We start from the raw sequence: 57,671 nt of genomic DNA, 5'->3' as shown, positions 1-57,671 counted from the left end.
AGGCGTCCCATCCGGAAATTTCTGTTTTGGGATGGGTATCTTGGCCGGAGGATGACAGGCGAGACGCCTGTCCCACAAGAGCTTTTTGGATAATTTCTGCAAGCAGTTTTTCGCCGCGATCGAGGGTTTTGAGGAATCGGTTTTCTTCCCGTTGCAGTTCGGCTTTGATTTGCCCTTCCCGCTGGCGCACGTTGGGATAAGCTCCTTCGGAAAGTGCGATCGCGCTTTCTGCTACTTTAGTCGTAAATTCGCCCTCAATTCCCATTAATCTGCCGTGACGCACCACGCGACGAATTAACCGTCGCAATACATAACCCCGTCCAACGTTTGATGCGCGAATTTCATCGGCTATCATGTGAACGACTGCGCGAACGTGGTCGCCAATTACTTTCAGGGAAATTTTGGTTTTCTCATCAGCTTGGCTGTAATCGATCCCGGCAATTTCAGCGGCTGTTTTGATAATTGGGAAAATCAGGTCTGTTTCGTAGTTGTTCGGCACTTTTTGGAGGATTTGTGCCATCCTCTCCAATCCCATACCTGTATCGATGTTTTTGCTTTGCAGGGGTGTCAGGTTGCCTTCGGCATCCCGATTGTACTGCATGAACACCAAGTTGTAGTATTCGATGAAGCGGCTGCCATCTTCTAAATCGATGTTGTCATCGCCGAGTTCGGGGTGAAAATCGTAGTACATTTCCGAACATGGCCCACAGGGGCCTGTTGGCCCAGATGCCCAAAAGTTATCGTCTTTACCCATACGTTTGATGCGATGGGGAGGAATGCCTATTTTGTCTCTCCAGATGGCAAATGCTTCGTCGTCTTCCTCAAAAACGCTGACGATGAGGCGTTCTGGGGGAAGTCCAAAGGTTTCGGTTGACAGTTCCCACGCCCAGGCGATCGCTTGTTCTTTAAAATAGTCTCCAAAGCTGAAGTTACCCAGCATCTCGAAGAAGGTGTGGTGTCTTACCGTGCGTCCCACGTTCTCGATATCGTTGGTGCGGATACACTTTTGCGATGTGGTAGCGCGGGGAACTTCTGCTGTTCTCTGTCCCAGGAATATCGGTTTGAATGGCAGCATCCCAGCGATAGTCAGCAGCACGGTGGGGTCTTCTGGCACTAGGGAAGCGCTGGGCAGGATTTTATGCCCCCGCTGGGCAAAAAAGTCAAGAAATGTTTGCCTAATTTCGTTACCGCTGAGGTACTGGGGAGAGGAAGCCATTGGTATATCTGAAAGTGTGTCGTCAATATTCTAATTTTTACATTTTGTTGAGGACGCGGGGGCATTTTTGCGCGGAGCTAACAGATCGGTCAGAATATTTTCGATCTCAAATGACTGATGCCTAACTAAAATTAAGTAGTGTAAAACATCGTAAATTTCCGTAAACAGGTATTCTCAGGCTATAGGAACCGTGTTAATTTGATATTGGATACCAAAAGAACACAAACCAAAGGGTCAAGACCCGGTGTCCCCCGTCCAAGACCCAGTTGCAGCAAACAAAAGGCATACGATTATTAGTGGCAAAACGCTCTTAGTAGAGCAATGCCAAACCAACAGTCTGGTAAGACAAAATAATGCGGTCAGCCATGATATCGAAGCTGCAATAACTGTCCACCTTAGTAACGAACTGTTCATTCTTCGTCCTAGTTTTTGACGATCGACACTTGAGAAATCCAAAAATTCCGTTCTAGTGTGCCTAGTCTCCTTGACTGGGCACACAGCGTTTTTGGTGGTTAGCGCGATCGCACACCGCTATTTACAGATATCACTAACTTTGTCTACGATTTACTGCTTTTTGCAAGCACTCAGGCTTAAGCTAATTGCTAATTGCGATCGTTATAGAGTAATTTCAGGCGTTAAATTTTAGATGTTTAATTTTTAACTCGTAATCTAAATTTACAATTTGAAATTAAGCGAGCCGATTCCTTAGTAAATAGATGTTTTTCAAGTTGTTGTCAAGTTAGAAAGTTGGCTAGTTATTCTTAACTTTGCAACTTTTCTGCTTGACAACTGATATTTGTTTATTTGGCAGCCAATGCTAAAGTAGATTAGTCTGCGGGTCGGCCCTAAATTAACGACAGACTATTTTTTTTGCAGCGTGGAGCTATAAAATTCATCCAAACTAGAAAAAGTTTCCAGAACTCGATCCAAACCAGTAAGTTCAAATAAAATCCTGACTTGATCGTTTAAAGAGCAAATGAAAACCTTACACCCAGCAGAGCGAATCAATTTGAAAACCTCGACTAGAGCCATTAACCCTGAGCCGGTAATAGATGTTAGATTCTTAAGATCGAGCAAAACAATACTGGCTCCTGCCTTAATAATATCCTCAATTTCTCGATAAAACTGAGTCGCTACATTGCTGTCGGAAACATCAGGATACTGGACAACCTTGACAACTTGATTCATATTCCAAGCCTCGATTAGTAGTTGAAATTGTTGCAATCTCGCTAGTTTGTAATTGGCGTTAGCCTGCCCAAGCACCTAACGCTTAGTAAATAGCCGATCGCATTGTCAAAACAGATGTTTGCCGTTACGCTGGGCTGAAGATAACAATAACCACTTGTGGTGGTATTTGATTTAAAATGTATCATTCTGTTTCGGCATATTCCTCTATCTGAAGATATGGCTCTGCCTACAAAAGTAGTACAAGCCTAATTTTAGTTGCAAAGCTAATCCTATAAGATAGCTTATCAAGCTATCTTGATATTTTTTTTGTATTAAAAGTAACAAATTTATTTTGGCTTCCACTTATACTTTAGATATAAATAAAGTAATTTTTTAGATCGAAATAATTTTTTCGGTTTTTGATCAAAAACCTGTATTTTTACGCTGTAAATAGATGGAGTCATTCGGCTTTGCATAAAGTGAATGACGCGCTTGTTAAGGTAAAGGTTTCTTATTCTTGAAAACCTCTACCCAATCGCTTACACAAATCTTTTTTCAACAACTTTTTGCGAAATCATCAATAGCTATTAAAATCAAAACCTACTCAAAATCATTTGACTTAGTTTCATCTTTGATTGCCTCTGTTAGTTTAGCACCAGATAAAGAGCGATGGTTGTACCCTCCTCCGGAAGACTTTTGGATATCTTCTTTGATGCTATCAAGATCGATGTAACGATCGGCAACATTCAGCAAGCTTTCGCTAGTCATAGAGCGCAACCCTACCACTTCCACCCTTGCTCCCCGGTAACTAACCGCATTCACCGCATAGGCTAAATCGCCATCACCGCTGACTAAAATAGCAGTATCGTAATAATCTGCTAAAGTAACCATATCTACAGCTATTTCTACATCTAGGTTACCTTTTCTAGAGCCGTCTGGGAGTTGAATTATATCTTTAGTTATCAGGCGATAGCCATGACGACGCATCCAATACAAAAAACCATGTTGCTTTTCGTTTGTGGGATCTACTCCTGTGTAAAAGAAACAGCGCAACAGGGGAGAACCATCGGTTAAGTAGCAAAGTAGTTTTAGATAGTCAATTTCCACACCTATTTCTAAAGCTGCATAGAATAGATTAGAACCATCAATAAACACAGCTATTCGACCGCGATTTGAACGATTAAAATCGGCAATCTCGGCGGCATTTACTGAATCATTTGGCGCAACAATATTTAAAGTTTCGGCCAATGACAAATCTAAATTGTCAGGATGAAAGCTTTTCCCAGGATCGGTATGCTGCATTTCTACTCCTGGTTTGTTTGAGATTAGTCCGCTACTATACCTGTTTTTTTCTTTGGATTGAGTTTCGATTGGCTCTATGTGCTTTACCAAAGGTTCGGCAAGCGGGGATGGCGCTGGGTGCGATAAGCGCGATCTCATCGGTTTTACTTTTGGTTGGTGGGTTTGCTTAAAGATATACATCTGTTTATCTCTCCTTGAATTTCTTCTTCATGCAATATTATCTTTGTGCTGCTGCCTGCTGTACGCATACTCGGTATTTAGCCTATCCTTTCCGCAAAAAAATTGTTAGGATATCGAGTGGAATTTTTTCGATAACCTTGGAGCAGGCCAAAAGCAGCTATGAAATACAGTTCCTGATTTTTATTCGCTTGATTTATGTTGCAACGGTGGCCATAATTAATCTTTTCGCTCATGTTATCGGTATGTTTTTAAATTGTTGTCCTTAATAAGCAAGGTAACTGCTTTAGTTTTACTAAATTTCTACCGCAAGAACAGGATTGTTTTCTACCAAAAGAACAGTTTTAATGTAAAGTAAATCTGTATATAATAATACACAATGGCTCTATGCTAAAAAATAAAGTTGAATCGGATCGTCAAAAAATCAAAAGGATAGCTATCTTTATTTTGTCTTTTCGCTCGCAAGCCCTACGCTACTCAGAAGTTGAGGCTTAGGGTTATTTTCGATCGCTTGCTTTGGGCATAGCAGTAGTTTGCGCCTAATGACAGAAATTGATAATTTTGGCCATCGCTACTATCAACACAAGACAAAGATATTGAAAATTATTCAGGAAGCTTGACAATGGAACTTCCTTCTGATAATATACTTTATCCCAAAAGCACAATAGCTTTGTGTTTGGCTGGACTCCCTCAGTAAGGCTTTAGAACGATCGCTTAGCTACGATCGACTTTTTACGCTCACCTACTTTGGGATTGGGCTGCCTAACGACATATAGCACCTGATTAGCTACACTACCTTTGTTGGCTAACAGTCGAAAAAGCCAGAACAATTCTGCAAAAACCGCTCTGGAATTTCTGGACTAGCACCAAAATGAAGATGTAGATACGAAGCATGAAGGCGGTGCTTGAGCCATCCTTCAGAGGTTGGTAAACTGGGGGAATGATATCCCCGTAGCTCAAACAAAGGATTTGTCGGTGCGACAGATAAACTAGAGCGGTGAAACTCATGACCCCAAACTCTCGCACCAGCCGGTAGCAGGGGAGTGTCTTGCAAAGCAGTTGCTTGCCGATAACCTAATGTTAGATGAGAACCCATCATAGCTACTGTCGGCAACACTCCTACCATAGGCCAAGATTTGCGATCGAAATCTATGATTTGCTCGCACAAATACATTAAACCGCCACACTCTGCATAAGTGGGCATTCCAGATACAATTGCTGCCCTCACTGCATTGCGTGCTGAGTAATTGGACGATAATTCTTCTGCGAATATTTCTGGAAAACCACCACCAAAATAAAGCCCTTGGACTCCCGCAGGTATGACCACATCAGTAAGCGGACTCCAAGGCACAAGTTCTGCACCTAATTCTGTAAGTAAGTCTAAATTATTCTGGTAATAAAAATTGAAGGCGCGATCGCGTGCAATGGCGATTTTAGATTTTGGATTTTGGATTTTGGATTTTGGATTGATAATTGGAAATTCTGGTTTGCACTTTAGTAAGGGTAATAGTCGTTCCCAATCGAAACAGGTGTCTCCCAGGTGAGCCAGTTTTTCGATCAAAGCATCTAATTGGGGAAGTTCTGCTGTTGGTACTAAACCGAGATGTCGGTCTGGAATCGTAATATTGTCCTGACGCCGCAATATTCCTAAGATCGGGATGTTTAAGGGTTCGAGAGCTTCTTTGAGCAGTTGCAAATGGCGATCGCTCCCCACCCGATTTAACACCACCCCAGCTAATTTTAGCTTGGGATCGAAAGAACGATAGCCATGTGCGATCGCCGCTACCGAGCCGGATAAACGACTGCAATCAATGACCAGCAGCACAGGTAAGTTGAGCAGATGCGCTATGTGAGCTGTACTGGCAAAAGGGGAGCGGGGGACTAGACCAATTTCTTCTCTGCTTTCTTGCTTCACACCATCAAATAGCCCCATGACTCCTTCCACCAAGGCGTATTCAACACCTTGGGTATGACGGGCAAAACATTGTTGTGCGTATGAAGCAGAAGTCAAAACCGGGTCTAAATTGCGACAAGGCAAACCTGTTACATAGTGATGAAACATGGGGTCGATGTAATCGGGGCCTACCTTGAAAGATTGGACTTTGAGATTTCGACGCAGCAAACAAGCCAATAGGGCAAGCGTGACCGTTGTCTTGCCCACCCCGCTGCGTTCTCCGGCAATAACTAAAGACATATGGGGAATTGTGAATTTGAGATTTGAGATTTCAAATTTAATTTAAATCTCAAATCTCAAATTTGAAATTTGAAATTTCCCTATTCCCTGTTGGCCAATTTGATAATTGCCGCCGTCACCGCCATGCTTTCCTCATAGAGGCGATCGCGACCCCAGCGTTGCAACTGCTGACCCAGCAGGTTTTCCGCCTTTTGGTCAAACAGAGAAGTTACTTGTTGAATGCGGCAGGACTGGGCACCGCCGCCAGCTTCCATCCGCATACAACCACCTGTTTCCGAACACAGAACGGTACAGCAGTCAGCGTTGATATTCGTAGAAGTTAAGCGCAAAGCAATCAGATCGCCCACTATATCACCCACATCTGCGGTAGGAATAGCTGCCAATTCCACTTGTACATCTCGGTCATCGGGACCTGTAAATCGGATGCGCTTAATATCGTAGTCGCCACCTTCCTGTTCGTAGGAGACGGGGTGCCATTGCAGCCGACTTGCCAACCAGCCTAAGTACATTAGCGCCTGAGTCGTATTGCCTTTTTCGTAGTCGATCGTCACCCGGTCAACTTCTTTGACATAGGCGCGACGTTCGGGGGGATCGAAAGCTTCTGCCGTCAACTCTTGCCATGCTCCCAGACGACGCCAGTTCAGGTCGGCGATCGGCAAGCCCGACTCCAACAAATTTTGCACTTTTAGCAAATCTGCTTCTGGGTCGTGACAGCGACTGGAGTCGATAATCACCGAATTGCAAGTTTCTGCCAGTCGCTTAAACAGGCTGTTTTCCGCATCCGGAGTTGCCTTCCACCAAAGGAATTTGGGCAATTCGCTAATCAGCAGTGCGGGAATCATCCCCCCAATACGTTCAATAGCGGCTTCCGCACCTCGAAGGGTGATGTATTCGCAGCAGATCAGACTGGTGCGGGTTTGTTTTTGGATCGGGCAGTAAGCAGATACTTGAGCGATCACGCCTTCATCTTCTCCTGCCGTTGGGCAAAGGGCGATGATGCGGCAGGGATTGGTGGCGGCGATCGCATCTGCCACCCCAGCACCGGAAGCATCCAGCGCATACTGGGGAAGCGTACCGCCATTGCCATCTGCGGTTACAGTCTGCCCCCGTTTTTTGGCAGCTTCTTCCCGCAGTTTGGCCAGCGTTTCCGGGTTGGACTTGCCACTCACCGGCAGTCCGAAGGCTTTCTGAGCTGCCTCCAACGCTGCCACAGTGCGCGGTCCATCAATGCCATCTACCGGCCCGGTGTAAAATCCCAAAGTAGCCAGCAGTTGTTGAGATTCCTCCGGTTCGTAAACTACCAAACTAAATGTTGCCGCCCTAGTCGCAGCAGGAAAAGCACCGTCTCCGCCAGCACTGTAACTTTGCCAGATTTGACTGAGTTCTGTCTCGATCTCGGAGATCGACACATCTTTGGGCGGTTGCAAGGAAACGATCGGAGCAGATGTAGTAGCCATAGTTTTATTTTGGATTTTGGATGAGAGGATTTTGGATTTTAGATTTTGGATGAGAGGATTTAGAACAATTTTAGATAAGCGGATTTTGGTTCCTCGCTCGACCCCCCAGAAGCGTGCCAAATTTTCTATTCCCACGAGTTAACCCCAATCCAAAATCCAAAATCTAAAATCTAAAATTGTCAGGGTCTGCGCCAGCGACGACCGTCGCGGTTAATCAGAAGTTCGGCTTCCTTTGGTTCCCAAGTGCCCGCTTCGTACTGGGGAATTTTGGCCGGATCGGTTGGCGATTCCCAGACTGTCAGAGCTGGGGTTACTACCCGCCAAGCTTCTTCGACTTCATCGGCGCGGGTAAACAAAGTTTGGTCGCCCAGCATACAGTCGAGTAAAAGGCGATCGTATGCTTCGCTGCTTGCCTGTCCGAAGGCAGCACCATAGCGAAAGTCCATCTCTACAGTACGAGAGCGGACTTCCATCCCCGGCATTTTCACTTCAAAGCGCAGGGCAATTCCCTCATTTGGCTGAATCCGCATACTCAACACGTTGGCGTTAACCTGTTGCGCTGCTGATTGAAATAACAAATACGGCACTTCTCGAAACTGAATGGCAATCTCTGTTACTTTTTTCGGTAGCCGCTTGCCGGTTCTCAGGTAGAATGGCACACCCTGCCACCGCCAGTTATCGATCATCAGCTTGAGGGCTACGTAAGTTGGTGTGGTGGTATTCGGATTCACCCCCGGTTCTTGTCGATATCCCGCCACAGGTTCGCCCTTCATCCAGCCGCTACCATACTGGGCTCGCACTGCGGAGAATTCCAGGTTACGCACATCTGCCAGGTGGGTGGCCTGAATTACTTTTACCTTTTCGCCGCGAACGCTGTCAGCATCGAGGGAGTTCGGGGGCTCCATCGCTGTGAGACAAAATAGTTGCATTAAGTGGTTCTGCACCATATCGCGCAGCGCCCCGGAGGTTTCGTAGTAGCCTGCTCGTTCTTCTACTCCCACGGTTTCGGCGACGGTAATTTGAACGTGATCGACAAATTGGCGATTCCACAAAGGTTCAAATATGGCGTTAGCGAAGCGAAACACGAGTAAGTTCTGAACGGTTTCTTTACCCAGGTAGTGGTCGATGCGGTAAACTTGTTCTTCTTTGCAGGTTTGACGGACTACCCGGTTGAGGCTGCGAGCGGAACTCAAGTCGCGCCCAAACGGTTTTTCGATTACCAGTCGCGTTTTGATGGGATCGTCGAGCATATGCGCTGATCCTAACTGGCGAATTGCTTCGGGAAAGAAGTTGGGCGAAACGGCTAAGTAGAAAACCCGATTTCCCATAGTTCCCCGCTGACCGTCCAGTTCGCCCAGAAATTGTTTTAGTTTTTGGTAACTTTCTGGTTTGTCCATATCGCCGGAACAGTAGAACAAACCTTGGGCAAAGTCTTGCCAAAGTTCTTCAGAACCGATGCCATCCGAGAATTCCTCTATTCCTTCCCGCATTTGTTCGCGAAAGTAATCGTGGCTCCAATCTCGACGGGCAAAACCGACGATCGTCAGTTCTGGTGGCAGTCTGCGATCGCGTTTGAGGTGATATAGTGCTGGCACCAGTTTGCGTTGGGTCAGGTCTCCCGATGCCCCGAAAATTACCATGATTTGCGGTTCGGGGGTTCTTTCTTGTTGCAGTCCAACGCGGAGGGGGTTTTCTAGGAGTGTTACCATTTATTTTTTTCCTTCTATAGCTTCGAGTCTTGCTAATACGGCTTCATATTTGGCGGTCATTTCTGCCAGTTGTTGAGTGAGGGAGTTGACTTGGGCGGTTAGGGTGTTAATTTGACCTTCATATTCAGCTTTCACCTCTTCTCGAATTTCAGCCCTGAGTTCTTCTCGGATTTTTTCTCGTTCGTAGGCAAGACGGCGTTCCCAGTCGAGATCTCGTTGTCTGAGTTCGGCTTTAAGCTGCCTGTTCTCTTCACGCAAGCGCTCTAATTCAGCCGCCACTTCGGCTGCACGGCGTTCCCGATCGAGATCCCTTTGCCTGAGTTGCTCCTTAAGCCGCTGATTCTCCAGGCGCAACTGCCCCAATTCTTCCGAAGTATTCTCAGAAGTTCGCCTTGTTGTTCGCGAAGACACTCGTCGGTCAACCAAGCGCTGAACAGCTGCACCAGTGGGAATGCCGTTGGGTGCTGACTCTACTGCTTCTTGCCAGATTTCTAGTTGTAACTGTGGGGGAAGTCCCGTTAGGGGACGAACTTGATTTTCCTTTGTAGGAAAAATGTCGCCAATTGGCGACAAATTTTCCCTAACATGAGCGGCTTGAATCAAGCGATAGGCTCTCTGCCTTGCTATACCCCACTTATCCCGACAATAACCATCAAAGGTTTTGTGGGTTTCCCGATATAGTTTCTTCTCCCGAATCTCGTCGAGAGCCTTACCCACTTCGTAAAATGTCTGAAGTCCTTGTTCAATGACTGCTTCTAGTTCGTCCAGCCTCGCTTTTTCACCAGCATCGAGTTGGGCGTTAGCATAGTCGCTTTCTAAGATATCGTTTGCAGTTGACATAGCGGTGTACCCCGATCGCAATTGCTCTCAAAAGTGAGAAGGGAGGAGAGGGGTTAGGGCGTCGGGAAAAAGGAAAATATTAATTCTTCCACTCCCCCACTCCCCCACTCCCCCACTCCCTCTCCCTTCTCTCCCTACACTGGCGCTAGTTGTTTCACCTTGTTTTCCAGCGAGTTCATCAAGGATTGGAACGGCTGCACGAATTTCTCAATTCCATCCAACAGCAGTTCATCCATTACCTTATTAATATCGATGTCGATGTCTGGGTCTTTGAGGCTTTCGATCAGTGTGTAAGCTTCTTCCACTTTGGTGTCAATGCGACTGGCGACGTTGCAGTGATCCGCACAAGCTTCAATTGTGTTGGGTGGCAGGGTGTTGACGGTATCGGGGCCAACCAGTTCGTCAACGTACATAACATCGCTGTAGTGGGGGTCTTTGGTGCTGGTGGAAGCCCACAGGAGACGCTGGACTGTGGCACCTTTTGCGGCTAGTGCTTGCCAGCGGTCTGTTTTAATAATCTCCTTGTATTTTTGGTAAGCGATTTTGGCATTTGCGATCGCTACTTTGCCTTTCACCGTTTTCAGTTTAGCTTCTTGGTCAACCGAAGTAACTCCCGCCTTTAACTTGTCGTCAATCCGCTTATCGATATTACTGTCGATCCGGCTGAGGAAGAAACTGGCTACCGAGGCGATGTTGCCGATTTCCTTACCTTCAGCTGCCCGCTTTTCCAATCCCCGGATATAAGCCCATGCCGTATTCACATAGCTTTCCACCGAGAAGAGCAAAGTAACGTTGACATTGATTCCTTCGGAGATAACTTGCTCGACCGCAGGCAACCCAGCTGCTGTACCGGGAATCTTGATCATCACGTTTTCGCGACCGATTTCTTGGTAGTAGCGGAGGGCTTCATTTATCGTAGCTTCGGTATCGTGAGCGATCGTCGGCGGTACTTCAATGCTGATATAACCGTCCAAACCGTTCGATTCCTCGTACACAGGGCGGAAAATATCGCAAGCATGGCGGATATCGTCAAAAACTAGCGATTCGTAAATCTTGTAAGTCGGTAATTGCTCGCGAATCCCCTTTTCGATATCGGCGTCGTAGATTTTGTTTCCATTAATCGCCTTTTCAAAAATGGCTGGATTGGAAGTTATCCCACGGATATCGCGAGTCTCGATCATTTTTTTGAGTTCGCCCGACTCGACCAAATCGCGGGTCAAGTTATCCATCCAGATACTTTGACCGTATTGCCGGATCTCCGATATATGATTCGTTGTCATTGTTTTCCTTTTTTACTCGTAACTACTTGTTTTGTCCGTCTTCGCGGCTTTAAATATTGCCGCGCTGTCCCGACGCCGTGTTTGGACATTTGTAACGTTGGCATTTAGGTATATGCAAGGTTGACGCTTGCCAACGTTTAAACTTTTCAATCTTTACGAACGAGCTATCATTTTTTCCTCGTTGGCTTCTTTTTTACGTTCGCTGATGAAAGATTCCACTAATGCCACATCTTCTTTACTGCCGATAATCAGGGGTGTCCTGGCATGGAGTTTGTCTGGCACCGCATCCAAAATATCCTGGTTTCCCGTGCTGGCACGACCGCCAGCTTGTTCGACTAAAAAGGCTAAGGGAGCTGCTTCGTAGAGCAGGCGTAATTTTCCTTGTGGTTGCTTGAGAGTTCCTGGGTACAAAAACACGCCACCCTGAAACAGAATGCGGTGGAAATCGCCCACGAGCGCCCCGCCGTAGCGAGCGGTGTAGCCTTCATGACGATGAACGTAGCGGATATAATCCCGAATCGATTCTTCCCACTGCCAAAAGTTACCTTCGTTGACGCTGTAAATAGGGCCGTGTTGGGGAATCTGGATGTTTTCGGAAGAGAGGATAAACTCACCTAAGCTGGGGTCGAGGGTGAAGGAGTGGACACCCAAGCCGATCGAATAAACCAACATGGTGCTGGGGCCATAGAGTATATAGCCGGCGGCGATTTGCTTGCGCCCACTTTGCAGCAAGTCGCGAGCGGAACCATCATCATCTATCCCTTCTTGCTGACGAATGCAGAAGATCGAGCCTACGTTGAGATTGCTATCTATATTAGATGAGCCGTCGATCGGATCGTAGAGCAGAGTATAGCGTCCAATTGGGCAGTTTTCTGGAATATAGTAGGGTTTTTCCATTTCCTCCGACGCAAGGCGACAGACAAGACCGCTTTGTTTGAAGACGGAGATAAAAACGTCATTGGCGTAAACGTCCATCTTTTTGACGGACTCTCCCTGCACGTTGACTTCCCCTGTGAATCCCAGCACGTTTGCCATTAATCCGGCTCTACTGAGATGCCGAGAAATCAGCTTTCCGGCGAGTGCAATGCGGTTCATCAGGGAGCTGAGGTCTTGTGCGTCTGCCGAAAAGCTCTGAAGTTGCTGTAAGACGTGACGGGATAAGGTGGTACAGTCCCTGTCTAGGGCGCGTTCCTGAGCTAAAGGCCGATTCTCGTCTGCCATTGTTTTTATCCTTTCAGGGATAGCGATGAATGTCTGGGAGGGCAGCTTAACAGGCACTGACCCGATCGTTTCAATGCCGGATAGTCCTCCATTTCTATCTTAAGAAGGCTTTTTGGCAGAGCCCTCTAACTTTAGACGAACTAAAGAAATCGGATTCTCTGGGCGCTTGGTGGCGACTCTCTCTTTTGCTGCACAAATATTAATCTCAGTTTCTCCCGCTCTCGAAACTACATTAGTAAAATTACATCTGTCTGCCTGGGAAACAAAGTATTCTCAAATACTTTATGTACTCACAGAATAGGGTCTATGCGTTTTGAGATTATGTTAACTAATGAAGAATATTTTGTTGATTAATGTAAAGAATTTATTTGGATTTGAAAAGTTTTTAGGTACAGTAGCAAACTTCAAACAAAGGGTCCGATCGCGATCGCGAGCAGACCCTGATGACTGTTATTTCGATTGAGGGGCTAGTTTTACTGTCGCGACGCGCCAGTCCCCAGTTGGGTCAATCGATCGAAATCGACTGCGGGCCACTGCTTTTGCCGTTGTTGTTTTCAGTGGTAGGGGAAGAGTCAGGGGTAACGCCTGCCTGTTGGTCTAGCCAGGTTTTGATGGGATCGTCAGCCAGATTGAGTCGAAATATACCAGAGAAAAATCCACCCAGAAAGGAGACTGGGTGCTGGGTCAGTTCTCGGAAAATGGGGGTGAGTTCGTCGAAGAACATAGTGAGTCTCCTTACGGTGTCGGTGTGAGCGATCGATTCCTCTGGGATTTTAGCGCGTCACCGCAGCTGAGGTGGAGTCAAACAGGTGCGATCGTCAAAGCTGTCGGATAGCACTCGTCAGGCAGATTAATTTTTTAAGGTCGGCTCGCCCGGATGAGTTAAGTAATTAAATCAGCGAAACTACAAATAGAAGTAAATTGACAATACTGACAAGCTAATCCCGGATGAGGACGGAAAATTCTATGGAAATTCTCTGGTTTAGATGCTAAGTTTCGTTTATCTTGTTGATGTCTTTTCGCTACTATTGCCAACATTTCCGCTGTTCTAGCTAATAGGGATGGTGTTTGATGATATGGGCTTGACTATTGTTGAGTTTCATTCCACCTATCAACTATCGTGAGGATAAACAGAGAAATCCCCAGAATTTAATCTGGGGATTTTAAGTTACTTATGAAACCGGTTTTTGTTCGGGCATCATACATTTATCGGAATCGCAACCTGCTGGCCCTGCTTCCGTTAAATAGCCGGAATCGTAACGACTCAAAGCAATATGGAAATCATCTGTCTTCCGACGCATTTCTACTTCTTTTATCAGTCGATCGTACAGCTGTTTTCCAATTGGCTCAAACGGTAAGCGTGGAAAAGTTTGCAGGTCATCAAATCGCGCTAAAAGTGCGGCAGAAATATAGCCTTCGTCATCCCGGATTGCTTCATAAATCCGAGTCCCTAAAGCTTCTATTTCATTTTCCCGCAACTCAATTGTGGCACTTGTGTTATGCCGCACATAAAATTTCTGGACTTGCATATAAAAGTCCATTTGTGCCAAAGCTGAGAACTTGCTGATGTCAATTGCATCGGCACCGGGTAAGTCAGCCCAAAGTACGGAAACGGGTATTTCAACTAGCCATTCCGAACAACGGGGGTCGAAGGGATCGTTGAGGAGATTCCCATGTTCATCTTTGTCAGATTGCGAGGGAATCACATTGTAACCGTAGTCGATACAAGCGAGGGCTACCGGGTCGTTTTTCCGGAAGGTAATGCGCCGAATAAAACGTTGTGCTTTGGGTGGATGCCATCCGGGAGATGCGCCAGTTAAGAGAGATTTTGTGCCGCTGGGTTGGATAGTTGTACAGCGATTGGGGCGTTTGAGGTTATGACGATCGCAATAATCCCATACTACCCGATGCACGATTTCTCGCCAACGGGTGAGATATTCTTCCTCACGCCGTTTAAACTCTAATCCTCGTTCGGTTTCCGGGCGTCCTTCTTCCCACCAGCGCAACCAATCAACACCGAAAGCATTCACAAAAAAGTCAAATAAACCCGTGAATGATACGCCTACAATCGGGTCTAATTCCCGACTGTATTGATAGCGCGGTTCGAGAAATGTGTGATTGAGGAGTGTGGCAACTGATAAAGCACCTGCTGTGAAAGCTTCCTCTTGTTCTTTGTAGTTATATGGGTCTATTTGATTGAGATGGATCTCAGCCAAATTGCAATGAAAATTCGCTCCTATAATTTCACCACAAGGATTCAAACCTACACGAGCTAACCGATGCTCTAGCTCATTTCGATCGATATTAGGGTACTGTTTTTGTAACCACTTTTTAGCATTCCCTTCGCTATAAGCTTTTAGAAAATCTGTTTTTAGCTCATGTGTTTGCAGGAGATCGCAATTAGCTCTGGCGACTGCTTCACCAGCCCATTGGATTGCGCCTTCACCAGAATAATATTGTTTACGAACAGCTTCTGTACACTCTTCCTGAGTTGGTTTGTTGTGAAAAACACGAGTATGGTTTGCCATTCGCAAAGCATCTCTCTGTGGATCGATGCGCCAGTTACCATCAGCATCTTGTTGCCAAAGGTTAGATTTAGCATTAGCAAATAATTCATCTTCGCTAAAGCCTTGGCGCATTCCCGCACTGTTATGGGTCAAATAGCCATCACAGTAGAAACAATGAGCTTCTTCTACTTCAATATCATAAGTTTGGACATGATCGTAGCTGCCCAATCCTTTGACTGTAACTGGAATATCTAAAGAGATATCAGCCTCCGCTATATAGCGTTCGTAGTTAGCATCAACGAAGCGAGAACCTTGGAATCCCATTTCGCACATCTCGCTGTAGGTGTAAGCTTCCCGCATAATTGTACCGGGAACTGTAAAACCATACATTTTCAGCCCTTGCCGTAGTTCTCCCTTTACAGAATGGGGAGCAATTAGCGCGTTGTAACGTTCCTTAAATGCTGGAATTGTCAAGTTATATTTAGGTTGCCTGGGTTGATTTTCTGGTTGTACTATTTTAACTCGGCCAGCAATTCCAAAACTAGATAAAACTGCTGCCACTTGTCTGATAAATGACCGATAGACAGTGGTAACTAAATGAGGAGGACGGTTATTAACAGAGCCGTCACTGTCCATCAATCCGGCTAAATAAGCAGATCTGATATCTACAGAACCCTGCAAAATAAAGCTAGGAACTTCTAAGGTAACATTAGGTTGTTTAATGTAACGATGGAAGTATTCAGCTAATCGAATAGATGAACAAACTGATTTAGCGGTATTTTCGCCGTTGACAACACCGTGACAAGCGGTTAGTCCGAATAAAGCTAAAGCCGCATCGATTTTAGCTTGAATTTTGGCAACAAGTTCGGGTTCGCAATTGTTTGCTGCCCAGGTAACAAAGCCGTAAGGTTTACCATGTTTATTCCGACCGATCGCAACATAACCATCGCCCTGAGTAAAGCCAATTAACCAAGCTACTTCAGGGGTAAGATCGGGAATAATTAACTGTTTGGCGGTTCGACTTTGAGAAGGTCTCGATTCTGTAAAATCGGGGGGTAAGTGAGCGATCGTACCTGGAAGGATTTGTCTATTGTGTAGCAAGCGATCGCCTTCAGATAAACTAGCAAGATATTTCCAGGTAATCCCACCCTTACCATCTGCAAGAACTGCTTGTCTGTGGTTTAAAGTTGCTCTTGGGTAAGTACCATTGGTTTCAATTTCATAGACATCTTGAAACCCTTGATCGAACTTATTAACAACTCGTCGGAATCCTAACGGCGTTTGTACTAAGTCACCTACTTGGACATCGCGAATAGGAACTAAACCTTTGGAAGTATGAACTAAAGCATCTTCGGGAAGGCAGCGGCGAATATTACCGGCCACAATTGTGACAGCCGCTTCATCAATTAACAAACAGCATTCAACTGAATTTAATTGTCTACCTACTGCTTTATTCAAAATTGCCGTACACCGTTCGTAAAGTCCGGGCAATTTAACAGGATTAGCGACTCCGCCAAAACCTTTTAATGGTTCTCCGGCTGCGCGAACATCGCTTAAATCTATTGCTACTTGCACTTCTCCTGAGAAGCGTTCGTCGGTGGATAACTCCAGCAGGTTTTGATAGGATTTAACCCAACCTTGACGGCTATCGCCAACGTAGATGGTAACTTGATTCCCTTCTATTTTGACTTCGGTTTCTTGTCGGCGTTGGTTGGCTGGCGTAGCACCAATTTCTCCCTGAAGGGTGACATTCAGACGATTGCGGATAGGTGGTATTTGGTTAATATATTTCGGTTCGAGGACGGCACCCGTACCGCAGCCCATCATTGCCAAATCCATGAGCAGGCCAAAGGCTCGCCAGTCGTTTATGTTTGTAGAGGAACAATTGTAAGCGCCGGAAAAGTTCTCTTGTTGCTCAATCCACTCACTACCTCCTACCCAAAGCCAGCGACCGGAGGTGAGGGCTTTGAGTTCTTTTTGCATCTGGTAGATGAGGTCGGCTTCTGCGGGGGTCAGTTTGCCGAGTTTGGATAAGCCGCGAACGGTGCGATCGCACACTTCTTCCCATGTCTCGCGCCCTTTCTCGGTGCGGCGGCTGTATGTTCTGAAGAATACTGGATTTGCCGCAGGTGCAGTTTCGGGAAACTGACTGGTCTGGTTTTCCCGCTCAAGTTCTCGAACCATAGGTCAAGTCTAATTTTTGTTGGACAGATCGTGTAGTATAAGCGATCGCAGATATAGCGGTCAAAGGTTGCCAAATCCGGAAATTTGCACTATTTATAGAGGACAAATCTAAAATCTAAAATCTAAAATCTAAAATCTAAAATCTAAAATTCTTTATGTCTCTTGCTCCTTGGCGATCTCATCTCGCTCGCGCCCTCCATCGCAATCGCAGTCTAGTTTACGCCCGTTATCTGCAACTGGCTACTGTCCGGGCTGATGGGCGTCCGGCTAACCGTACTGTAGTTTTCCGAGGCTTTCTGGAGGATAGCGATCGACTAAAATTTGTGACAGATGCTCGCAGCGAGAAGGCAGAACAAATCGATCGCCAACCTTGGGCGGAAGCTTGCTGGTATTTTCCCAACACTCGCGAACAATTTCGGATTTCCGGAAAACTGACGCTGGTACGGGAAAATCATCCCGATCCGGAATTGCAAAAAGCGCGTCAGATAAGCTGGCAAGAACTTTCTGATGCGGCGAGGGTACAATTTGCTTGGCCGCATCCCGGTCAACCGAGGGCTGATGTGGAGGCTTTCGCGTCGGTATATCCCGATCCAACTCAGCCTTTATCGCATTTTTGCTTGTTGTTACTCGAACCTGTACAGGTGGATTTTTTGGAGTTGCGGGGGGAACCGCAAAATCGATGGTTGTATCGAGTGGATAGCGATCGCAATTGGTCTGGTGAAGCTGTAAATCCTTGATCGTTTAGTCAGTTGTTCGTTGTTGATGGTTTTTAGCGACGAACAACGAACAACTGACCGAACTAATTTAGATTCCCGCACCATCTAGGAATTCTTGGATTGCTTTATCTCTAATGCGACAATTGGGAAGATGGCGATCGACTGTATCTGAATTTAGCAAAGCGCGTTCGCAACTATCGATCGCTGCTGCCATACTAACTGGGATTGGAGATGGAATTGTAGATACTTGGGTTTGCAGATTTTGCAGCTGTTGTTCGAGGGATTCGATGCGATCGACTAAAGTGCGTATCACTTCTGCTTCCGAGTCTGGCAGACTGCCGTGTTCCAAGGGATTAACCCGCACTCCGGAACGATAGATTATTCTACCGGGAATGCCTACGACGGTGCAATTGGAAGGTACATCTCGCAACACTACCGAACCGGCACCGATGCGGACGCTGTTACCGATTTGGATATTGCCCAAGACTTTAGCACCGGCTCCCACTACCACATTTTCTCCTAAAGTGGGGTGGCGCTTGCCGCTTTCTTTACCGGTACCGCCAAGGGTGACGCCTTGGTAGATGAGGGCGTAATCTCCCACTATGGCGGTTTCGCCAATGACTACACCCATACCGTGGTCTATAAAAACCCCTTTGCCGATCGACGCGCCGGGGTGTATTTCAATACCTGTTAAAAAACGAGCGATGTGGGAAATTAAACGGGGGATGAAGGGAATACCCAGGATGTAGAGCTGGTGGGCAAAACGATGAAATAGGAGCGCTTGCAGACCGGGATAGCAAAATAATACTTCTAGCCAGTTGCGAGCGGCAGGGTCGCGATCGAAGATGATGCGGAAATCAGCTAGCAGGGCATTTAGCACGAGAAGTCACCAAGGAAGGCAAAACAGGCCAATCTTTATCTTAACTCTGCCGATCGCCTTTAGATGCGTAGTGATAGTACCACCTAAATTTTGGTTATTCCCGCACTGAGAGTGTGTAATCGCTTTGAACTCCTTCATTTTTGGCACCTACCCAGACGCTGTAGTTTCCTGCTTTCCAGTCTGTATCTTCCAGGCTGGTATTGCCGCAGCGAACGGTGCCGCTGGGCCCTCTAACTACTAGGGTGGTGGGGGTGCCGCGACTGTCTACCTGCAATCTGAGTTTGGGAAAGTCTCTTTCCAATGTGAGGATATGGTCGGGTGTTTGATTGCCACTGTATCCCAAACAAAAGTTGTTGTGACGATCGCGATTGGCGAGCGAAGGTAGGGAGAAATATCCGCCGGTGGAACCTGTGGCGATCGCAGTTCCCGGATCGAAGCCCGGTGCTAAACTTATTTTACCGAAATTCGCTGTTTGTGCGAATACAGATGTCGCACTCAGAACAGCTATCCAAGCCAGGTACTTAGCGTGTTTGAACTGCCGCATAGGGTTAAGGAACATTGCAACAGCCCTCCTCGAATTTTCTTCGGTATTGCCGTTTTCTATTTCTAAGCTATCTAAAACAGGGAGGAAACTTTCTGAGTGCGATGACAGTTTTTCATCTGCACACCTAGCGAGGATGTTTTTTGTTAATTAAATTTGGTTAATTATACAGAGGGTTAGGGCAATACACGGATTTTTAAGTTTATTTTTTGATTAAAAACCCGGTTTTTTTAGAAAAACCGGGTTTTTTAGGCAGTTGGTAGTAAATTTGAGATGCTTGGTTTAGTTATTTCTGGGGCAATTTGTACTGCCCGACAATTCTCTTGGCATATTCTGGCACATGGGCTTCTAATTTTTCTGGGTGATGCCGCTGCACATACAAATAGTTACGAGTGAAATGGGAATCGATCGAAAAGCGGGCATATTCCAATCCTTTGGGGCCAATTTTTTCGATAACTACACCCATTAGTTTAGCTGCCCACATGGGGAGGGTGACGCCTTTATCGTAAGCGGGAATGCTTTGCTGAACGGCGTTGCGCCTGTCGCCTTGCGACATTACCGGTTGAGTTTCAAGTTTATCCATTACGAGATCGAGCATTTCCTGACCTGTGTCATTTCTTACCACAATCCACTGCCAACCGAAGGGTGCGCCCATGTAGCCGACTACTAAATCTGCCAGCCCATTAACGTAATCAAAACAACTCATGCAGGAAGGAGCAAATACATCTTTTAATTCTTTGGTATTCAACCCAAAAAACGGTACTTTTTCAATGGAACCGTCTTCGTGTTTGAAGTGAACTTGAAAGTCTTGCATAAATTCGTAATATACCACTGTTTCGGGCGATCTGCTGGTGGTATCGAGGAATTTTTGCAATCCGGCGCGGGTGACGTTATCGACACAGGGAGTACCTAAAACGTAGAGTTTTTCTAAACCTAGTTTTTGCTCTACCGCACGCAAGGCTTGAATCTGACAGCCAACGCCAATTACTAACAGCTTTTTCATGCCAGATTGTTCGATTTGTTCTAGCACGGAAAGGTTGGGCGAAAGGGTTGGTTTGTTCACCCGCGCTGCGAGAATTTCTGCTGGGGTACGGGCAATTATGGGCATTGGTTGAAAGCGGTCTTCTTTGGTATTCTGGACGCAGACGACGCCTTCGACTAAGTTGCGATTGAGCATTTCGATCGCAATGGTACTGACGATCCCCGTCCACTGTGCGCCTGGAATTGGCTCGATTTTGCGTGCTGCCATCATCTTTTGATTGACACCAAAGTACCAATCATCGGGGTTATCCAGGTTGCGACTGCGCCCGTGGATTTCTTCTTCCAGTTCCGCTATCTGCTGATTGATAAACGCGCAAGCTTCCTTGACATAATGGATGTAATATGTATCGCAAAGACCGCATTCGCTGCACAGTTCTTTGGCGGGGCGACGGCTACCCGGCTTGAGGGCTTTGGCTTTCTTGTGCTGGGGGGAGTCAACTGAGAGGGTCATAAATTGCTTTTCTTATCGACAGATAGCTTTTATCTACGATACCGTTAGAGGTTATGCAGTGGGCGATGGGGATGGTTTTTGGAATTCTTAACCGCAGATAAACGCTTGCACCTCAAGAACTTTAACATTGAGATAGGAAGCTTGACGCAACGATCTTCCCTACTTGATGGAAGTATTCGTTTTTTACTCCTTTTGCAACTGGATGACGAGTAATAGCGAACACCGTATTTTCGTTCTTAGCAACATACAGCCGCTCATCCCCAGCAACAATCTCCATAAACTCAACATCTGCAATTACCTTCCACCAGTGGATATAGCCTGGATTCACGCTGTAGAAAATAACAGCCTTTGGTTTGTACTCACGGATGCGTTGTCGTAAATGTGCTGCCCGACGTTCGGCGTAGTAGCTAGCGTAAACCTCTCGGTTAGTTAGATATGGCAGTTGTGAATATTGTGCATAGAGCCAGTTTCTAACCGAGGGCGACGGAAGCGGAAGTAGTTCAACCAGACAATTGGTACTGCTGTGTCGTCCTAAATAATCTTTTTGGTAGGCGCGGACGTATTCTGTGTGAACTTCCTCCCCCCTAGCACTCAATTCAATCCGAATCAGTCTGTTCCATGTCGGCTGGAGTCTTGGCTGTGAACCAAAGAACCGTTCTGCACCAATTTCGGCGTGGTAAGCAACAATATCTTCCAGTTCTAATCTGCCACGGCGATTCCAATCTTGAAGTCGTTGGGCGATATCTGCAAACGAGCCACCGCCTCCTTCTTCCATACCAACAAACCAGTAATCACCCTGATAGTTGCCGTACCCATAGAATTTGTCCATAAAATCTTGCAGAAGTGAGTCGTCGAACATAGACGATGAGGACATATAAGCTTTCCTATATGAACTAGGGGACAAATTTATTAAGTGCGATCGCGATCCAACAACAATAACATGGACGCTGGCTGAGTGAAGCGATCGGGATACCTGGTATGCTGGTTTATAGGCAGACGCGAGAAGAAGCAGCGATAGGAGTTCAGGCTTTAGCGTTGTGAGTGCTGGCAGATAAACTGGAACATAGGGGGAAAGGACACCTAATCTAGTTAATTTTTGATTTGCCACAACATGAGTCAGAGGCAGTGAAATTTCCAGATCCGATCTCAGTCAAATCAGCTTCTACTCAGTAGACGATCGGGGTAATCGGCTCAAGGTAAAATATACAATTAAAAACCCGCCAACGAATAATGTCGCTTGGTACTTAGATGCGATAAAAGTTGGTAAACCGATCGCATTGCTTTTAAGCAATAAGGTAGTAGTTCAATGAAATTTTTATATCTTAATAATTTATCTTCTAAATTTTTGTCAAAAATACCTTTAAAATTTATTTTTACCGTTCCCTTTTTGATAGAACTTTTTGTCATAGTAGGATTAGTGGGTTTTCTATCTTATAAAAATGGCAAAGAAGCAGTTAATGATATTGCTTCTCAATTACGTGGAGAAATTACATTAGAAGTCCAAGAATATATTAAAAATCAGCTATCTTCTCTAGTTACGATTCATAAGCTTAACATTGATGCGATCGAGCGGGGTGAACTAAGTCTCGATTTACAAGATCGATCTAATCAAAAATATCTTTATTTATGGCAAATGATTAAAAATTTCGATCGAGTGAGTCGAATTGGTTTAGCTTCTCAAGAAAAGAATCAATATTTAGAGGTTTGGAGAAAACCAGAAACCGGAGAATTAAGGTTTGTTATTTCCAATTCTTCTACCAATTATTTCACCTTTGAATATGCCATTAGTCCCCAAGGTCAGCCTACTAAAGTAATGAAAAAATTTATCAGATATTACGATCCCAGGCAACGTCCTTGGTATATTGGAGCAGTGAAAGCAGGTAAGCTAAATTGGCAGCCAATTTATTCGGGAATTGACTACAATATCTTTTTTCTCGATCTTTGTCAGCCAATTTACGATCGAGAAGGTAAACTTTTAGGCGTGATTTCTGCTACTTATGAATTAGATAAATTACAAGCTTTCCTTCGCCAACATAAGATTGGCAATAATGGGAAAACATTTATTTTCGATCGAGAAGGTTTATTAGTAGCCAGTTCTCAAAATGAAAGTAGTCTTAATAATAGTAACTATTTGAAAAAACTCCAACGACCATCTATCGAGCAAAGTAGCGATCCGCTCATTCAAGCTACAGCCAAGTATTTAAAAAAATATTTTGTTGATTTTCATAAAGTTGAGCAAAGTTATCAAATTGAGTTCAAATATAAGGACGAACTCCAATTTCTGCAAATTTCCCCTTATAAAGATGAGTTAGGTATAAATTGGTTAATTGTTACTGTCGTGCCAGAATCAGACTTTTTAGAACATATTTATGCCAATACTAGGCAGACAATTTTATTGTGCTTCATCGCTTTTATGTTAGTGATAATTATTGGTATCTGGACGGCTAATTGCGTGACCAAACCTATTTTAAAATTGAATGATGCTGCCAAATATATTGCCGAAGGTCAATTAAATAGAACAGTAAAAATAGAACGTATTTATGAATTAGGAGAACTGGCTAACTCATTTAATAGGATGGCTCATCAATTACAAGAGTTGTTTGAAACTTTAGAAGATAAAGTTCAAAAAAGAACAGAAGAGTTGGCGATCGCAAAGGAAAAAGCAGAAGTTGCCAATCAAGCCAAAAGTATGTTTATTGCCAATATGAGCCATGAATTGCGATCGCCACTCAATGCTATCCTGGGCTTTTCGCAATTAATGATACGCGCCAAAAACATCCCTGTTGAACTATGTGAAAATGCTGGGATCATTTATCGCAGCGGCGAATATTTACTAACATTAATTAATAACATTCTAGATTTAGCGAAAATCGAAGCAGGCAAAACTACCCTCAACCCTCAAGACTTTGACCTCCATCGCTTGCTTGACGATTTAGAAGATATGCTGCATTTACGCGCTCATAATGCTGGTTTAAAGTTGCTATTTCAGCGGACAGAAAATGTTCCCCGCTATATCTGCGCTGATGAAGTAAAACTGCGGCAGGTTTTAATTAATTTACTCAGTAATGCGCTCAAATTCACCTTGGAAGGTAAAATTACTCTCGATGTCTTTCAGGGAGATCGAGAAACCATAGATGTTTTTAATCTGCATTTTAGGATTCGCGATACAGGTGTAGGAATTGCCGCCGCCGAATTGCCAAAACTTTTCGATGCTTTTAGCCAAGCCCAAGCTGGCAAAGAAATGCAGGAAGGGACTGGTTTAGGTTTAGCAATCAGTCGCAAATTCGTCCAACTGATGGGTGGCGAAATTTCGGTAGAAAGTGAATTACGAAAAGGTACAACTTTCCAATTCTATATTGAGGCTAAATTCGGTCAAGAAATAGCCAGCAATACTACAGAAGAACATTCAAAAGTGCTGGCACTTGCTCCCGGACAGCCTACCTACAAACTTCTCACAGTAGATGATAAACTAATTAATCGCCAATTACTAATTAAGTTGCTCAGTCCTTTGGGATTTGAGATGAAAGAAGCTAGTAATGGGAAAGAAGCGATCGCAATTTGGGATGAGTGGGAACCTCACCTAATTTGGATGGATATGAGAATGCCTGTCATGGACGGCTACCAAGCTACCAAACATATCAAGTCTACTATGAAAGGGCAGGCTACAGCGGTAATTGCTTTAACTGCCAGTGTTCTCGAAGAAGAGAAAGCCACCACCCTAAGTGCAGGTTGTGACGACTTTATCCGCAAACCATTTAAGGAACAGATGATTTTTGAAACTCTTGCCAAGCATTTGGGCGTGGAATATATTTACGAACAAACAGAACCAGATGAAGCAGGCTTTCCCACAGAAAATGTGCTGTCATCTGAGGATTTAAAAGTTATGTCTAATGACTGGATTGTCAAATTATACAATGCGGCGATGGCGGCAGATTTGAAGAGCGCGATCGAACTGATAGAAGAAATACCCGAAACAGAAAGTATTTTAGCGAAAAACCTCACGGAAATTGTCAATCTATTTGAATTTCAACAGTTGATTGACCTAGCGCAACCCCTGATAAGTCATGATTAGCGATCGCCCCAAAAAATCCCACAAAAGGTAAGATTTCACTTCCCTTCGAGATGACTCTGTGCTTGTAGTGGTTAAAATCGTAAATATCTACCTTTTGGCCGATGCTAAAAGCAGGACTTGCCAATTATTTGGTTATCCGGATAAATTCACAGGCTCCCTCCCACACCAGGTTAACTTGGGTATTTCCTTGAAAAGAGGTACTTTTGCATATAGAATAATCTGTTTTACAATGTCTCGATAAGTCGTGGCGGTAGGGATTGATTTACTTCCGCTTTTTGTCAAGCTTAGGACTTAGACAAAGAAACCCGGTTTCCATGAAAAATTGCGGGTTTAACCGCTAAAAACCGAGCCAGAAACCGGGTTTATAGCCCCAGAGTGTGTAAGTCTTCAAGTTATGACCGACATCTTCAGGGTGATTTACATAGGCTGTTTCGTTTGCCGCAGTATGAGTTAGAGGTGCTTTTATGAGAATTGTAGAGCAAACAAAAACCAGGCTGATCATCCAGCAAGATCCCGATATGCGTGCTGCGATGACGATCGGATGCTTCTACGTAGGATTGGGATCTTTTTTACTATTCTTTGGTATAGTTGTGGGAATGTATGCAGGTGGTGCGGCTTTATCGCTTGTTCTGTTAAGTCCTATTCTGGGATTCGTCTTGGTTGCATATGGTTTTTTGGCTGCGGCGGAGAAGATTGGATCGGTAAGCTGTTACTTTAATAAACCACTCGATCGCACACTCTTAAAAGTAGAAGGGCTGCAAACTAAAGCGATCCAGCGTCCAGTTCGGCAAATATCAAAGGTTGTGGTCACAAAACACAGCAGAAATTTATTTATAAGCAAACTTAAATTCTTCCCCGGCAAACTTAAGCCCTCCACATACTACAGCATTAGCCTTGTGATGGCTTCTGGTGAACGCATCCCCTTGACGGTGAATAAATTGGATGCAAATTCTAGCTCTTTTTTAGCGAAAGGCATTGCCGAATTTTTGCAAATACCTCTGAGTAAAGCTTTCTAGCAATTGTGTTCTTTGGATTTAATTTTTTTAGATAGATATCGTCTTAGCCGACCTGAAGACAAAATCTATCTGTAGAAATATTTCATTTTAGTTAAAATTATGGTAATAAGTGATTCCTGTTAATCGCTCTCCAGATTGCAGCAAGCAGTTAGGAAATCTGCCGAGTTTATTTGCCTGGACAATGGCAGAAGCTGTTGTACGCCTGAAGTATATTTGTATTTCAAACAACTATAAATAAACAGTAAAATGTATTATCTGATACGTAATACTGATTGACAACCTATCTGAAAACCTTATCCAGTCTAATCGGCAGCGTTTCCAGCCAAAACCGGACAAAATTAAATCATTTTTAAAGCAACATCCGTTAAGATAGCATTTAATCTCCCACATCCTCGTCAATCGCCCCCGTTTATTTCGCTGGCTGGCTTTGACTTTTAATAATATCAGCAAATTTGATGGCAAAAATCGACTAAAACAATTAACCCAGAAAATAAACAGCTTATGCTAAACCTCTGATAAATGACACCCACAAAATCTCAAGAATTAACAAAATAGGATAAAGTATGGGCAATAAAATTTCCCAATTTTACGGTAAACTTCACCTGCAAACCATAATTGTAGTACCTTTCTTGTTGCAATTAGTAACGGCTGTAGGTCTAACGGGGTGGCTGTCATTTCGCAACGGACAGGAAGCTGTCGATGAGCTGGCTACCCAGTTGCAAGTCGAGATCGGCGATCGCGTCGGTCAGCACCTTGATGTTTACTTGGCTACTCCGCACCAAGTCAATAAAATTAATGTAAATGCCTTGAAGTTAGGTTTTTTAAATTTAAAGGACTTGGAAAAAACAGGAAAATACTTCTGGAAACAATTGCAGGTTTTGAATATTAGTTACATAGTTTTTGCCAACACAAAAGGCGAATATATAGGAGCTTATCATAGAAATAATGGCATTTATTCCATAGATATTTTCAATCCGTCTACCAAGGGCAAAATTATCAGTTATGGCACAGATAGAAAAGGCAATCGTACTAAGGTGATAGAAGTAGTAGACAACTACAACTTTAAAGAAGAACCTTGGTATGCAGATGCGGTTCGATCGGGCAAACCTGTATGGAGTCAAATTTATCAGTATAAAGATGAGAAAACAACTTTAGCGATCTCGGCAAGCTATCCCATATACGATCGCAACAAAAAGCTCATTGGAGTTATGGGTATCGATCTCATCCTTTCCCAAGTCAGCGATTTTCTCCGCAACTTAAAAGTGACGCGAGAAGCAAAAGTTTTTATATTGGAAAGAAACGGATTGCTGGTAGCAAGTTCAGCGCCAGAAAAACCATTTACTTTTATTAATGGAGAGGCAAAACGACTCAAAGCATCAGAAAGCAACGAGCCGTTGATTCGAGAAACAACACAAAATTTAATGCAACGCTTTGGTAATCTTAATGAAATTAGAAATAGCCAAAGATTCTATTTTAATCTTAACGGTAAGCGGGAATTTGTCCAGGTAAAAACTTGGCAAGATGAATATGGTTTGGATTGGTTAATAGTAGTAGTAATACCAGAAGCGGAGTTCATGAAACGCATCCATGCCAACACGCAAACCACAATTTTCCTGTGTGTCGGTTCTTTGATAGTAGCAATTTTTCTTGGTTGGAAGACATCCAAATGGATTGTTAAACCTATATTAACGCTGAATAACGCTGCCAAAAAGATTTCTGAAAGAGACTGGGAACAAAAGTTACCGACAGGGCGTTCCTATGAAATACAACAGTTAGCAAAGTCATTTAAAAAAATGACTTTGGATTTAAAAGAATCATTTGAAAATCTGGAACAAAAAGTTAAAGATCGCACCGCCCAACTAGCGGAAGCAAATTCAGAATTAGAACAAAAAAATGCGCTGATACGTAAAGTATTTGGACGCTACCTTACCAATGAAATCGTAGCTACTTTAATCGATAACTTAGAAGGATTGAAACTCGGTGGAGAACGGCGCATCATTACTATTCTCACTTCTGATTTGAGAGGATTTACAGCCACATCAGAAAGATTCCCTCCTGAAAAAGTCGTGGAAATTCTCAATTTCTATCTGGAACATATGGCAGATGTAATTACCAAGTACCAAGGAACTATTGATGAGTTTATGGGGGATGGGATTTTAGTTCTTTTTGGGGCTCCCACAACGAGAGAAGATGATGCCAGAAGGGCTGTTGCTTGCGCGGTAGAAATGCAATTAGCAATGTTAAAAGTCAACGAACAAATGAAAGCGTGGGGTTTGCCATCTCTAGAAATGGGTATCGGTATCAACACTGGCGAAGTCGTAGTAGGAAATATAGGTTCCGAGAAGCGTACCAAATATGGTGTTGTAGGTAGCCAAGTTAACCTAACTTATCGGATTGAATCCTATACAATAGGAGGTCAAATTCTGATTTCGGAATCTACCTTAAGAGAGGCTGGAGAAATTGTCAAAATCAAGGGACAAAAGCAAGTGCAACCGAAAGGAGTTAACCAGCTAATTAGCATTTATGATGTTGAGGGCATTGGTGGTGAATACGATTTGTTTTTGACAAAAGCAAAGGATGAATTATTTACGCTTTCTGAAGTCATACCGATTCAATACACAATTTTGGATGGCAAGCATATTAGCAGTAATGTATGGAACGGGACATTAGTCGAATTATCGGCAAAAGAAGCTAAAGTTAGCAATACTAATGGTGAAGGCGATGAAATGCCGCCGCCAATGACTAATATCAGGTTAAAATTGTTAGCTACAAATGATGGGAGAGTGGGAGAAGAAGATATTTACGCAAAAGTTTTGGAAGCCCAAGCGGAAAAGGGAAATTTTTACATTCATTTTACTTTCATCCCCCCATCTGTAAAAGAGAAGCTGGAGGAAATTTACAAAAGTTCTTCGTAATAAAAAAGAAGCATTTTGAAACACACACTCTGCCATTCTGCGATATCCTTAAGAAGAAGTGTTTGTTAAGTTACGATCGAGAATGATTGCGATCGCTTTCCAGTATAGCAATAGTACAGGGTGTCCGTCACTACATTTGCTCCTATTATGAGCAAGCAAAATCCGCGTCAATTAGCTTTTCTAGCGCTGCGAGACGTTCATCGAGGCGCTTTTGCCGATGTAGCGCTCGATCGCATCTTGCGTCAGGCAGATTTAACTGATGCCGATCGACGGTTGATGACAGAATTAGTGTATGGGAGCGTGAGAAGGCAAAGAACTCTAGACGTTCTGATCGATCGACTCGGCAAAAAACCTGCCAGCAAACAACCGCCAGACTTACGTACAATTCTACATTTAGGTTTGTATCAACTGCGTTACGAAGAGCGCATCCCCCCTTCAGCTGCTGTAAATACCACTGTTGAATTAGCGAAAGAAAACGGATTCGCAGGACTTAGCGGTTTTGTCAACGGTTTATTGCGCCAATACATCCGTTTGACAGTAAAAAATGAAGGGGAATCGGAAATGACGCAGCCAAATCCCTTACAGTTATCGAAAGATCCTGTAGAAAGATGGGGAATTTTGCACAGCTACCCAGATTGGATTGTGCAACTGTGGTTAGAACAATTGGGAGAAGAGGAAACCGAACTGCTTTGCGAATGGATGAACCAACCACCGACAATTGACTTGCGGATAAATCCTTTACAAACTTCGATCGAACAAGTGGAAGCGGCGATGCTAAAAGCTGATATTTTAGTAAGGCGCGTTCCTCACTTACCGCAAGCATTGAGATTAATTGGTAGCAGCGGCGCAATTCAAAATCTGCCCGGTTTCAGCGAGGGTTGGTGGACGGTGCAAGATAGCAGCGCCCAAATGGTGACCCATTTATTAAGCCCCCAACCGGGAGAAATCGTCATTGATGCTTGTGCGGCACCGGGAGGAAAAACCACGCACATTGTAGAATTGATGCAAGATAAAGGGAAGGTGTGGGCGTGCGATCGTACCGACTCCCGCCTGAAAAAACTCAAACAAAACGCGCAACGCCTCAACTTAAAGTCGATCGAAATTTGTACGGGAGATAGCCGCAACCTACCTCAATTGATTAATTTAGCCGATCGAGTTTTACTGGACGTACCCTGTTCCGGTTTGGGAACGCTGCATCGCCATGCGGATGCGCGTTGGCGACAAACTCCCGAAACAGTGCGGCAACTTTCGGCTCTGCAAACAGAATTGTTAGATAAAACGTCCGCTTACGTCAAGCCGGGGGGCATCCTAGTTTATTCAACTTGCACCCTGCATCCTTTAGAGAATGAAAGTGTCGTAGAAGCATTTCTTTCCCATCGCCCAAATTGGCAAATTGAACCACCACCCTCCAATTCACCGCTGATGGACTTGAGATTACCTGCTGGGTGGATAAAAGTTTGGCCCCACCGACATCAAATGGACGGCTTTTTTATGGTGCGTTTGAAGAGAGGGACTGGGGACTAGAAAAGCCAAAAGTCAATCATTCAAAAGTCAAAATAAAAAAAGGCGGTTAGCAATAGTTTTGAGTAATGATGGGTGAGGAACGGATCAGTTTAGGGGAAAAGCCAATGATTGCTAACTCCAACGTCAAAAATCTCGTTAAAATTCTCATCGGCGCTGCTTGGATTGACGGTAAAATTCAACCGGAGGAACGGGAATATCTGCACCGAGTAGCAAAAGAAAAGGGAGTTGCCGACGATCCGGAGATTAAACCTTTGCTGTATGAATTCCGGTCAGTAGAGCCGAAGGAGTGTTACCGGTGGGTGGAAGAGTATTTAGGCGATCGCCCCACCTCCCAACAATGCCAAGACCTGATCGAAGCCATCAGCGCTTTAATTTACAGCGATGGCGAAGTCGCTAATGAAGAAGCGAAACTGTTAACTATGCTACAGCAGCTCGACCCAGGCCACGAATCGGCCCAGCCAATTCAAAGTCGCGTGCTGGGAGAGATTCAAAAGCTGTATCGCCGCTGGGTCGATCGAGACAATTAGCGATGAGCTAGGTAATGGGTAATTGGTAATTGCCGAGCGGGGAATTTTTCCTTACAGCTTGCCATTCGCCACTACCTATTACCGATTAGCTTCTAGGCGTACCGATGCCTGGTGTTTCATCCTTTTTAACTTCCGGTACAATGCTGGGGCGCTCTTTGTCTTCCCAACCTACGGGACGCTTGGAATTGTACCAGGCGATCGAGCCAATAGTGACAGCGGCGATAAAACCAACGACATAGACCGCTGTAAAAGATACTGGAAAGTGAGGGGTATTGGTGGCGGCTGCCATCAGTATGTTCATTTTTTATCCACTCCTAAATAAATCTCTGTTTACAGGGTAAAGAAAATGAGTACAATTATCCATCCCCCCCAAGTTCGATCGCAGTATTATGGTGTCTGCTTGTATCCATATCATTAGGGGGAGAGGGAAAAGGGACTAGGGGTTAGGGGTTAGGGGTTAGGGAAGAGGAAAAAGGGAAAATATAAATTCTTCCGCTCCCCCACTCCCCCACTCTTTCTCTACCTTAGCGGTGAGTGTTCAGTTCAATAGTAGGAGGAGCGGCTGCCGGTAGAGGTCTGGCAAGAGTCGGTGCTTGTCGCTGTATCGATCGAGATGCCGAGGAAGCGCGTTGGACTTGACGGCGTTCCGATCGAGACCGTACCGGGGTGGAAGCGGTATAGGATGGGGTGGAGTAACGCCGAGTTCGCCGAGGCGACTCTGATTGAGCGCTATACTGCCTTACCGTGCGACGGCGAGGAGTTTCCGATACAGTGTTGTATTGCTGTACCGTGCGACGACGCGGTGCTTGCGATTGCGCGGTATATTGCTGTACTGTGCGACGACGCGGTGCTTCTGATGGCGCGGTATATTGCTGTACTGTGCGACGGCGAGATCGCTCTGCACGATATGTTACTGGGGCGGCGTTCGTATCGGCGGTGTAGGAGCGCCGACGAGACTGCCGGATCGGTTGTGCGGGTGCAGAGTTGGTATCGGCGGTGTAGGAACGCCGTCGCGGTCTTTCCGATCGAACGCGGCGCGGTGCGGGAGAAGTATCGCTAATGTATTTTGTTTCCGTAACCTGGGAATAGCGACGGCGGCGACGTTGGGGTGCAGGGGTATCGGAGTCGTCTTGTCTTCGCACGCTGCGGGCAACAGGTTTTTCGTCCCTATCTTGTTTGGAGACGATAATTTTCTGAGGAGCGGGAGGCTCTTCGTTCTCAACTTTTCTGGCAATTTTACCAGTGTAGATTTTGTCCGGCTCGATCGGCTGAATTGCGATCGTTGCTTTGCGACCTTCCAGTTTCTGGGGTCGTTCGGCGAACTTCTCCACCGGCAAACCATCTACAGCTTTGACCATAAAATTGTGCCAGGTCATGGCGGCGGTGCTGCTGCTGCCGGCAGTGGGGCTATTATCGTCGTTACCCAGCCAAACTCCTGTTACTGCTTGGGGAATGTAGCCGATGAACCAAAGGTCGCGGGCTTCGTCGGAAGTACCGGTTTTACCGGCAACAGGTCGATCGTTCAGGTAAGCGGCGCGACCCGTACCGCCGTTGACTACTTCCCGCAGCATCCAATTCATGATGGAAGCTGTGTCTGTGTCTATGGCTTGTTGGGGTTTAAAGTTGGCTTGGTAAAGAACTTTGCCGCGCTGGTCGAGGACGCGACGAATGCCGTGAGATTCTGCATATACACCCCCAGTAGCCAAGGTGCCGTAGCCGTTGGTCAGTTCTAGCAAATTGAGTTCCGAGGCTCCCAAGGCGAGGGAGTAGGTAGGTTTGAGTTCGGATTTTATGCCCATTTTGTGAGCGATGTCGATCGTGGGCTGAAATCCGACATCAAGCAGTACCTTGACGGCAACTGTGTTGATAGAAGTGGCTAGGGCATCCCGCATAGAAATCCAGCCAAAGTAGCCGCCGCCGTAGTTTTTCGGGGTGTAGCCGTCAATTGAAAGGGGGGCATCCAGGTAGCCTCGGTAGGGAGAGAAACCTGCGGCGATCGCAGTTGTATAGAGAAATCCCTTAAAGGTAGATCCGGGCTGACGTTGAGCTTGGGTGACGCGATTGAATTGAGTTTTCTCAAAATCAGTTCCCCCTACCATCGCCTTGACTTCACCGTTGCGCGGATCGATCGACACTAAAGCTGCTTGCCCGAACTTCTGTTCGGAACCGTAGCGTTTGAGTATATCTTGGACGCTTTGTTCGGCGTTTTTTTGCCACTGGCGATCGAGGGTTGTTTCTACGATCAAGCCACCTGCTTCGATCGCATCCGGGGAAACATACTTGGCTAATTCCTTCTGAATGTAAGAGGTAAAGTATTCTGCCTCCGTGGAAAGCCGTTTGGGGGGTGCCGGGTTGAGAGCTAAAGGCTGGGCGCTGGCTGTTTGCGCTTGCTCTGGGGTAATGTAACCGACTTGCTGCATTCGCTGCAACACCGTGTTGCGACGTTGCTGGGCTGCTTGGGGATTTACCAGGGGCGAGTAGATGCTAGGAGCTGGGGTTACGCCGGCAATGGTGGCTATTTCCGGCAAGGTGAGGTCTTTGAGCGGTTTGCTAAAGTAAACCCAGGCGGCATCTGCAACGCCGTAAGCTCCTTCGCCGAGATAGACCAAATTCAGATAGCGATCGAGTATTTGGTCTTTGTTCATCTTCTGCTCGATTTTCTGAGCCAGAAAGACTTCCTGAACTTTGCGCCCGAAGCTGCGATCCTGGTTAAGGAATACCAATCTTGCCAGCTGTTGGGTGATGGTGCTACCGCCTTCCACCACATCTCGATGGATTAAGTTGGAGACGAAAGCTCTGCCGATGCCTTGGTAATCGACTCCTTTATGCTGATAAAAGCGGCTGTCTTCCGAGGCGATGAACGCTTGCACTAACTGGGGTGGCATTTCATCGAGCTTGAGTTTTTCGCGAGTTGCCGGCCCGATTTGTTGCAAAATACTGTTATCTGCGGCTTTGATCGTGAGCGTGCCGTCTCTGACGAAGGTGAAGACTTCATTGGGATCGGGTAGGCTGCGCTCGATCGACCACCAAGTTACGCCGAGTGCAAGAGCGCTACCGCCCATTCCCACTCCCAATCCCGCGCCGAGCAAAAATTTGCGGCTGCGATAAACGGGGTTTTTCGGGTCTAGCCACGGGGAATCGAGTACTCTGCGGCTGAAGTTTTCTAAGTTTTGCTTATTTAGTTCCGGTATGGGCAGTTTCGGCAGTTTTGTCCCGATTTGGGTGGAAACTTGCTTGAGTCCTAGTGTCAGTTTCGTCTTTATTGCTGAAATGTCGAGTTCTGGAAGTTTCTCTGTTGGGGCAGCATAATCTTCAGTAGCTGCCGAGGTTTCTGGGGCGCGGGATGTAGAAGGTTTAAATTCTGCGGTGCTTTGCTGTTGTTGCGTTACTGCTGCTGACTGGTGCTGATTGGGCTGGGCTTTACCCTCGCTCACCGATTGCTTTGGTGCAATGTCTGAGGGAGGTTCTGCTTGAATTGTTTGAGATTCCCCGATCTTTGTCGGTTCCGATTCAGTTGACTCAAAGCCACTGAATTTAGTCGAAATTTCTTGGAGTTGCGGAATAAACTTGGTCACGTCAAACCCTCACACACAACACTGACGATCTTCTAGGGGCTAGGGGCTAGGGGCTAGGGGCTAGGGGCTAGGGGCTAGGGGCTAGGGGCTAGGGGCTAGAGGCTAGAGGCTAGAGGCTAGAGGCTAGGGGCTAGAGGCTAGGGGGTCGGGATAAATTTTGCACGATTCGCGGCTCCTATCTGGCTTTCTTGTCCAGTTACTAGCCGATAGATGTTTTGGCCGGGAAATAAGTTGCGATCGATATGCACGGATTTTAATTAACTTTGTGCAAACTTTGTTTATGTTAGATCGGCGATCGGTATTTCGAGAGTTTTGGCCCACAGGAGTGTTGCCAAATCATTTTTTTTATGTTAACCGAGACGATTTTAAGAAGAGAGGTAGCTCTGCTTATTAGAGAATGATAATTCAGAACTGAGATAATGCAAGTGTTGTTGGTAAGAGTTATCGCAAAAGTCACTCAGTCACTCAGTCAAAAGTCACTCATTGAAATGCTTGCTGTGAATTGGTTATGGCGTTTTAGGATGCCCTAACCGCCCTGGCGGTTGCTATACATAAAGAAACCGGGTTTCTATGAAAAATCTTAGTGTAAAATAAATTCTCTAGAAACCAAAAGCCCACGTCTTGCCAACGTGGGTTAGGAGAAATACAGCTAATTTGATGCGTCAAGTCGCATTTAAATAGCCGTAAAATCGTTAATTCCAATCGTGTTAGCCAGAATTCCAGTCAGACTGGCTAAAAGTTCGCCACTGCTGGCTATAGAGACTAAAGTAGCGTTACTACCTTGGATAATCGATAAATTGTTGAACGTAAGACCGCCGTCTAAAGCCAAGAAATCCAAACCGTCTTGAAAGTCGAGGATGATATCGCTGCCATTATTGGGTGAGAGGACAAAGCGATCGCTTCCATCTCCGCCAGTGAGGGTATCGTTGCCCAAATCGCCAAATAAGGTATCGTTGCCCAAGTCGCCGGACAGTACATCGTTACCTTGACCGCCCCGCAGGAGGTCATCGCCTTCGTTAGCGTTGATAATATCATCGCCTTCGTTACCGTTAATCAGGTCAAAACCATCGCCGCCAAAAATACTGTCATTACCCAAGTCGCCAAATAAGGTATCGTTGCCCACGTTGCCAAACAGTACATCATTACCTTGACCGCCCCGCACCAGGTCGTTGTCTTGACCGCCGTAGAGAATATCGTCGCCAGCATTGCCGTTGATCGCATCGTCGCCAGCATTACCGTTAATTATTTCCAGACCGTCGCCGCCAAAAATAGTGTCTTTGCCTAAGTTGCCGTAAAGTGTGTCGTTTCCCCCCGACAGAAAAACCATATCGTCACCTGCCAAGGCGTCTGCAAAGTCGTTTCCATCGCCCAAGGTCACCATATCCGCGTTGGGAGTGAAGATAGAAGTCGATGGGGTGGGTATAAATTCAAAGGCACCGATATCGACAAGTCCGTCCGATCGCGACACGCCGCGCTGATCGGTCGTCAAATTAGTCACCGTTGCACCAGCATTTATCGCCGGACTTCCCGGTAACAAGGCGTGGGTGAGAATGCCACCGCCGTTATCTTGCAAGGGGCCGAGAACAGGGTCTGCGATCGTAATATTCGCCGTTACATTCACATCAGAAGAGTTATTAATTTGTTTGCTAGGCCATTGGAGATTATTTCCTCCGTCGATTAATTGGCGGTTAGTGTGTTGATAAATACCTCCAGGTGCGCCGGAAGTGTTATCGGCAAAAATTGTATTTTTGACGGTTATAGCTTGTTTGTCGCCGCTAAAAATAGCTCCGGATTTATCTCCAGCTTTATTCTTGGCAATAGTAGAGTTGACAATGTTAGTAGTAGATGCAACGGCATTACTGAAAAACATTGCGCCACCCAAACCGGTGCCGCTTGTAACTCCAGCTTCGTTACCGGAAAAGGTATTATTAACAATTGTGGTTGGGTACTTCGCATCCGTCCAAAATCCACCGCCTTGGGAGTCGGCGACATTATTTGCAAAGGTAGTGTTAGTAACGGCTATCTCGCTGTTTCCGTGTCTCAGTCCGCCGCCATCCCCAGTTGCAGGAGAGAGATTCAGGGCGGAATTATTAATAAACAAACTGTTTTCAACTACTACGCGATCGTCCGGGTAAGAATAAAGCATCGCGCCGCCGCCTTCTAAAGCGCGATTGTTTTCTAAGCGAACGTTGCGAATTAGAATTGTACCGGAATCCGGTTTGGTTTGGTCGGTAGCGCCATCGGTGTAAATCCCGCCGCCGAAACCAAAAAAACCGGAATTTGAACGGGTAATTATGGCTTCGTTATTGATGAAGGTCGAGTTTTCTACGGTTAATCGCGTATAAAGGCTGTTAATCCCCCCGCCGTTGACTCCTTTGTTATTAGTAAATAAGCTATCTTTGACGATGAGATCGCTTTCGCTTTTAACGGAGATAGCACCGCCACTACGCTCATGATAACCAGCAGTTCCATCATTGCCGTCGAATTTACTATTGATGACGGTAGTCATACTGCGATAAGCAGCAAAAATACCGCCGCCGCCATAGCTGGAGACATTATTATTAATTGCACAATTCTCTACAGTTAATGTACTGTAGGGGGCTCCCAAAATACCTCCTCCTGCTGCGGTTTCGCCTGTGCCAGTAGTTTTTCCATTAGCAATAATTAAATTGCGAAATGTCACATTTGTGGGATTAGAAGTAAGGTCTTTCTGTACCTCAAAAACGCGACTGGCATTATTACCGCTGATTGTTAAATTTGCGGCGGCAGCACCATCAACAATTAAGTTTTTATTGATAGTTAATTGGCCGCTGGTGAGCGTAATAGTTTGATTGGCAAGATTAGAGGAAAATTGAATGGTATCTCCTGGTGCAGCAGCTGCGATCGCTTGTCTTAAAGAACCAGCACCGCTGTCAGTATTATTCGTAACTGTAAGTGTAGCTAAAACCCCGGTATAAGCTGAAATCATATCAGGTTGAAATAAACTGATGGAGGGCTTTATTTCACCTGTTTTAAATGTTAAATTCCAGTTCGCGCCTTTGGCTGAATTGCCTGTTAAATCAACCGATGCGGCAATATTGCGTTTAATTACTTGGCTGAGTTGGCGAACAAAATTTGCGCCCTTTCCGGCAGCTACATGGCAACCGTAAATAGATAGGTTTGCTTGTTTAGTTAGCGTTTGTTGCCACTCTTGTAATTGCGTTTTATATTGTTCTAGATTGTCCGAACTAAGAAAGGTATTTCCGATTTGGAGGATACCGGGATTACCGTGAGATAAGATATGAATTGCGTCAATTAAACCATAGATAGAGGCAAACTTTTGGAGTGTGGCGGTGATTTGCCCAATCCCATCGCGATCGCGATCGAGGACGCTTACAAAGACACCTTCGCGAACTCCGCTTGCTAAAGATTGCCAGTCATCAACAGCAGAGTCAATCAAGACGAGGGTTTTAGATTGATAATGGTCGGCAGTAAAATTACTTTTCACGATCCATACTCCAAATATAAGGTTCCTGGTAAACACAACCCTGGAGTAAAGCTGTCATATAAAAGCTACGATATAAAGAAAGTAATCCTTATTAAAGTAGCTCTAATACAACTTACGTAATCTTCAGACTATTTCAGGGATTTTAGAGAAATAAATTCAAAATAAATGCCAATTTACGATTGTCTATAAGTAGGATCGGAATTTACATATATACGGATAAATTAATCCGTATTTTGCTAACGTCTATCCAGAAATTTACCTAATCGCTAAGATCGAAGTAGATAGTTATCCAAAAAATCGCGATTAAGAGAACCTGTGACAATCAATTTATTTGCTGCCGAACGCCTTCTATTCACTCCAGCGACGCCTAACAGCGACGCCATACCCACTATTTTTGCCTTTCCTAACGAGTACACTGTTGGGATCGCCAGTCTGGGGTATCAAATTGTGTGGGCAACTTTGGCAATGCGCGGGGATGTTGAGGTAAGTCGCCTATTCACGGATACTCGCGAACGTTTGCCCAGAAATCCTGAGTTAGTGGGTTTTTCTCTATCTTGGGAATTGGATTATGTAAATATCCTGAGTTTGTTGGAATTGTTAGAAATTCCGCTGCGATCGCTTGTGCGCGGCAATGAAGATCCGTTAATATTTGGTGGTGGCCCGGTGCTGACTGCGAACCCAGAACCATTTGCGGAATTTTTCGATATTATTTTGTTGGGTGATGGGGAAATTTTGCTGGGCAATTTTATTGAGGCATACAAAGAAGTTCGCCACGCAGATAGGCAAACTCAACTGCGAAGGTTGGCACAAGTTCCCGGTATCTATGTTCCCAGTTTATACGCAGTGAGTTATGAGGATGCTACTGGTGCGATCGCATCTATTCAACCACTAGATACAGAAATTCCGAAGACTGTAGAAAAGCAGACTTACCGCAGCAATACTCTGTCTGCTTCAACTGTAGTTACGGAGAAAGCTGCTTGGGAAAATATCTACATAGTGGAAGTAGTACGCAGTTGTCCGGAGATGTGTCGCTTCTGTTTGGCAAGTTATCTAACGTTGCCTTTTCGGACGGCAAGTTTGTCAGATTCGCTGATTCCAGCGATCGATCGCGGTTTGGCAGTAACTGATAGATTGGGATTGCTGGGTGCGTCTGTTACGCAACATCCAGAATTTGAAACTTTGCTGGATTACCTGAGTCAATCGAAGTTCGATCGCGTTCGTCTCAGTATCGCTTCCGTGCGGACAAATACCGTAACTCAAAAGTTAGCAGAAACTTTGGCAAAACGCGATACTCGTTCGATTACAATTGCGGTAGAAAGCGGTTCGGAAAGATTGCGGCAAATTATCAATAAAAAGCTGCACAACGATGAGATTATCCAAGCGGCAGTGAATGCCAAAACTGGTGGATTGAAGGGAATTAAACTTTACGGAATGGTGGGTATTCCGGGTGAAGAACCTGCCGATTTAGATGCAACTGTAGCGATGATGCGGGAGGTCAAAAAAGCTACCCCCGGTTTGCGTTTGACGCTGGGATGCAGTACGTTTGTGCCGAAAGCGCATACGCCGTTTCAGTGGTTTGGGGTAAATCCGGAAGCAGAAAAGCGGTTGAAATTTTTGGAGAAACAACTGAAACCGCAAGGGATAGAGTTTCGACCGGAAAGTTATAAGGATTCGCTGATTCAGGCGTTGCTATCGAGAGGCGATCGCCGTTTATCGCATTTGTTAGAATTAACGCGGCACTACGGCGATTCTCTGGGTAGTTACCGACGTGCGTTTAAAGAACTGAAAGGAAAACTACCGGATATGGATTACTACGTCGGCGCTAACTGGTCAATTGAGAAAGTATTGCCTTGGAGTCACTTGCAAGGGCCACTTCCCCAGGCAACGCTGCAAAAGCATTTAGCTGCTGCCACTAGCTTATTTTAACTAATTTGGCATTTTTGCGCGATAATGGCGGGAGAGGGGTAATCAGAACGGATGAGGTATCGTTCGCTCGAAAATCGATCGTCTCCTCTTCTTTGCTTGGATGGAAAAGTCACAGACAACAGGCTTTTTGGCAAAATACCTTAAATGGGTGAACTACAGGAATAAAGGATGTGTTGATCTGTAAGTAGATATAACATCAAGCTAGCTAGATAGGTGAAATCTACTCAGGACAACCATTGCTAGACATACAGTATCTTGGAGTAAATTAACCCGTGAAAGTCAGAAATTCTCAACTGCTTTATCCACAAGCATTGCAGTTATTTGCGATCGCTATCGGTGCGTCTTTATGCTTAGCACCGTTGGCAAAAGCTGTTACCTTTAATGCTTCCAAAGATAACGTACAAGCACCCACAAGTTTATCGAACTCTCACAGCATCGAAATAGCGCAAGCGGCAGTTTGTCCGCAATACAGCGGTGGTAGTTTGTTCGTTGCTGCGGAAACGAGAAACTTTCTGATATATATTTGTGGAGGCGACCTGCCAAATACTTACGTCGGTGTTGCTAAAAATGGAACTACAGGTAGTATTTCTCTTCCCTTGCAAAGCTACACCAGATCTCAATTTGTAGCGGTTAATAGAAATACTCGTTATACCCTTACTCGTAATCAGCTAATAGTTTCTCAAAATGGTCGAGTAGTTCGTAGAGAAGCGGCGACATGGAGAAGATAATGTAGTAGTTTTTCCTTGGCGAAGAGAGCGAGAATAAACCAACAGTCGGCAGTATTATCAACCCGTTTTCTCTGAGAAAACGGGTTTTTCATGTTTAGGTCGCTCTAAAAATTACTTAACGCCTAGCTTATCGCACACTTTTTAAAAGCGCCTCACCCTATGATAGTAAAAATTTTCTGAAAATATGGCAACAAAATAAGTATGATTTCCATCCGAAGTTTTACGGAAAACCATCTGCTTGAATTGGAGGATATAGTAACAGACAATTGCATAGATTAACGCTCATCCAAATGGGGCGCTAGGAATATAAGCAAATAATAGTTTCAGCTTCAAAGGAAGGTTTAATTATGGCATTCGCGCCAGGTAAATTTAATAGCAAACAAGCATTGAAAGTGATGCTGGTGGGTGTGGGAGCGCTTTTATTCTTGAATCCTTCAGCAAAAGCTGCACAGCTTGGTGCAAGTGACTCCGGTGTTTATGGCGATCGTGCGATCGTGTTGGCAGCTGCGCCTAACGATTGCTTAAACGATATTGCCGAAGGTTTCACTGTGGAAACTCGCAATTATTACGCAGGAATTTGTTACACCGGAAACGGTACTTATTACGTCGGTCATTCCAAAAATGGAAATGGTAGCATCCTTCTGCGCGTTTCTTCTCCCAGGAGAAATGTATACATCGCCAGGAACGGTCGCTACACTTACACTCTGGATATGAACAGGAATCAGTTGACTATTAAGTTACCCAATGGCAGACAGATCGTCGAAAGAGCGATCCGGGTAATTGATTCGTGATTTTTTATAGTCAAATATGATAATCTGGCCTTTGTAGCTAAAACTGCAAAGGCTATTTGCCATTATGCTGCACTTCAAACACTCCTCACTCATCGATGCGCCGGTGGAAGTTGTCTGGAACTTTCACGAAAGACGGGATATTCTGCAAATTCTTACCCCACCGTGGCAACCTGTAGAAGTGATTCGCCACGAAGGTGGACTGGAGGTGGATGCTATCTCGGAATTTCGCATTGTTTTGGGGTTATTTCCGGTGCGGTGGATAGCACGCCACACTGAATGCGAGAGGTACAGATTATTTACAGATAAACAAATTGCGGGGCCAATGGAGTACTGGGTGCATCGACACGAGTTTGCTAATGAAAATGGTCAAACTAGGCTGACTGATGCAATTGAATTCGGGTTACCTGGAGGATGGATTGTTGAAATGATTTTAGCTTGGTGGGTTGATCGGCGATTGAAGGATATGTTTCGCTATCGACATGAAGTAACTAAACGAGAATGCGAGCAAAAAAGGGTGAGATGATGGTGGTTAATGATGAAGTGAAGAGGGAAATTTCTCTATTTCTTTAGCTAGCTTTTTTTGAATTTTGACTTTTAGAGCGCTTTTTTGAAAATGGAAACAACAGCTGAATACTATTGTGCTTATTGTGGTGAAAGCAATCTGACTTTTGTTGACTTGAGTGCCGGCGGTCAACAGTCCTATGTTGAGGATTGCCAAGTTTGCTGTCACCCTAATATTTTGTACGTGCGGGTGGATGAAGATACTCTTGATGTGGAGATTGACAGCGAATACGAAGGATAGGATGCGATCGCTCAATTTTTGAGTGCTTTTAACTTGGCTATATTTGTGCTTCGGAATGTAGCAATCTAGCTATGCGATCGCGTATCGGACAACGAGCGATCGCCAAATCATTAATATAGCAAACTCGATCGAGAATAGATTAATATTAAGATTGATAACGAATTGGAAATTATGTTACTGTAGAGCTTACATATGAAATAAAAAAAATCTAAAATTTTAAGCGAATATGTGAGTATAAATGTATAATTAAATATAAATGTAATTAAGGAATTTACTAAAATGAAATGGAATAGTCAGCAAGCCTTAAAGTTAGCATTGGTTGCGGTTAGCACATCTTTATTCCTAACACCCAGCCTAAAAGCTATCGCTACAAACGTCGCATCCACAATACAGGAAAGGGTAACAGGTAACCAACAATTTTTAATTGCACAACAAAGTCGCAGGCGACGCCTTCAGTTTGTGCGAGGTAGCAACTCAACGATTGTAAAAGATGCCGTAGTTCGAGGTACTACAGATACTTATCTGCTTGGGGCCCGCGCAGGTCAGACAATGACAGTTAGCGTCTCGTCTATGGAAGCAAACGTTGTTTTTGATGTTGTTGCTCCTAATCGGACAAAGCTTACAGAAGAAGAGACTCGCTTTAGCGGCGAATTACCTGCAACGGGGGATTACCAGGTTGTAATTGGTACAACGGGACGGAATGGAAGTTACACGTTGCAAGTTTCGATTAAATGAAGTAAAGAAGCCAGAAACCGGGTTTCTTCATCAATATCTAGTTGAGAAAGCCACGATTTTTCTAAGAAACCCGGTTTCAAAGCGTAAGTCCTAACTAATTAATCAAAGTGCAGCCGCGAGTTCTTGTAACTGCTGAGATCCATTGTGGAAAACTGACCAGCCATCCCCTATTAGCACAGTTTCGATGTTGGTGAGGTCAGCCAATTTCCGCACTGACGCCACAGCTTCTTGGCGGTTTTTCAATTTGGCATCGGGTAAAATCATTAAGCTACCTGCTTTGTGTGCGCGGATCAAGTCTCCGGTAATTAAAGTTGTTGCTTCTAAAATTAAAGCTAACTCACCCGGAGTTTTCGATCCTTGCATTTCCATAACTTTTAATCCCGGTACTAATTCTTCGCCGTCAGATAGCCAGCGATTTACGGGAATAGAAAAAGTTTCTTGTTCCGCCGATGGCGCTGCGATTTTCGCACCTGTAAGTTGTGCGATATCTTTGCTATCGCGGATATGATCGGAATTGGTGATAATTATCCAAGCTGCGCCACCCAAAGAGTTGAGATGTTCTCGGTCATGATTGGATAAAGGTAAGGGATCTATGAGGATATTACCTTCCGGACGAATCCAGGCGACGCTGTTGAAATCGACATTGCGATCGCTATCGAAAGATGACCACATATATAAGTCAGAACGATGGAGTGATTTCATGGGAATTGCCAAAGTAATTGCTTATTTATTTGACAATACCACTCTCACCGTTTTCAAGTATTAAATTTTTGACTCTTTCAATTTAAACTCATCAAATTTGATAACTTCTCCTCCTTTTGTCGTATCGAAGCGATAACTGCTTATCGTACCAGTTGCCGTATCGAAAATGCTGAAAACTGTGATATCGTTACTGGCAATGTAAGGCAGCAAGTGACCGTTTTCATCTATCAATGGAGCGATTGTCGGTACGACTGGTTCGAGTCCGTTCGGATCGCCAGTTGCAACATACTCTTCTTGATAAGCGATCGGTATATTATTTCGTCGTGCTTCCCCAATAAAAGCACCGTAAGAATTACCCACATTTGAACTTTCTAAAAAGTGCATTCCGCTGTCGCTGACAAACCGATTCCACAAATGACAATGGCCAAATAAAACCAATTGCACGCCAGCACTTTCTAGCAGAGGTAAAACATCGCGAATGATGTAATCTTCGTGCTTGGGATATTCGTAGCTAATTGATTCGATCTTGCCATCAAGATTTCGCTCAATTTTTTGTACCGGGTCGGTAAAAGCGGGAACAATATTTTCACCCAACGTATGCGCCGGATGATGGAACATCACGATTTTGTATTTAGCATTTTTAAATTCAGGACTGTTGAGTTCTTGCTCTAACCAATTATATTGAGTGCTGCCTTTTTTAATCGGTTCAAAGATATGCTGTCCGTATCCCCACTCCAGCGGTTTGTCGAAATCTTGTTCGCGTTCTCTATATTTTCCCTTTGCATTTTCTCCCAGAGTGGGAATTCGCCAAACACAAGCAATAAACGGCACTACTAAACGTACATCTCCCAAGGTAATAGCATAATATCTTTCACCACCTGGCGATGTTGAGGGGAGGGTAAAAATTTCTTCGTATGTATCTGTATTAAAAGAATGATTTTTCAGCCAAGTTCGCCGCATCTCTGGGTCGTTATTTGGGTTTAGTGCTTGTGCATTTTTGTCGTAAATTTGCTCGGATACCATGAGAGGAAATGGATTGCTAAACTGAGACCTCAATTCAGTTAGCATTGAGAAACGACCCATGACTTCGTGATTGCCAAGCGCGGGAAAAATTGGCGCGTGTTGTATTAGCTGACCGCCAGTATATACTGTTTTAATACCGTTTTTGGTAATTTCGCCATTGGCACGACCTTGCAGACAGGGAAAAAAGGCAACTCCACGATTATCGTCAAACCATTCCGATGCGCGATCGGGAACATTTACCAAATCGCCAACGAAGAAAACTGCATCAACTCGCTGCACTGTTTCCGCTACCTTTTGCAAGTTGGCAGGTGTCATCGGCATCAACTGATGGTCAGACGTTAGTAAAATTTTCAGAGGCATTCCCGCAGGTGGTGAAGCAGCGAGGGTGAACACATCGCTACTCGCACTTTCACCATCTTCTCGCACGCTGGTAACGCGATAAGGAACTCGTTTTCCCGGAGTTAATCCTGTGACTTCTGCTTCGTGTCGCCAGATGTCGCGAATGGCAATCTTTTCATATATTTCGCCTTCTCCCGTTTGTTTTCCTACTTTCGATCGCTCATCTTCCCGCGTGTGACTAAGCTTGATGGTACTGGCGACAGCAGTAAAATTTAAGTTTTCACCGTAGGTAACGATATGGCGAGAACCTACAAATTCGGTAAACCAAACAACTCGCACTCCTGTTTCGGTGGGAAGTTGCAAAAATGGATCGGTGAGTAGCTGGGGTGAGTCAGACATAAGTAGCGGTTTGACTGGGGACACTATTAGATATTTTCAGAAAAGAATCTCGCAGGATGGCTACCCCACAAGAATTTTTGGAGATGTCTATTATTTTACTGTTACGCTTATCGCTGTGCGTTGTTAAACTTTGCCATAATTAATGTGAAAGACAAATACCATCCCTTACATTATGGATTTATGACGAAAACGGACACGATCAAGCTCGACCAGTATTTAAAGTTCATCGGTGTAGCGCCAACTGGCGGACAAGCTAAGCTGCTGATTCAAGATGGTCATGTGCAGGTCAACGGCGAGACTGAGATGAGACGGGGACGACAATTAGTTACAGGCGATCGCGTAACGGTTTTGGGACGAAGTTATCAAGTTAGGTTATAAAAAACCCTATTTCTTAAGATACGGTTTAGCAAATATTAATCTTGAACGCCGCAAAAACCGGGTTTTGTGGCTTACCCACCCGACAAGAAAGAGATTGTTCTTGTGGGATGGGCATCTTGCCCGTCCCACCAGAAAGAGATTGTTTTTGTGGGATGGACATCTTACCCACCTCACAAGAAAGAGATTGTTTTTGTGGGATGGACATCTTACCCACCTCACAAGAAAGAGATTGTTCTTGTGGGATGGGCATCTTGCCCGTCCGAACTGTTTTAGATGCAAGAATTTAGTTAGCGTTTGGGATTTTTTCTGAGCGCTTTATGAATTTTTTTCCATTTTCCCTTTTCAGCTAAATACGCTTTTTGGTCTTGTTTGCGCGTCATGTATGCCAACTCATCTTGCAGTTTTTGATAGTTGTAGAAACGTCGTTCGTCAAGGGTGCCATCAAAAAGAGCTTGTTGCACTGCACAACCGGGTTCTTTTTCATGTTTGCAATTGCGGAAGCGACATTGTTCTGCGAGTGCATAGATATCGGTAAAGGTTTCCTGAAAACCTTCATTGCCATTCCAAATTTGGATTTCTCGTATTCCGGGAGTATCTATTAGCAAACCGCCAGAAGGTAAGACAATCAATTCTCGATAAGTTGTGGTGTGTCTACCTCGACTATCTGTTTGACGGACTGACTGAACTGCTTGAATGTTTTCACCGACTAATTGATTGACGATCGTCGATTTTCCCACACCAGAAGAACCGACCAAAGCTACAGTTTTTCCCATCCCTAAATAAGGTAGCAAGCTGTCGATTCCTTGGTTGGCGATCGCACTCAATAAAACAATCGGTACGCCAACGGCGATTGCTTCTACTTCACTTCTAATTTCCTCGACATCTTCGCACAAATCTGCTTTATTCAAAACGATAACTGGATTAGCGCCACTTTCCCAAATCAAAATCAAATAGCGTTCGATTCTCGCGAGATTGAAATCTCCATCTAACCCAGAAACCAAAAACACCGTATCGATGTTGGTGGCAATTATTTGCTCATTTGTCTGTTTGCCTGCCAATTTGCGCGAAAATTTGCTTTTTCTGGGCAATATATCCTGTATTGTGGCTTTTTCTCCTTTAGACATTTCCAAAAATTCTTGTGGGGTAGGCATCCTGCCTGCCTTTGAGATTCTTTTCTGGAGATGTCCCTTGTCGATCGCACTGATTACTACCCAATCACCTACCGCTGGAAAATCTGTCCTCCCGCCGGCACGGTAGCGCATTTTTCCGGTTACTTCTGCGGTCAGTTCTCCAAATTCGGTGTAGAGTATGTAAGTATTTTTCTGTTCTTGAACGACTCGACCAACAATATATCCATCTTGAAATTTGCTGTCAAAGTTTTTCGCAAAAAAACTATTCCAGCCCAGTAATTCTAAATTCATGGAAATTTCCTCGTTGTGTGCGTATGCTTGCTGCAAAGCTCACAGAGGAATTGGGTAAATTATTCTCGTACATCAGAATGTTTGAATAAAAAACTCTGTGAGGTCGCGGTGTTGTTTCTGGACGGTCATGCTAGTTTCAGTGACGACAATATCCTTCATATTTTTCTTTCCTTATTAGTTACAAACTGGATTGACTTCACCCAAATGGGTTTGAAGCGTCAGGATTTGAGATTGCATACGCCCAAAAGGGATGAAACCTACAATTTCCCGATTACGCTCACTGTAACATCATACTACATTAAAAGCAAGCCACATCAGTTGATAGGGACATTGGATTTTCCGATTTTTTTGGTATCTAAATATACTACTCTTCATCCATGATTTACGCACTCTGGGCGTCGAAACCCAGTTTTTTTGTTGGTTTTTAGCTGTTAAATCATCATTTTTCAGAGAAACTGGGTTTGTTTACCTAAATTCTCAAAACCTCAAAAGCTATAAAAAAATACACAAATCCCATCGGCTAACCGTAGTATAGTAAAGATAAAGTTGGCCTTTAGACGATCGCACAGGCATGGAACTGTCATGTAAAGTTAATTACGCTTTGTTAGCTCTCCTAGAATTAGCCAGACATCGGGAGCGGGGGAAGTTAGTGCAAATCGAGCAGATAGCTGCCGACTACCAAATACCCGATCGCTATTTAGCGCAACTGTTAATGACGCTACGGCGGTGTGGCATTGTTCGGAGTCAGCGTGGAGCCAAAGGTGGTTACTTGTTAGCTCGCGAACCCGGGCAAATAACACTCCTAGAAGTTTTCACTTGCTTGGAGGGGACATGGAGCCACAAACAGGGAAGTCAAGCGGCGTCATTAACGCAGGCGCATTTTGCGATCGAGGAAATTTGGCAGGAAGCGACAATGGCAGCTACGGCAGTCTTGCAGCGTTACACCTTAGAAGATTTGCGCCAAAAGCGGGATGAAGGCCAACAATTAAATCCCATGTACTACATTTAGCTGTTAAGGAGCAAAAAAAATGCGAATTGCCCGCGATATCACCCAATTAATAGGCCATACACCTCTAGTTCAGCTCAATCGAGTACCCCAGTCAGAGGGATGTTTGGCGAGGATAGTTGTCAAGTTGGAGGGGATGAACCCAGCGGCTTCGGTAAAAGACCGCATTGGCTTCAGTATGATTGAGGCAGCTGAAGAAGCGGGACTGATCGAACGGGGTAAAACTGTTTTAGTAGAACCGACTTCTGGCAACACCGGTATTGCTTTAGCGATGGTGGCAGCTGCCAAAGGCTACTCCTTGATTTTGACCATGCCGGAGACGATGAGCCAGGAGAGGCAGAATATGCTGAGAGCTTACGGTGCCAAACTGGAACTGACTCCCGGCGCAGAGGGTATGAAAGGGGCAATTCGCCGTGCGGAAGAAATTGCGGCGGCGACTCCGAATGCTTTTATGCCGCAACAGTTCCGCAATCCAGCCAATCCCAAAATTCACCGGGAGACGACAGCAGAGGAAATTTGGGACGATACCGATGGACAAATCGATATTTTAGTCGCTGGTGTGGGAACTGGCGGTACGCTGACTGGGATAGCGGAGGTCATCAAACAACGAAAACCGAGTCTTCAGGTGGTGGCGGTTGAACCTCTCAGCAGTCCGGTGATTTCTGGAGGTCATGCTGGAGCCCATAAAATTCAGGGTATTGGGGCGGGATTTATCCCGGAAGTTTTGCGAGTGGAGTTGATTGACGAAGTTATCACTATTGCGGATGAGGAGGCGATTTATTACGGTCGCCGACTGGCAAGAGAAGAGGGGGTATTGTCGGGAATTTCTTCGGGGGCGGCTTTAGCGGCGGCAATTCGGGTTGGCAAACGTCCGGAAAATGCCGATCGCTTGATTGTGACGATCCAACCGAGTTTTGGCGAACGCTATTTGAGTACGGCGCTGTTCAAAGATTTAGAATTGTTTGAAGCGGCGACTTTGAATTAAAACAGAGCTTTTTCGATCGCATTGTAGGTTGGGTTGAGCGACAGCGAAACCCAACACCATACGGCTTTTGTAGGGTGCGTCATATCTTGTCCGGTAGCATCAGTAGTACATGAATGATGTTGAGGATTGTCTGTACTGAATCGTTGGTTAAATTTTTACCACAGATGAAAACAGATAAACACAGATGAACACAGATGTAAGCGCTTTCTTTTCCGCTACCGATGCAACCGGATATGAGATCGGACATTAAACTTGTTCGTTATTAATAATCGATCGAGTCTGACGCACCCTGCCATTTGTTTCGCATTGAGCGGAAAAAGTATAATTTTAAAAAAACTTTTCGCTCGTTATTGTAAAGTTCTCATTATTTCCAAAGTTTGCCGATACAATTCTTGTTTTCCTTCTTGTTGGAAGAGATTAGCTGCTTTTTGATAATCTGCGATCGCATCTTCTTTATTTCCCAAAATGCTGCGAGTAAGACCTCGGTTATAGTAAGCCATTGCATAGTTGGGATCGATGCCGATCGCCCGATCGTAATCATTTATGGCTCTACGATAGTCTTTCAAATCGTAGCGAGCATTACCGCGATTGTAATAAGCTACGGCATCGTTAGAATTAAGCCGAATCGCCCGATTGTAATCTTGAATAGCGCCCCATTTATCTCCCAAATCCAAGCGAGCGTTACCCCGATTGTTGTACGCTGCTGCCAAACTAGGATTGAGACGAATCGCTCGGTTATAATCTTGAATAGCTGCCTGTTTGTCTCCGGAGTTAAAATGTGCAAGACCCCGGTTGTAGTACCCTCTGGCATCGTTAGGATTAAGGCGAAGTATTTCCGTAAGAGCGGCGATCGCACCTTGGTAATCTTCCCTTTGATACCGCTCTTCTGCTTGGCGATAAAGCTCTTGAGCGCCGGACTCTTGTGCAAGTCGGATGGGTGTTGAGGAGGAGAGTGTATTGGTACTTGCCTCAGACAAAGAAGCTGAAAAGAGGAAAATAGTGCCAGCCAAGCTCATCAATACTGCCGCACGCCAGTAAGGAAACACCATATAATTGCACCTGCCATCAGTTTTACTGAATATTTTTAGTTTATATTTCTCTGGGCTGGGCGCTTCAGCTGCAAATAGATTCGATTTCAAAAGAAAAATGGTAGGAAGTAGCTGGAGAGAATTCTCCACATCCATCTACTACCTACCATACCTTGAGCTACCTAAAATCGTGCAACCACAAACACTTTGCAGTTTCCACAGCGGTTGCCAAAATCCTGATGTTATGCGATCGTACTAGGGCATTCTAATTTTCACCGATCAGCCGTGCGATCGCTTGAATTAGTTCTTTTTGCTCAAACGGCTTGCCAATATAAGCATCTGCACCTACCTTCATTCCCCAATAGCGATCGACTTCTGTAGTTTTTGCCGAACACATAATTACCGGAATATCTTGAGTTGTTGGGGTTTTTTTAATACGACGGCAGACTTCGTAACCGTTCATTTGAGGCATCAGAACATCCAATAATACCACATCCGGGCAAGTATCTTGCACCCGTTCCAACGCTTCTTTCCCATTACTGGCGACTGTTACTTGAAAGTCATTGCCTTCCAGGAAGTCTGCGATCATCTGCCGTTGTGTGGCGCTGTCTTCTACAACTAGAACAGTACTCATAAAAACTCGCTTTCTGTTATAGAATCAGTTTGTTTCCGGTATCACCATCCTAGAATTAGTATAGAGAAACCACATGAGGCGCAAGTCCTGAATTTGTCTGGGACTTTAGTCCTAGTTGTACTTGGGGCTGTTCCAGATTGGCATAGCTAGAGGTCAAAAGGCTCCTGGGCTCTGTGTTAGGCAAGTTCGTATATATCCTCTACGGGTTTTTCCGTATCTGCGGTCACTTTTGCCGATCGTCTATTTACTTGCGATCGACGTTCTGAGCAAAAACTTGACATTAGTATTAGCCATGATGTATAGGTTCTTAATTCCCGGTTCTCGATTATGATTCGTATTTTATTAGTTGACGATCAGAGCCTAATCCGTCGGGGGTTAAGTGAATTGCTAAGGTATGAGGATGCCTTTGAGGTGGTGGGAGAAGCGGATAACGGCTTAGTTGCCATTTCTCAAGTGGAAGTATTGCAACCGGATGTTGTCTTGATGGATATTCGGATGCCTGTGATGGATGGCGTCGCAGCTACCAGAGAAATTTGTCAGCGCTTTCCGCAGACGAAAGTCTTGGTGTTGACGATCGATGATGACGATGAATACGTAGCGCGTGCGCTACGTTATGGAGCGGCTGGCTATTTGCTTAAAGACACTCCACCTGAAGAAATAGCGCAGGCTATTCGCGTTGTCAATAAGGGTTACACCCATCTGGGGCCCGGTTTGGCGAAGAAGATTGTGGCACAGCTTCCCACAAGAGCTCCCAGTCCTCCTCCAGGTTGGACGGAATTGACGCCGAGAGAGCAAGAAATTTTAAAGTTAATTGCTACTGGTGCCAGTAACCGAGAAATAGCGCAAACGCTTCACATCTCGGAGAAGACGGTGAAAAACCACGTTACCAGTATTTTGCATCGGTTGAATTTACGCGATCGCACTCAGGTGGCTATTTTTGCCCATTCTTTTCTCCCTTCCTTGGCTAATTAAAGTTCGCAAATGTCCACGCGCACATAAAAATTTTCTGCACTGCGCGACCACAGTCCCCAGACAAAGGATGCTACCCAGGCACCGCAACCTGGAAGGTGACCTGTCGGGGCATCGATACTATAATTGAGCAATGATACGCTCAACCATTTTCCTTCGACGCGCCAACCAACACAATCGCCCATTTTTTCCCAATCTCTGCTAACTTCCCGATCGTAGATGCGCTTTTGCACGCTAAAACCGAATCGTCCGTTTGAGTAATCGACCCAAAGGCGATCGATCGTGCGGAGGTCGGTGCAGGGTAATTTGTTGAAGGAGTTCTCATTTAGCCAACCTTCGCTTTCCCTCCCAGCAACCTTGAGCAAAATCTCTCGCGTTTCGTCATCAGCTTCCTTCCACTTGCCAGTTGCCAGCAACTCACGCAACCGAGTGTAATTAGCACCAACTTCAGATAATAGTTCTACTTCCGACATCAGCCGAGTAAGAGTGTATTGACAAAATACCCAGTATAGGCATTTTTACGGTTGCCAAACCGGGATAGGCGAATTTAGGTTGTGTAGCAGCGAATTCTATTCGCCTTCTTGTGAAGAAGCATACTATAGAGCAAATTTTCCCATTGGTGGTAGTATGTCCGTAAATTTATTAACTAAACGGCTCACCCTGGATAATTTTATTTCGGAGATGATGAGTATAGCGCCACAAGATCTCCAGATCGAGCAACTGCAAGACTTGGTGGGACAACTCGATTTAAATGATACCCTGCTCAGACAACATATCAGTTTTTCCGATCGGACATATGCACGCAAGTTGCTTTGTCGGACATCGCGGTTTGATATGTTAGTGCTGAGCTGGCACCCAGGACAATTTACCACAATTCACGACCACGCGGGAGCGCTAAATGTGACTCGCGTCAGAAGCGGTACTCTGACAGCGCGTCTGTTTGAAGTGTACGACGAGCGATCGGATCGGGAAAAGTTGGTGCGCGTTGTGGATGAAGAACAATTGGGAAGAGGTGGCTTAGCTACTGTCGATCGAGATCGAATTCACCAACTGGCGAATACCTCCGACGAAAAGCTCGTTACCCTGCACGTCTACGCGCATCCACTCACAAATATTAATGTATACTGTCCGAATTCCGGACAAGTCGATCGCGTGGCGCTGCAATATACCTTGGAACAATAATTAATATTAATTCTGGAGTAGAGATAACTTGTCTACGACAATTGCCATTATTGGCGGTGGCTTCAGCGGTACGATGGTGGCAGCTCATCTTCTGAGAAAAGTTACCTTTTCCCTAGATATCAAACTGATCGAAAAAAGACCCGCAATTGGAAAGGGAGTAGCTTACGGAACTAAGTACACTTGCCATTTACTCAACGTTCCGGCGGCGAAAATGAGTGCTTTTCCCGACGACCCGGAACACTTTCTGCGTTGGGTACAAAAAGAAGAAATAAGTCGGGGAAATCTCGTACCATCTGGAGTACAGCCAAATACTTTTGTACCGCGCAAGATTTACGGGGAATATATTCAAGCTGTTTTGGATGAGGCGGAAACTGCTGCTAAAGAGAATGTGCGACTGGAACGAATCAAGAACGAAGCGGTATCAATTTTACCAGATGCGAATGGCGCAACCATATCTTTAAGTACCGGCCAAAACTTACGAGTAGATAAGGTTGTCCTTGCTTTGGGTAACTTTCCACCCAGCGATCCATTCGTGCAAGATAAATCTTTTTATACAAGTTTGCGTTACGTGAGCTACCCTTGGTCTGCACAAGCACTTTCAGATTTAGAGCTGGATGACGGTGTTTTGCTAATCGGATCGGGTCTGACGATGCTGGATTTAGCTGTGGCGCTGAAAGAGCAAGGTCACGCAGGAGCAATTCACGTTGTTTCGCGTCACGGGCTGCTGCCATATCCTCATAAGTTTACCAAACCTTACCCAACTTTTCTGAATGTGGAGACAGCGCCGAAAAATATTCGGGCTTTGGTAAGATTGGTACGCCAGGAAGTCAAGAATGCGATCGCTCAAGATTGCGATTGGCGTGCGGTACTAGATTCCCTGCGTCCGATTACTCAGCAATTGTGGCAGCAATTACCTCTCAACGAACAGCGACGTTTTCTGCGTCACGTCCGCATTTATTGGGAAGTTCACCGTCACCGCGTTTCGCTGGGAGTTGCAGATACTGTTTCCGAAATGCTGCACTCAGGTCAAATGGTCGTTCATGCAGGTAGGATTCAAGCTTACGATGAAGACGATCGCGGTGTGAATGTCTCGATCCGCAAACGACATATTCGTAAAAAAAATTACGCTGAGTCAGAAAGCGAGAATACTTCAGAACATGAAGTTGTGCGCGTGCAGCGAGTAATAAATTGTACTGGTACGGAGTGCGATTATCGCAAATTCGGACATCCGCTGATTCAAAATTTGCGATCGCATGGTTTCATTCGTTCCGATGCTTTGGCGATCGGTTTGGATGTTGCGCCAAATGGTGCTTTACTGGATGTTGATGGTATGGTTTCCCAAATTTTATATACTTTGGGGCCACCCCGACAAGGACGGCTTTGGGAGACTACGGCTGTTCCGGAAATTCGGGTACAAGCGGCGGCGTTAGCGGAAGAGTTGTTGGGAATGAGGGTTTGAGGATAATTTTAACCGCAGATATCTACAGATGAACGCAGATAAACGCAGATGTTTTTGAGTTTTTGTGGTTGAGGGGATGATTTTTTGGATGGGTGGGAAAGGCGAGGTATTTTTTGGAGGTGGGTTATGGCAAGTTACAATAATATTCTGGAAGCGATCGGCAGAACTCCCTTAATTAAACTTAACAGAATTACCCAAGATATTCACTCAACAATCTACGCCAAAGTAGAATATCTCAATCCCGGTGGCAGCACCAAAGATAGAATCGCGCTGGGGATGATTGAAGCCGCAGAAAAACAAGGTCTTTTGCAGCCTGGGGGTACAATTATTGAGGCGACTGCTGGTAATACTGGGGTCGGTCTGGCGCTAGTTGCTGCTATTAAAAAATATCGCTGCATTTTTGTGATGCCGGATAAGATGAGTCAAGATAAAATTAACTTGCTCAAAGCTTATGGTGCGGAAGTTGTGATTACTCCCACATCTGTAGCGCCTGACTCTCCCGAAAGTTATAATGGTGTGGCAGATAGATTAGCTAAAGAAATCCCTGGCGCTTACAGACCGAATCAATTTGAAAATCCCCACAATCCTTTAGCTCATTATTTAGCAACTGGGCCAGAAATTTGGGCAGATAGCAACGGAAAAGTAGACGTTTTTGTGGCTGGGATGGGTACTGGCGGTACTATTTCCGGTGTGGCAAAATATCTGAAAGAGCAAAATCAAAATATTGTTATTGTAGGTGCAGACCCGGAAGGTTCTATCCTGTCTGGCGATAGTCCCAAATCTTACAAAGTGGAAGGAATAGGCGAAGATTTTATCCCCAAAACTTTCAACCGCCAAATAGTAGATGAAATGGTGCGAGTCAGCGATAAAGAATCTTTTAATATGGCGCGTCGTTTGGCGCGAGAAGAAGGTTTGCTGGTCGGCGGTTCTTGCGGAACGGCGATAGCAGCAGCTTTGAAGTACGCGCAGCGATTGACGGAACCTAAATATATTGTAGTGCTTTTACCGGATACGGGCAGAAATTACATCAATAAGATTTATTCCGACCAATGGATGCAGGAGAATGGTTTCTGGTCAGGACAAACGGTAAAATCTATCAAACTTGGCGAAATCCTCGGACAGAAGAAAGATTTCCCCGCACTTATTTCTGTGAATCCGCGCGATAGCTTGATGCAAGCGATTAAACTTCTGCAAAAACACAATATCTCCCAAGTTCCGGTTGTTGATAATAACGATGTCGTGGGAAGTTTAAACGAAGCATCTTTAATGAAGTTGCTGCATGAAGGAATCAATTTCGCCAATCAGGAAGTTTCGGCGGTGATGGGTAGACCTTTACCTGTGCTTGACGAAGATATCGATATTTCCGAAGCGTATCGCGTGCTTTTGTCCGGAACTACTGGTATCATAATCAAACGGGATGAAATTCCAGTAGGATTAATTACCAGAGCCGATTTAATCAAATATTGGATCGGTCAAACAGAGGGATAACATCTTCATCCGCTAAATTTCTAAATCCAGCCAAAACTTGCGATAAAAAACCTCTGCGTCCCTCTGCGTTAACCTCTGCGCCCTTTGCGTTAAAAAAAACTCTTATTGCGAAGCCAACAAATTTGATATGATGGAATTTGAAACCAGAGCTATCCACGAAGGTCAAGCACCCGATTCCGTGACGGGTTCTGTGATTGTACCAATTTACATGACCTCGACTTACGAGCAAGAGGCGATCGGTCAACATAAGGGTTACGAATATTCTCGCACGGGAAACCCCACCCGCACCGCTTTAGAGAAAGCTTTGGCTTCCATTGAAAGTGGCAAATTCGGTTTGGCTTTTGCGTCCGGAGTCGCTGCGACAACTACGGTATTGAGTTTGCTGAAAAGTGGCGATAATATCATCGCCGGAGACGATATCTACGGCGGAACTTACAGGCTTTTGGAGAAAGTTGTCAAAAATTGGGGTCTCGAAACAACTTACGCCAGCGTTGACGATTTAACCAGTTTTGAAAAGGCGATTCAACCGCACACAAAGCTGATTTGGATCGAAACGCCGACGAATCCGCTGTTAAAGATTGTCGATATCAAAATTTTATCAGAAATTGCACGCCGACACAACTTAATTTTAGTTGTGGATAATACTTTTGCGAGTCCATATTTTCAAAGACCGCTAGAATTAGGCGCTGATATTGTCGTTCACAGTACCACTAAATATCTAGGCGGACACAGCGATATTATTGGCGGCGGTGTCGTTACTTCTAATGAAGAATTATATCAACAATTGAAATTTTACCAGAATGCGATCGGCGCTGTTCCCAGTCCTTTGGATAGTTACTTAGTGCTGCGGGGAATCAAAACTTTGGCGGTGCGGATGCGGGAACATGAGAAAAATGCTTTGTTTTTGGCGCAGTTTTTGGAGAATCATCCCAAAGTCGATCGCATTTATTATCCCGGTTTGCCAAGTCACCCACAATTCCATCTCGCCAAACAACAAATGTACGGTTTTGGCGGAATGATTAGCTTGGAATTGAAAGGCGGATTTGCAGCAGTTGAAGAATTTGTAGCGCGACTGAAGTTATTTTTCCTAGCAGAAAGTTTGGGAGGCGTGGAATCGCTGGTTTGCTATCCGGCGAAAATGACCCACGGTTCTATTCCGGAAGAGGAAAGGTTGAGACGGGGAATTAAAAATAATTTGGTTCGCCTTTCGGTGGGGATTGAAAATCAGAAGGATTTGCAACAAGATTTGGAGAATGCTTTGGGATAAAATCTGTCGGAAAGGTGATTAGGGATATTTTTTTACCGCAAAATTACTGTTAATATGTGCTTTAAAAATAGAATTTAGCTGAAATTTTGCTAGCTCTTTTCTGGGAACTTTTTCTACTAAACAGCGTCTGGTTAAAGATTGTATAATGTGCATAAGTTTAGCTTGAGATACTTCCATATTAGCAGTTTTTTGGGAAATATCTATTGGTTCATCTTGATGGGATAGCCAGTTAATCGCATTTTTTTCTAATTCTGATAACCGCTCTAAATGCGATTCTAAATAGGTTTCTATGTCACCCAAAAAAAACTCATTTTTATCGGTCAGAAAAAGGGAAACCCTCCCGTTAAATAACTCTATAATTGTTGAAGAAATAATATTTAACCAAGCTGGATGACTTTGATATAGTGTTA

At 44.9% G+C, this 57,671-nt stretch carries 46 protein-coding genes (2 of these 46 running past the window's edge); 20 read left to right on the top strand and 26 right to left on the bottom strand.

Annotated elements, in window-relative coordinates; translation table 11 throughout:
• The 11 genes from alaS to nrdJ all read right to left on the bottom strand — a co-directional run.
• Window positions 1–1,216, bottom strand: the start of a protein-coding gene (gene alaS, locus ACE1CD_RS37595) for an alanine--tRNA ligase (RefSeq protein ID WP_374827992.1). 1,469 nt of this gene lie to the left of the window's left edge; only the first 1,216 of its 2,685 coding nucleotides appear in the window; its start codon is at window positions 1,214–1,216; its stop codon lies off the left edge, out of view.
• Window positions 1,217–2,077: 861 nt separating this feature from the next.
• Window positions 2,078–2,404 carry an STAS domain-containing protein gene (locus tag ACE1CD_RS37590; protein WP_374798186.1) on the bottom strand — a complete coding sequence of 109 codons (327 nt, stop codon included), beginning with the start codon at window positions 2,402–2,404 and terminating at the stop codon, window positions 2,078–2,080.
• A gap of 579 nt (window positions 2,405–2,983) precedes the next feature.
• Window positions 2,984–3,613 (bottom strand): NYN domain-containing protein, encoded by a 630-nt coding sequence (locus tag ACE1CD_RS37585; protein WP_374798234.1) that lies wholly within the window; start codon window positions 3,611–3,613, stop codon window positions 2,984–2,986.
• A 1,054-nt stretch (window positions 3,614–4,667) separates the two neighbouring features.
• On the bottom strand, window positions 4,668–6,056 hold the full coding sequence (locus ACE1CD_RS37580) for a cobyrinate a,c-diamide synthase (protein WP_374827991.1): 1,389 nt from the start codon (window positions 6,054–6,056) through the stop codon (window positions 4,668–4,670).
• A gap of 80 nt (window positions 6,057–6,136) precedes the next feature.
• Entirely contained in the window at window positions 6,137–7,513 is a 1,377-nt protein-coding gene (gene opcA / locus ACE1CD_RS37575) for a glucose-6-phosphate dehydrogenase assembly protein OpcA (protein WP_374798190.1), read from the bottom strand.
• A gap of 179 nt (window positions 7,514–7,692) precedes the next feature.
• A complete protein-coding gene (zwf, locus tag ACE1CD_RS37570; RefSeq protein WP_374798192.1) occupies window positions 7,693–9,222 on the bottom strand; it encodes a glucose-6-phosphate dehydrogenase in 1,530 nt (509 codons plus the stop codon).
• The gene (locus tag ACE1CD_RS37565) at window positions 9,223–10,062 is read right to left on the bottom strand and encodes a hypothetical protein (protein ID WP_374798194.1); all 840 of its coding nucleotides are present in this window, start codon (window positions 10,060–10,062) and stop codon (window positions 9,223–9,225) included. It lies immediately after the preceding gene.
• Between the two features lie 134 nt (window positions 10,063–10,196).
• Window positions 10,197–11,342: a transaldolase gene (tal, locus tag ACE1CD_RS37560; protein WP_374798196.1), complete on the bottom strand. Its 1,146-nt coding sequence runs from the start codon at window positions 11,340–11,342 to the stop codon at window positions 10,197–10,199.
• Window positions 11,343–11,495: 153 nt separating this feature from the next.
• Entirely contained in the window at window positions 11,496–12,563 is a 1,068-nt protein-coding gene (fbp, locus tag ACE1CD_RS37555; RefSeq protein ID WP_374798198.1) for a class 1 fructose-bisphosphatase, read from the bottom strand.
• A 505-nt stretch (window positions 12,564–13,068) separates the two neighbouring features.
• Entirely contained in the window at window positions 13,069–13,287 is a 219-nt protein-coding gene (locus tag ACE1CD_RS37550; protein ID WP_374798200.1) for a hypothetical protein, read from the bottom strand.
• A gap of 448 nt (window positions 13,288–13,735) precedes the next feature.
• Window positions 13,736–17,254: a ribonucleoside-triphosphate reductase, adenosylcobalamin-dependent gene (gene nrdJ, locus ACE1CD_RS37545; RefSeq protein WP_374827990.1), complete on the bottom strand. Its 3,519-nt coding sequence runs from the start codon at window positions 17,252–17,254 to the stop codon at window positions 13,736–13,738.
• Between the two features lie 155 nt (window positions 17,255–17,409).
• On the opposite strand from nrdJ, the gene ACE1CD_RS37540 reads away from it, so the two are divergent.
• A complete protein-coding gene (locus ACE1CD_RS37540; RefSeq protein ID WP_374798204.1) occupies window positions 17,410–17,991 on the top strand; it encodes an Npun_F5749 family FMN-dependent PPOX-type flavoprotein in 582 nt (193 codons plus the stop codon).
• Between the two features lie 67 nt (window positions 17,992–18,058).
• On the opposite strand, the gene cysE is transcribed toward ACE1CD_RS37540, so the two are convergent.
• The 4 genes from cysE to ACE1CD_RS37520 form a co-directional block, all read right to left on the bottom strand.
• Window positions 18,059–18,850, bottom strand: coding sequence for a serine O-acetyltransferase (gene cysE, locus ACE1CD_RS37535; RefSeq protein ID WP_374798206.1), 792 nt, complete (start codon window positions 18,848–18,850; stop codon window positions 18,059–18,061).
• Between the two features lie 94 nt (window positions 18,851–18,944).
• Window positions 18,945–19,409 (bottom strand): hypothetical protein, encoded by a 465-nt coding sequence (locus ACE1CD_RS37530; RefSeq protein ID WP_374827989.1) that lies wholly within the window; start codon window positions 19,407–19,409, stop codon window positions 18,945–18,947.
• A 268-nt stretch (window positions 19,410–19,677) separates the two neighbouring features.
• Window positions 19,678–20,883, bottom strand: coding sequence for a Coenzyme F420 hydrogenase/dehydrogenase, beta subunit C-terminal domain (locus tag ACE1CD_RS37525; protein ID WP_374827988.1), 1,206 nt, complete (start codon window positions 20,881–20,883; stop codon window positions 19,678–19,680).
• 121 nt (window positions 20,884–21,004) lie between these two features.
• Window positions 21,005–21,757, bottom strand: coding sequence for a hypothetical protein (locus ACE1CD_RS37520; protein WP_374798212.1), 753 nt, complete (start codon window positions 21,755–21,757; stop codon window positions 21,005–21,007).
• 432 nt (window positions 21,758–22,189) lie between these two features.
• Here ACE1CD_RS37520 and ACE1CD_RS37515 point away from each other — a divergent pair, with 432 nt between their 5' ends.
• The 5 genes from ACE1CD_RS37515 to ACE1CD_RS37495 all read left to right on the top strand — a co-directional run bounded on the left by ACE1CD_RS37515 (window position 22,190) and on the right by ACE1CD_RS37495 (window position 30,937).
• Window positions 22,190–24,955, top strand: coding sequence for an ATP-binding protein (locus tag ACE1CD_RS37515; protein WP_374798214.1), 2,766 nt, complete (start codon window positions 22,190–22,192; stop codon window positions 24,953–24,955).
• A gap of 464 nt (window positions 24,956–25,419) precedes the next feature.
• Window positions 25,420–25,971 carry a hypothetical protein gene (locus ACE1CD_RS37510; protein ID WP_374798216.1) on the top strand — a complete coding sequence of 184 codons (552 nt, stop codon included), beginning with the start codon at window positions 25,420–25,422 and terminating at the stop codon, window positions 25,969–25,971.
• Between the two features lie 563 nt (window positions 25,972–26,534).
• Window positions 26,535–28,886 (top strand): adenylate/guanylate cyclase domain-containing protein, encoded by a 2,352-nt coding sequence (locus tag ACE1CD_RS37505; RefSeq protein ID WP_374798218.1) that lies wholly within the window; start codon window positions 26,535–26,537, stop codon window positions 28,884–28,886.
• Window positions 28,887–29,033: 147 nt separating this feature from the next.
• Entirely contained in the window at window positions 29,034–30,410 is a 1,377-nt protein-coding gene (locus ACE1CD_RS37500) for a 16S rRNA (cytosine(967)-C(5))-methyltransferase (RefSeq protein ID WP_374798220.1), read from the top strand.
• A gap of 104 nt (window positions 30,411–30,514) precedes the next feature.
• Complete coding sequence (locus ACE1CD_RS37495; protein ID WP_374798222.1) at window positions 30,515–30,937, top strand: TerB family tellurite resistance protein; 423 nt, start codon at window positions 30,515–30,517, stop codon at window positions 30,935–30,937.
• An 85-nt stretch (window positions 30,938–31,022) separates the two neighbouring features.
• Here ACE1CD_RS37495 and psb35 read toward each other — a convergent pair whose 3' ends face one another.
• From psb35 to ACE1CD_RS37480, 3 genes are all read right to left on the bottom strand, one after another.
• Window positions 31,023–31,238 carry a photosystem II assembly protein Psb35 gene (psb35, locus tag ACE1CD_RS37490; RefSeq protein ID WP_374798224.1) on the bottom strand — a complete coding sequence of 72 codons (216 nt, stop codon included), beginning with the start codon at window positions 31,236–31,238 and terminating at the stop codon, window positions 31,023–31,025.
• Between the two features lie 223 nt (window positions 31,239–31,461).
• The gene (locus ACE1CD_RS37485) at window positions 31,462–34,512 is read right to left on the bottom strand and encodes a transglycosylase domain-containing protein (protein WP_374827987.1); all 3,051 of its coding nucleotides are present in this window, start codon (window positions 34,510–34,512) and stop codon (window positions 31,462–31,464) included.
• Between the two features lie 673 nt (window positions 34,513–35,185).
• Window positions 35,186–37,999 (bottom strand): DUF4347 domain-containing protein, encoded by a 2,814-nt coding sequence (locus ACE1CD_RS37480; protein ID WP_374827986.1) that lies wholly within the window; start codon window positions 37,997–37,999, stop codon window positions 35,186–35,188.
• Window positions 38,000–38,314: 315 nt separating this feature from the next.
• Between ACE1CD_RS37480 and ACE1CD_RS37475 the strand changes: the two genes are divergently transcribed.
• The 6 genes from ACE1CD_RS37475 (at window position 38,315) to ACE1CD_RS37450 (ending at window position 42,981) form a co-directional block, all read left to right on the top strand.
• Entirely contained in the window at window positions 38,315–39,925 is a 1,611-nt protein-coding gene (locus tag ACE1CD_RS37475; protein WP_374797150.1) for a B12-binding domain-containing radical SAM protein, read from the top strand.
• Between the two features lie 272 nt (window positions 39,926–40,197).
• Entirely contained in the window at window positions 40,198–40,653 is a 456-nt protein-coding gene (locus ACE1CD_RS37470; RefSeq protein ID WP_374797148.1) for a hypothetical protein, read from the top strand.
• Between the two features lie 347 nt (window positions 40,654–41,000).
• The gene (locus ACE1CD_RS37465) at window positions 41,001–41,444 is read left to right on the top strand and encodes a hypothetical protein (protein WP_374797146.1); all 444 of its coding nucleotides are present in this window, start codon (window positions 41,001–41,003) and stop codon (window positions 41,442–41,444) included.
• 64 nt (window positions 41,445–41,508) lie between these two features.
• Complete coding sequence (locus tag ACE1CD_RS37460; protein ID WP_374797144.1) at window positions 41,509–41,967, top strand: SRPBCC family protein; 459 nt, start codon at window positions 41,509–41,511, stop codon at window positions 41,965–41,967.
• A gap of 90 nt (window positions 41,968–42,057) precedes the next feature.
• A complete protein-coding gene (locus ACE1CD_RS37455) occupies window positions 42,058–42,246 on the top strand; it encodes a CPXCG motif-containing cysteine-rich protein (RefSeq protein ID WP_374797142.1) in 189 nt (62 codons plus the stop codon).
• 279 nt (window positions 42,247–42,525) lie between these two features.
• Window positions 42,526–42,981: a hypothetical protein gene (locus ACE1CD_RS37450; RefSeq protein ID WP_374827985.1), complete on the top strand. Its 456-nt coding sequence runs from the start codon at window positions 42,526–42,528 to the stop codon at window positions 42,979–42,981.
• 102 nt (window positions 42,982–43,083) lie between these two features.
• Here ACE1CD_RS37450 and ACE1CD_RS37445 read toward each other — a convergent pair whose 3' ends face one another.
• The gene (locus ACE1CD_RS37445; protein ID WP_374827984.1) at window positions 43,084–43,683 is read right to left on the bottom strand and encodes a hypothetical protein; all 600 of its coding nucleotides are present in this window, start codon (window positions 43,681–43,683) and stop codon (window positions 43,084–43,086) included.
• Window positions 43,684–43,743: 60 nt separating this feature from the next.
• Window positions 43,744–45,444, bottom strand: a complete 1,701-nt coding sequence (locus ACE1CD_RS37440; protein ID WP_374827983.1) for a metallophosphoesterase — start codon at window positions 45,442–45,444, stop codon at window positions 43,744–43,746.
• A gap of 144 nt (window positions 45,445–45,588) precedes the next feature.
• On the opposite strand from ACE1CD_RS37440, the gene ACE1CD_RS37435 reads away from it, so the two are divergent.
• Window positions 45,589–45,822 carry an RNA-binding S4 domain-containing protein gene (locus ACE1CD_RS37435; protein WP_374797134.1) on the top strand — a complete coding sequence of 78 codons (234 nt, stop codon included), beginning with the start codon at window positions 45,589–45,591 and terminating at the stop codon, window positions 45,820–45,822.
• Window positions 45,823–45,847: 25 nt separating this feature from the next.
• Here the strand turns inward: ACE1CD_RS37435 and ACE1CD_RS37430 are convergent, their stop codons facing one another.
• Window positions 45,848–46,072 carry a hypothetical protein gene (locus ACE1CD_RS37430; protein WP_374797132.1) on the bottom strand — a complete coding sequence of 75 codons (225 nt, stop codon included), beginning with the start codon at window positions 46,070–46,072 and terminating at the stop codon, window positions 45,848–45,850.
• A gap of 37 nt (window positions 46,073–46,109) precedes the next feature.
• On the bottom strand, window positions 46,110–47,243 hold the full coding sequence (gene rsgA, locus ACE1CD_RS37425; protein WP_374797130.1) for a ribosome small subunit-dependent GTPase A: 1,134 nt from the start codon (window positions 47,241–47,243) through the stop codon (window positions 46,110–46,112).
• Between the two features lie 571 nt (window positions 47,244–47,814).
• On the opposite strand from rsgA, the gene ACE1CD_RS37420 reads away from it, so the two are divergent.
• On the top strand, window positions 47,815–48,252 hold the full coding sequence (locus ACE1CD_RS37420; RefSeq protein WP_374827982.1) for an RrF2 family transcriptional regulator: 438 nt from the start codon (window positions 47,815–47,817) through the stop codon (window positions 48,250–48,252).
• Between the two features lie 19 nt (window positions 48,253–48,271).
• Window positions 48,272–49,234: a cysteine synthase A gene (cysK, locus tag ACE1CD_RS37415; RefSeq protein WP_374827981.1), complete on the top strand. Its 963-nt coding sequence runs from the start codon at window positions 48,272–48,274 to the stop codon at window positions 49,232–49,234.
• 347 nt (window positions 49,235–49,581) lie between these two features.
• On the opposite strand, the gene ACE1CD_RS37410 is transcribed toward cysK, so the two are convergent.
• Together ACE1CD_RS37410 and ACE1CD_RS37405 are read right to left on the bottom strand one after the other, a co-directional pair.
• A complete protein-coding gene (locus ACE1CD_RS37410) occupies window positions 49,582–50,283 on the bottom strand; it encodes a tetratricopeptide repeat protein (protein ID WP_374797122.1) in 702 nt (233 codons plus the stop codon).
• Between the two features lie 244 nt (window positions 50,284–50,527).
• Window positions 50,528–50,896, bottom strand: a complete 369-nt coding sequence (locus ACE1CD_RS37405) for a PleD family two-component system response regulator (RefSeq protein ID WP_374797120.1) — start codon at window positions 50,894–50,896, stop codon at window positions 50,528–50,530.
• Window positions 50,897–51,223: 327 nt separating this feature from the next.
• Here ACE1CD_RS37405 and ACE1CD_RS37400 point away from each other — a divergent pair, with 327 nt between their 5' ends.
• Window positions 51,224–51,868 (top strand): response regulator, encoded by a 645-nt coding sequence (locus ACE1CD_RS37400; protein WP_374797118.1) that lies wholly within the window; start codon window positions 51,224–51,226, stop codon window positions 51,866–51,868.
• Here ACE1CD_RS37400 and ACE1CD_RS37395 read toward each other — a convergent pair.
• The gene (locus tag ACE1CD_RS37395) at window positions 51,865–52,338 is read right to left on the bottom strand and encodes a GUN4 domain-containing protein (protein WP_374827979.1); all 474 of its coding nucleotides are present in this window, start codon (window positions 52,336–52,338) and stop codon (window positions 51,865–51,867) included. The genes ACE1CD_RS37400 and ACE1CD_RS37395 overlap by 4 nt on opposite strands.
• 154 nt (window positions 52,339–52,492) lie before the next feature.
• Between ACE1CD_RS37395 and ACE1CD_RS37390 the strand changes: the two genes are divergently transcribed.
• From ACE1CD_RS37390 to ACE1CD_RS37375, 4 genes are all read left to right on the top strand, one after another.
• Entirely contained in the window at window positions 52,493–53,047 is a 555-nt protein-coding gene (locus tag ACE1CD_RS37390) for a cysteine dioxygenase family protein (RefSeq protein WP_374827978.1), read from the top strand.
• A 28-nt stretch (window positions 53,048–53,075) separates the two neighbouring features.
• The gene (locus ACE1CD_RS37385) at window positions 53,076–54,506 is read left to right on the top strand and encodes an FAD/NAD(P)-binding protein (RefSeq protein WP_374827976.1); all 1,431 of its coding nucleotides are present in this window, start codon (window positions 53,076–53,078) and stop codon (window positions 54,504–54,506) included.
• A gap of 126 nt (window positions 54,507–54,632) precedes the next feature.
• Window positions 54,633–55,994: a cystathionine beta-synthase gene (locus tag ACE1CD_RS37380; protein ID WP_374827975.1), complete on the top strand. Its 1,362-nt coding sequence runs from the start codon at window positions 54,633–54,635 to the stop codon at window positions 55,992–55,994.
• A gap of 127 nt (window positions 55,995–56,121) precedes the next feature.
• On the top strand, window positions 56,122–57,261 hold the full coding sequence (locus tag ACE1CD_RS37375) for a cystathionine gamma-synthase (RefSeq protein ID WP_374827974.1): 1,140 nt from the start codon (window positions 56,122–56,124) through the stop codon (window positions 57,259–57,261).
• A gap of 18 nt (window positions 57,262–57,279) precedes the next feature.
• Here the strand turns inward: ACE1CD_RS37375 and ACE1CD_RS37370 are convergent, their stop codons facing one another.
• On the bottom strand, window positions 57,280–57,671 hold the final stretch of the coding sequence (locus ACE1CD_RS37370) for an AAA family ATPase (protein ID WP_374827973.1). 1,006 nt of this gene lie beyond the right edge of the window; 392 of the gene's 1,398 nt are visible here — the last part of the coding sequence; its start codon lies off the right edge, out of view — the gene reads right to left on this strand; its stop codon occupies window positions 57,280–57,282.

Source organism: Aerosakkonema sp. BLCC-F183, from assembly GCF_041929145.1.
Classification (GTDB): domain Bacteria; phylum Cyanobacteriota; class Cyanobacteriia; order Cyanobacteriales; family Aerosakkonemataceae; genus Aerosakkonema.
The sequence above is the reverse complement of the archived record's forward strand: the minus strand, read 5'-3'. Positions and strand labels throughout refer to the sequence as shown.

Bases quoted from the DNA above. Each gene is read 5' to 3' on its own strand.
- ACE1CD_RS37525 (WP_374827988.1), bottom strand. From the start codon at position 20,883: ATGACCCTCTCAGTTGACTCCCCCCAGCACAAGAAAGCCAAAGCCCTC.
- ACE1CD_RS37445 (WP_374827984.1), bottom strand. From the start codon at position 43,683: ATGAAATCACTCCATCGTTCTGACTTATATATGTGGTCATCTTTCGAT.
- ACE1CD_RS37440 (WP_374827983.1), bottom strand. From the start codon at position 45,444: ATGTCTGACTCACCCCAGCTACTCACCGATCCATTTTTGCAACTTCCC.
- ACE1CD_RS37565 (WP_374798194.1), bottom strand. From the start codon at position 10,062: ATGTCAACTGCAAACGATATCTTAGAAAGCGACTATGCTAACGCCCAA.
- ACE1CD_RS37465 (WP_374797146.1), top strand. From the start codon at position 41,001: ATGGCATTCGCGCCAGGTAAATTTAATAGCAAACAAGCATTGAAAGTG.
- ACE1CD_RS37390 (WP_374827978.1), top strand. From the start codon at position 52,493: ATGTCCGTAAATTTATTAACTAAACGGCTCACCCTGGATAATTTTATT.
- psb35 (WP_374798224.1), bottom strand. From the start codon at position 31,238: ATGAACATACTGATGGCAGCCGCCACCAATACCCCTCACTTTCCAGTA.
- zwf (WP_374798192.1), bottom strand. From the start codon at position 9,222: ATGGTAACACTCCTAGAAAACCCCCTCCGCGTTGGACTGCAACAAGAA.
- ACE1CD_RS37515 (WP_374798214.1), top strand. From the start codon at position 22,190: ATGAAATTTTTATATCTTAATAATTTATCTTCTAAATTTTTGTCAAAA.
- ACE1CD_RS37455 (WP_374797142.1), top strand. From the start codon at position 42,058: ATGGAAACAACAGCTGAATACTATTGTGCTTATTGTGGTGAAAGCAAT.
- ACE1CD_RS37510 (WP_374798216.1), top strand. From the start codon at position 25,420: ATGAGAATTGTAGAGCAAACAAAAACCAGGCTGATCATCCAGCAAGAT.
- ACE1CD_RS37540 (WP_374798204.1), top strand. From the start codon at position 17,410: ATGTCTCTTGCTCCTTGGCGATCTCATCTCGCTCGCGCCCTCCATCGC.
- ACE1CD_RS37395 (WP_374827979.1), bottom strand. From the start codon at position 52,338: ATGTCGGAAGTAGAACTATTATCTGAAGTTGGTGCTAATTACACTCGG.
- ACE1CD_RS37530 (WP_374827989.1), bottom strand. From the start codon at position 19,409: ATGTTCCTTAACCCTATGCGGCAGTTCAAACACGCTAAGTACCTGGCT.
- ACE1CD_RS37500 (WP_374798220.1), top strand. From the start codon at position 29,034: ATGAGCAAGCAAAATCCGCGTCAATTAGCTTTTCTAGCGCTGCGAGAC.
- ACE1CD_RS37505 (WP_374798218.1), top strand. From the start codon at position 26,535: ATGGGCAATAAAATTTCCCAATTTTACGGTAAACTTCACCTGCAAACC.
- ACE1CD_RS37410 (WP_374797122.1), bottom strand. From the start codon at position 50,283: ATGGTGTTTCCTTACTGGCGTGCGGCAGTATTGATGAGCTTGGCTGGC.
- ACE1CD_RS37550 (WP_374798200.1), bottom strand. From the start codon at position 13,287: ATGTTCTTCGACGAACTCACCCCCATTTTCCGAGAACTGACCCAGCAC.
- ACE1CD_RS37420 (WP_374827982.1), top strand. From the start codon at position 47,815: ATGGAACTGTCATGTAAAGTTAATTACGCTTTGTTAGCTCTCCTAGAA.
- nrdJ (WP_374827990.1), bottom strand. From the start codon at position 17,254: ATGGTTCGAGAACTTGAGCGGGAAAACCAGACCAGTCAGTTTCCCGAA.
- ACE1CD_RS37580 (WP_374827991.1), bottom strand. From the start codon at position 6,056: ATGTCTTTAGTTATTGCCGGAGAACGCAGCGGGGTGGGCAAGACAACG.
- cysK (WP_374827981.1), top strand. From the start codon at position 48,272: ATGCGAATTGCCCGCGATATCACCCAATTAATAGGCCATACACCTCTA.
- opcA (WP_374798190.1), bottom strand. From the start codon at position 7,513: ATGGCTACTACATCTGCTCCGATCGTTTCCTTGCAACCGCCCAAAGAT.
- ACE1CD_RS37450 (WP_374827985.1), top strand. From the start codon at position 42,526: ATGAAATGGAATAGTCAGCAAGCCTTAAAGTTAGCATTGGTTGCGGTT.
- ACE1CD_RS37460 (WP_374797144.1), top strand. From the start codon at position 41,509: ATGCTGCACTTCAAACACTCCTCACTCATCGATGCGCCGGTGGAAGTT.
- tal (WP_374798196.1), bottom strand. From the start codon at position 11,342: ATGACAACGAATCATATATCGGAGATCCGGCAATACGGTCAAAGTATC.
- ACE1CD_RS37520 (WP_374798212.1), bottom strand. From the start codon at position 21,757: ATGTCCTCATCGTCTATGTTCGACGACTCACTTCTGCAAGATTTTATG.
- ACE1CD_RS37380 (WP_374827975.1), top strand. From the start codon at position 54,633: ATGGCAAGTTACAATAATATTCTGGAAGCGATCGGCAGAACTCCCTTA.
- ACE1CD_RS37405 (WP_374797120.1), bottom strand. From the start codon at position 50,896: ATGAGTACTGTTCTAGTTGTAGAAGACAGCGCCACACAACGGCAGATG.
- ACE1CD_RS37495 (WP_374798222.1), top strand. From the start codon at position 30,515: ATGATTGCTAACTCCAACGTCAAAAATCTCGTTAAAATTCTCATCGGC.
- ACE1CD_RS37400 (WP_374797118.1), top strand. From the start codon at position 51,224: ATGATTCGTATTTTATTAGTTGACGATCAGAGCCTAATCCGTCGGGGG.
- ACE1CD_RS37375 (WP_374827974.1), top strand. From the start codon at position 56,122: ATGATGGAATTTGAAACCAGAGCTATCCACGAAGGTCAAGCACCCGAT.
- ACE1CD_RS37430 (WP_374797132.1), bottom strand. From the start codon at position 46,072: ATGCCCATCCCACAAGAACAATCTCTTTCTTGTGAGGTGGGTAAGATG.
- rsgA (WP_374797130.1), bottom strand. From the start codon at position 47,243: ATGAATTTAGAATTACTGGGCTGGAATAGTTTTTTTGCGAAAAACTTT.
- fbp (WP_374798198.1), bottom strand. From the start codon at position 12,563: ATGGCAGACGAGAATCGGCCTTTAGCTCAGGAACGCGCCCTAGACAGG.
- ACE1CD_RS37590 (WP_374798186.1), bottom strand. From the start codon at position 2,404: ATGAATCAAGTTGTCAAGGTTGTCCAGTATCCTGATGTTTCCGACAGC.